This is a genomic window from Streptomyces sp. a15, from assembly GCF_059026085.1.
In genome coordinates, this window is record NZ_JBWLKM010000018.1 from 1 (window position 1) to 57,671 (window position 57,671).

At 70.5% G+C, this 57,671-nt stretch carries 45 protein-coding genes and 2 pseudogenes (1 of these 47 running past the window's edge); 22 read left to right on the forward strand and 25 right to left on the reverse strand.

Annotated features, from left to right (window positions below):
- Positions 1–100: 100 nt before the first annotated feature.
- The 3 genes from AC5P09_RS20050 to AC5P09_RS20060 form a co-directional block, all read right to left on the reverse strand.
- Entirely contained in the window at positions 101–250 is a 150-nt protein-coding gene (locus tag AC5P09_RS20050; protein WP_493875197.1) for a hypothetical protein, read from the reverse strand.
- Positions 247–1,131, reverse strand: coding sequence for an alpha/beta fold hydrolase (locus tag AC5P09_RS20055; protein WP_493875198.1), 885 nt, complete (start codon positions 1,129–1,131; stop codon positions 247–249). The genes AC5P09_RS20050 and AC5P09_RS20055 overlap by 4 nt, the downstream gene beginning before the upstream one ends.
- 424 nt (positions 1,132–1,555) lie before the next feature.
- Positions 1,556–2,263 carry an SDR family oxidoreductase gene (locus tag AC5P09_RS20060; RefSeq protein ID WP_493875199.1) on the reverse strand — a complete coding sequence of 236 codons (708 nt, stop codon included), beginning with the start codon at positions 2,261–2,263 and terminating at the stop codon, positions 1,556–1,558.
- Between the two features lie 231 nt (positions 2,264–2,494).
- On the opposite strand from AC5P09_RS20060, the gene AC5P09_RS20065 reads away from it, so the two are divergent.
- Positions 2,495–2,716, forward strand: a complete 222-nt coding sequence (locus tag AC5P09_RS20065) for a hypothetical protein (protein ID WP_493875200.1) — start codon at positions 2,495–2,497, stop codon at positions 2,714–2,716.
- Positions 2,717–2,866: 150 nt separating this feature from the next.
- Here the strand turns inward: AC5P09_RS20065 and AC5P09_RS20070 are convergent, their stop codons facing one another.
- On the reverse strand, positions 2,867–3,487 hold the full coding sequence (locus AC5P09_RS20070) for a hypothetical protein (RefSeq protein ID WP_493875201.1): 621 nt from the start codon (positions 3,485–3,487) through the stop codon (positions 2,867–2,869).
- 711 nt (positions 3,488–4,198) lie between these two features.
- On the opposite strand from AC5P09_RS20070, the gene AC5P09_RS20075 reads away from it, so the two are divergent.
- The 5 genes and pseudogenes from AC5P09_RS20075 to AC5P09_RS20095 all read left to right on the forward strand — a co-directional run bounded on the left by AC5P09_RS20075 (position 4,199) and on the right by AC5P09_RS20095 (position 9,521).
- On the forward strand, positions 4,199–4,495 hold the full coding sequence (locus tag AC5P09_RS20075) for an enoyl-CoA hydratase/isomerase family protein (protein ID WP_493875202.1): 297 nt from the start codon (positions 4,199–4,201) through the stop codon (positions 4,493–4,495).
- A 154-nt stretch (positions 4,496–4,649) separates the two neighbouring features.
- Positions 4,650–5,024, forward strand: a pseudogene (locus AC5P09_RS20080) (RICIN domain-containing protein); the annotation flags it as partial.
- Positions 5,025–5,168: 144 nt separating this feature from the next.
- Positions 5,169–5,933: a pectate lyase gene (locus tag AC5P09_RS20085; RefSeq protein ID WP_493875328.1), complete on the forward strand. Its 765-nt coding sequence runs from the start codon at positions 5,169–5,171 to the stop codon at positions 5,931–5,933.
- A 264-nt stretch (positions 5,934–6,197) separates the two neighbouring features.
- Positions 6,198–8,276 (forward strand): bifunctional polysaccharide deacetylase/glycosyltransferase family 2 protein, encoded by a 2,079-nt coding sequence (locus tag AC5P09_RS20090; protein WP_493875203.1) that lies wholly within the window; start codon positions 6,198–6,200, stop codon positions 8,274–8,276.
- A gap of 30 nt (positions 8,277–8,306) precedes the next feature.
- A complete protein-coding gene (locus AC5P09_RS20095; RefSeq protein WP_493875204.1) occupies positions 8,307–9,521 on the forward strand; it encodes an LCP family protein in 1,215 nt (404 codons plus the stop codon).
- Between the two features lie 21 nt (positions 9,522–9,542).
- Here the strand turns inward: AC5P09_RS20095 and AC5P09_RS20100 are convergent, their stop codons facing one another.
- Positions 9,543–10,724: a N(5)-(carboxyethyl)ornithine synthase gene (locus AC5P09_RS20100; protein ID WP_493875205.1), complete on the reverse strand. Its 1,182-nt coding sequence runs from the start codon at positions 10,722–10,724 to the stop codon at positions 9,543–9,545.
- A 524-nt stretch (positions 10,725–11,248) separates the two neighbouring features.
- Between AC5P09_RS20100 and AC5P09_RS20105 the strand changes: the two genes are divergently transcribed.
- From AC5P09_RS20105 to AC5P09_RS20115, 3 genes are all read left to right on the forward strand, one after another.
- The gene (locus tag AC5P09_RS20105) at positions 11,249–12,340 is read left to right on the forward strand and encodes a fatty acid desaturase family protein (RefSeq protein ID WP_493875206.1); all 1,092 of its coding nucleotides are present in this window, start codon (positions 11,249–11,251) and stop codon (positions 12,338–12,340) included.
- A 67-nt stretch (positions 12,341–12,407) separates the two neighbouring features.
- Complete coding sequence (locus AC5P09_RS20110; RefSeq protein WP_493875207.1) at positions 12,408–12,905, forward strand: DUF2975 domain-containing protein; 498 nt, start codon at positions 12,408–12,410, stop codon at positions 12,903–12,905.
- Complete coding sequence (locus AC5P09_RS20115) at positions 12,905–13,126, forward strand: helix-turn-helix domain-containing protein (RefSeq protein WP_493875208.1); 222 nt, start codon at positions 12,905–12,907, stop codon at positions 13,124–13,126. The genes AC5P09_RS20110 and AC5P09_RS20115 overlap by 1 nt, the downstream gene beginning before the upstream one ends.
- Before the next feature lie 27 nt (positions 13,127–13,153).
- Here the strand turns inward: AC5P09_RS20115 and AC5P09_RS20120 are convergent, their stop codons facing one another.
- Together AC5P09_RS20120 and AC5P09_RS20125 are read right to left on the reverse strand one after the other, a co-directional pair.
- Positions 13,154–13,819 (reverse strand): SDR family NAD(P)-dependent oxidoreductase, encoded by a 666-nt coding sequence (locus AC5P09_RS20120; protein WP_493875209.1) that lies wholly within the window; start codon positions 13,817–13,819, stop codon positions 13,154–13,156.
- A pseudogene (locus tag AC5P09_RS20125) lies at positions 13,816–13,998 on the reverse strand (alcohol dehydrogenase); the annotation flags it as partial. The pseudogene AC5P09_RS20125 and the gene AC5P09_RS20120, both read right to left, overlap by 4 nt.
- 197 nt (positions 13,999–14,195) lie before the next feature.
- Here AC5P09_RS20125 and AC5P09_RS20130 point away from each other — a divergent pair.
- The 6 genes from AC5P09_RS20130 (at position 14,196) to AC5P09_RS20155 (ending at position 22,965) form a co-directional block, all read left to right on the forward strand.
- Positions 14,196–15,338 (forward strand): LacI family DNA-binding transcriptional regulator, encoded by a 1,143-nt coding sequence (locus AC5P09_RS20130; protein WP_493875210.1) that lies wholly within the window; start codon positions 14,196–14,198, stop codon positions 15,336–15,338.
- A gap of 372 nt (positions 15,339–15,710) precedes the next feature.
- The gene (locus AC5P09_RS20135) at positions 15,711–17,102 is read left to right on the forward strand and encodes an ABC transporter substrate-binding protein (RefSeq protein ID WP_493875211.1); all 1,392 of its coding nucleotides are present in this window, start codon (positions 15,711–15,713) and stop codon (positions 17,100–17,102) included.
- Between the two features lies 1 nt (position 17,103).
- Entirely contained in the window at positions 17,104–18,000 is an 897-nt protein-coding gene (locus tag AC5P09_RS20140) for a carbohydrate ABC transporter permease (RefSeq protein WP_493875212.1), read from the forward strand.
- Positions 17,997–18,929 carry a carbohydrate ABC transporter permease gene (locus AC5P09_RS20145; protein ID WP_493875213.1) on the forward strand — a complete coding sequence of 311 codons (933 nt, stop codon included), beginning with the start codon at positions 17,997–17,999 and terminating at the stop codon, positions 18,927–18,929. Before AC5P09_RS20140 ends, AC5P09_RS20145 begins: the two co-directional genes overlap by 4 nt.
- A gap of 48 nt (positions 18,930–18,977) precedes the next feature.
- Positions 18,978–21,113: a beta-galactosidase gene (locus AC5P09_RS20150; RefSeq protein ID WP_493875214.1), complete on the forward strand. Its 2,136-nt coding sequence runs from the start codon at positions 18,978–18,980 to the stop codon at positions 21,111–21,113.
- A gap of 46 nt (positions 21,114–21,159) precedes the next feature.
- Complete coding sequence (locus tag AC5P09_RS20155) at positions 21,160–22,965, forward strand: RICIN domain-containing protein (RefSeq protein ID WP_493875215.1); 1,806 nt, start codon at positions 21,160–21,162, stop codon at positions 22,963–22,965.
- A 177-nt stretch (positions 22,966–23,142) separates the two neighbouring features.
- Here AC5P09_RS20155 and AC5P09_RS20160 read toward each other — a convergent pair whose 3' ends face one another.
- Positions 23,143–24,156, reverse strand: coding sequence for a PucR family transcriptional regulator (locus AC5P09_RS20160; protein WP_493875329.1), 1,014 nt, complete (start codon positions 24,154–24,156; stop codon positions 23,143–23,145).
- Positions 24,157–24,484: 328 nt separating this feature from the next.
- Here AC5P09_RS20160 and AC5P09_RS20165 point away from each other — a divergent pair, with 328 nt between their 5' ends.
- A complete protein-coding gene (locus AC5P09_RS20165) occupies positions 24,485–25,066 on the forward strand; it encodes an Rv1733c family protein (RefSeq protein WP_493875216.1) in 582 nt (193 codons plus the stop codon).
- A 59-nt stretch (positions 25,067–25,125) separates the two neighbouring features.
- On the opposite strand, the gene AC5P09_RS20170 is transcribed toward AC5P09_RS20165, so the two are convergent.
- The 3 genes from AC5P09_RS20170 to AC5P09_RS20180 all read right to left on the reverse strand — a co-directional run bounded on the left by AC5P09_RS20170 (position 25,126) and on the right by AC5P09_RS20180 (position 27,878).
- Entirely contained in the window at positions 25,126–26,574 is a 1,449-nt protein-coding gene (locus AC5P09_RS20170) for a flotillin family protein (protein WP_493875217.1), read from the reverse strand.
- 139 nt (positions 26,575–26,713) lie between these two features.
- Positions 26,714–27,199 (reverse strand): NfeD C-terminal domain-containing protein, encoded by a 486-nt coding sequence (locus tag AC5P09_RS20175; protein ID WP_493875218.1) that lies wholly within the window; start codon positions 27,197–27,199, stop codon positions 26,714–26,716.
- A 124-nt stretch (positions 27,200–27,323) separates the two neighbouring features.
- On the reverse strand, positions 27,324–27,878 hold the full coding sequence (locus AC5P09_RS20180; protein ID WP_493875219.1) for a TerD family protein: 555 nt from the start codon (positions 27,876–27,878) through the stop codon (positions 27,324–27,326).
- Positions 27,879–28,075: 197 nt separating this feature from the next.
- Here AC5P09_RS20180 and AC5P09_RS20185 point away from each other — a divergent pair, with 197 nt between their 5' ends.
- A complete protein-coding gene (locus tag AC5P09_RS20185) occupies positions 28,076–28,732 on the forward strand; it encodes an isochorismatase family protein (protein WP_493875220.1) in 657 nt (218 codons plus the stop codon).
- A 68-nt stretch (positions 28,733–28,800) separates the two neighbouring features.
- On the opposite strand, the gene AC5P09_RS20190 is transcribed toward AC5P09_RS20185, so the two are convergent.
- From AC5P09_RS20190 to AC5P09_RS20200, 3 genes are read right to left on the reverse strand one after another with little or no spacing between them, the layout of a single operon-like run.
- Positions 28,801–29,025 (reverse strand): hypothetical protein, encoded by a 225-nt coding sequence (locus tag AC5P09_RS20190; protein WP_493875221.1) that lies wholly within the window; start codon positions 29,023–29,025, stop codon positions 28,801–28,803.
- Entirely contained in the window at positions 29,022–30,599 is a 1,578-nt protein-coding gene (locus tag AC5P09_RS20195) for an amidohydrolase (protein WP_493875222.1), read from the reverse strand. Before AC5P09_RS20195 ends, AC5P09_RS20190 begins: the two co-directional genes overlap by 4 nt.
- A 6-nt stretch (positions 30,600–30,605) precedes the next feature.
- On the reverse strand, positions 30,606–30,818 hold the full coding sequence (locus AC5P09_RS20200) for an MbtH family protein (protein ID WP_307678831.1): 213 nt from the start codon (positions 30,816–30,818) through the stop codon (positions 30,606–30,608).
- A gap of 87 nt (positions 30,819–30,905) precedes the next feature.
- Between AC5P09_RS20200 and AC5P09_RS20205 the strand changes: the two genes are divergently transcribed.
- Positions 30,906–32,006 carry an alpha/beta hydrolase-fold protein gene (locus tag AC5P09_RS20205; protein WP_493875223.1) on the forward strand — a complete coding sequence of 367 codons (1,101 nt, stop codon included), beginning with the start codon at positions 30,906–30,908 and terminating at the stop codon, positions 32,004–32,006.
- A 29-nt stretch (positions 32,007–32,035) separates the two neighbouring features.
- Here the strand turns inward: AC5P09_RS20205 and AC5P09_RS20210 are convergent, their stop codons facing one another.
- The 8 genes from AC5P09_RS20210 to AC5P09_RS20245 form a co-directional block, all read right to left on the reverse strand.
- Entirely contained in the window at positions 32,036–33,739 is a 1,704-nt protein-coding gene (locus AC5P09_RS20210; protein WP_493875224.1) for an ABC transporter ATP-binding protein, read from the reverse strand.
- On the reverse strand, positions 33,726–44,669 hold the full coding sequence (locus AC5P09_RS20215) for a non-ribosomal peptide synthetase (RefSeq protein ID WP_493875225.1): 10,944 nt from the start codon (positions 44,667–44,669) through the stop codon (positions 33,726–33,728). The genes AC5P09_RS20210 and AC5P09_RS20215 overlap by 14 nt, the downstream gene beginning before the upstream one ends.
- Before the next feature lie 57 nt (positions 44,670–44,726).
- Positions 44,727–46,514 carry an ABC transporter ATP-binding protein gene (locus tag AC5P09_RS20220; RefSeq protein WP_493875226.1) on the reverse strand — a complete coding sequence of 596 codons (1,788 nt, stop codon included), beginning with the start codon at positions 46,512–46,514 and terminating at the stop codon, positions 44,727–44,729.
- A 3-nt stretch (positions 46,515–46,517) separates the two neighbouring features.
- Entirely contained in the window at positions 46,518–47,576 is a 1,059-nt protein-coding gene (locus tag AC5P09_RS20225; protein ID WP_493875227.1) for an iron-siderophore ABC transporter substrate-binding protein, read from the reverse strand.
- 112 nt (positions 47,577–47,688) lie between these two features.
- Positions 47,689–48,528 carry an ABC transporter ATP-binding protein gene (locus AC5P09_RS20230; protein WP_493875228.1) on the reverse strand — a complete coding sequence of 280 codons (840 nt, stop codon included), beginning with the start codon at positions 48,526–48,528 and terminating at the stop codon, positions 47,689–47,691.
- Between the two features lie 39 nt (positions 48,529–48,567).
- Positions 48,568–49,659 (reverse strand): FecCD family ABC transporter permease, encoded by a 1,092-nt coding sequence (locus AC5P09_RS20235; RefSeq protein ID WP_493875229.1) that lies wholly within the window; start codon positions 49,657–49,659, stop codon positions 48,568–48,570.
- Complete coding sequence (locus tag AC5P09_RS20240; protein ID WP_493875230.1) at positions 49,656–50,714, reverse strand: FecCD family ABC transporter permease; 1,059 nt, start codon at positions 50,712–50,714, stop codon at positions 49,656–49,658. Before AC5P09_RS20240 ends, AC5P09_RS20235 begins: the two co-directional genes overlap by 4 nt.
- Before the next feature lie 176 nt (positions 50,715–50,890).
- A complete protein-coding gene (locus AC5P09_RS20245; protein WP_493875231.1) occupies positions 50,891–52,246 on the reverse strand; it encodes a lysine N(6)-hydroxylase/L-ornithine N(5)-oxygenase family protein in 1,356 nt (451 codons plus the stop codon).
- A 247-nt stretch (positions 52,247–52,493) separates the two neighbouring features.
- Between AC5P09_RS20245 and AC5P09_RS20250 the strand changes: the two genes are divergently transcribed.
- Together AC5P09_RS20250 and AC5P09_RS20255 are read left to right on the forward strand one after the other, a co-directional pair.
- Positions 52,494–53,441, forward strand: a complete 948-nt coding sequence (locus tag AC5P09_RS20250) for a methionyl-tRNA formyltransferase (protein ID WP_493875232.1) — start codon at positions 52,494–52,496, stop codon at positions 53,439–53,441.
- A 133-nt stretch (positions 53,442–53,574) separates the two neighbouring features.
- Entirely contained in the window at positions 53,575–54,339 is a 765-nt protein-coding gene (locus AC5P09_RS20255) for an ABC transporter permease (RefSeq protein WP_493875233.1), read from the forward strand.
- Positions 54,340–54,367: 28 nt separating this feature from the next.
- On the opposite strand, the gene AC5P09_RS20260 is transcribed toward AC5P09_RS20255, so the two are convergent.
- Positions 54,368–54,700, reverse strand: a complete 333-nt coding sequence (locus AC5P09_RS20260; protein WP_493875234.1) for a helix-turn-helix transcriptional regulator — start codon at positions 54,698–54,700, stop codon at positions 54,368–54,370.
- A gap of 130 nt (positions 54,701–54,830) precedes the next feature.
- On the opposite strand from AC5P09_RS20260, the gene AC5P09_RS20265 reads away from it, so the two are divergent.
- Positions 54,831–55,544, forward strand: coding sequence for an anti-sigma factor antagonist (locus AC5P09_RS20265; RefSeq protein ID WP_493875235.1), 714 nt, complete (start codon positions 54,831–54,833; stop codon positions 55,542–55,544).
- Positions 55,545–55,570: 26 nt separating this feature from the next.
- On the opposite strand, the gene AC5P09_RS20270 is transcribed toward AC5P09_RS20265, so the two are convergent.
- Together AC5P09_RS20270 and AC5P09_RS20275 are read right to left on the reverse strand one after the other, a co-directional pair.
- A complete protein-coding gene (locus AC5P09_RS20270) occupies positions 55,571–56,830 on the reverse strand; it encodes an MFS transporter (protein WP_493875236.1) in 1,260 nt (419 codons plus the stop codon).
- A gap of 174 nt (positions 56,831–57,004) precedes the next feature.
- A complete protein-coding gene (locus AC5P09_RS20275; protein WP_493875237.1) occupies positions 57,005–57,148 on the reverse strand; it encodes a hypothetical protein in 144 nt (47 codons plus the stop codon).
- A 205-nt stretch (positions 57,149–57,353) separates the two neighbouring features.
- Between AC5P09_RS20275 and AC5P09_RS20280 the strand changes: the two genes are divergently transcribed.
- Positions 57,354–57,671 carry the 5' portion of a glycosyltransferase family 9 protein gene (locus tag AC5P09_RS20280; RefSeq protein ID WP_493875238.1) on the forward strand. It continues 696 nt past the right edge of the window, so 318 of the gene's 1,014 nt are visible here — the first part of the coding sequence; the start codon lies at positions 57,354–57,356; its stop codon lies off the right edge, out of view.

Sequence of the window (57,671 nt, forward strand, 5' to 3'; positions counted from 1 at the left end):
GACTACGGCATCGTCGGCGACCTCTTCGACGTCGTCCCCCAGCTCACCGAGGAGATCAACACCCGCAAGGGCTGATCCCGTCGGGACCGGGCTGTCCGGGTCAGTACGACCTGGGCAGCCCCAGCACGTGGGCGGCGCCGAGGAGCTGCGGGCGTCGACCGGACGACGTGGCGCCGCTGACCCTGCACTTCGCCAGCGCCGCGTCCAGCTTCACCACGGGGGCGATCGTCCGGGAGGGCGGGGGGATCACCCGGAAGGTGTGACCCGGCTGAGGAAGTCGCGGGAGAGCCCGACGATCTCCTCCAGGTTGGTCTCCAGTGCCCAGTGGCCGCCGTCGAGGAGATGCAGTTCGGCGTCGGGCAGGTCCCGGAGGTAAGCGCGTGCGGAGCCTTCGGGCATGTAGCCGTCCTGCGGGCCCCAGGCGATGAGCGTCGGCGGCCGGTGCTCGCGCAGGTAGGCCTGGTAGCGGGGGAACCAGTCGAGGTTCTCCCGCAGTCCCTCCATGAGCCGGACCATGATCGCGCGTCGTTCCGGCCGGCCGAGCTGTGTCCAGGCCAGCTGCCACAGGTCGGGGCTGATGCGTTCGGCGAGCCGCTCGGGTACGTCATTGAGGAACTCCTCGCGGAAGCCGTCCTCGCTGACGGCCTCCGCGAGCTTCGCCCGTGCCTGTGGCGTCGGGTCGGCCCAGTAGGTGCGCAGGTAGTCGTACTTGGGGCCGAGTTCGTCCTCGTAGATGTCGCCGTTCTGGATGATGAGCCCGGTGACCCGCTGCGGTGCGCGGATTGCGAGACGCAGCCCGATCTGTGAGCCGTAGTCGTGCAGGTAGAGGGTGTACGACGGCAGGCCGAGCGCGTCGGCGAAGCGGAGCAGGAAGTCGGCGTACCCGTCGAAGGAGTACGGGAATCGGGACGGGTCGGGGGTGTCACTGTGGCCGAAGCCGGGGAAGTCCGGCGCGACCAGGCGCAGGCGGTCGCCGAGCGCAGGCATGAAATGCCGGTACTGGAAGGAAGAGCAGGGATAGCCGTGGGGAAGCAGGACCGCGGGGGCGTGTTCGGGGCCTGCCTCGCGGTAGAAGACGCGGACGCCGTCCAGTGTCATCCACCGGTGCCTGACCTGGCAGGGGGCGGTCATCGCATGCCTCCTTCGGGTTCGGGGCGCTGCTTGCACGTCCCGTACGGCTACCCGATCCGGGGCGGCCGAGACCCGGAACCTACCCCCTCGCCGACTTCCCGCCGCTGGTCGCGGCGGCACCGAAGGGGCTGTTCCTCACCGGGACGCCCGCCATCGAGCTGACGGAGGGCGACACCGCGACCGGCACCCAGCCGCTCTGCTTCGTGGACCACGCCACACACGACGTCCGCATCGGCTACTACAGCGACACCTACGTAGCAGGTGCTCGGCGGCATCGGCTTCACCGCCGAGTATCCCTTGCACCGGCCTGTCCGGCGCGCCCTCGTGCTGGACGTCTGCTGGGCAGTTCACGGGAGTTGACGCGCGAGGCCGGGGCACGCCTGCGGACCGAGGGCTCGGCGCCCCCGCTCGTGCACCTGTGACCTCACCAGGGAAGGGGTCCCTCGGCGTCGAAGTAGCCGCCGGTCGGGCCGTCGGGGCCCACCTGCGCCATGCGGACGATGATCTCGGCGCCCTCCTCGACGGTCTGCGTGCCGGTCTTCCCGTTGAGGTCCGTCGCGGTGAAGCCCGGCTCCACGGCGTTGATCCGCATGGCCGGGAACGCCTTCGCGTACTGCACGGTGATCATGTTGACCGTGGCCTTGGACGCCGGGTAGGCGACGCCCGGGTAGAAGGACGCCGGATGGCTCGGGTCGGAGAGGGCTGTCAGCGAGGCCAGGCCGCTGCTGACGTTGACCACGACCGGCGCGGCCGAGCGCCGCAACAGGGGCAGGAAGGCGTGGGTGACGCGGACCACGCCGAAGACGTTCGTCTCGAACGCCGTCCGCATGTCGTCGGCGGTGACGTCCGCGGCGCCGGGCACGCTGTTGTCCTCGCGCCTCGCCTCGATGCCGGCGTTGTTGACCAGTACGTCGAGTCCGCCGTCGGCCTCGACGGTCTTCACGGCGGCCTGGACGGAGGCGTCGTCGGTGACGTCGAGCTGGACGAAGCGGGCGCCGAGCTGTTCGGCGGCGCGGCGTCCGCGTTCGGCGTCCCGGGCGCCGATGTAGACGGTGTGACCTGCGGCGATGAGCCGGCGGGCGGTCTCGAAGCCCAGCCCCTTGTTCGCTCCGGTGATCAGGGTTGTTGTCATGCGTCCAGGTTCCGGCGCGACGCCGCGGACAGCCAGGAGACCCTTCTTCCTGGGACTCCCAGTACCAGGCATGTACGCGGCCGACAGTGTTCACTGGGGGCATGACGGCGACGGAACTCGGACAGGCGTTGCGGCGCTGGCGCGACCGGGTCTCCCCAGGCGCCTTCGGGCGCCCAGCGCCCGCTGTTCACCGACTTCGCCCTGCGCCTGCTCGTCTCGCACCCGGCCGAGATGAGGGTCGCGAACGCCCCGCTCCTCGCCCTGTTCACCGACTTGATGACGGAGCTCGAGGACGCCAATCTGCTGCGCTCCGGCTTCGAAGCCCGGCGCGCGGCCGCGTTGACCATGCGGACCGTCATGTTCAACGCGCAGTCCAGCGGCCAGGACGGCACCCACCCGCTGACCTCCGATGAGATCTGGGACTTCTGCGCCAAGGGGTTCACGCTCAGCTAGGGCTTCGAGGGGCGCAGCCAACGCCTGGGCTACCACGGCCTGTTTCGGTGGGCAGTTGCCGGCCCAGTCCGTCCGGGCGGCGCACCTCGCCTGCCCGGACAGGACCGTCAAGTCGCTGCAGGCACTGTGACTTCTGGCCGTGCCCGCCGCTCAGCCCGCCTGCGGTGCCGCCGCCGGGAGGACCACCGCGGTGAGGTCCAGCGCTGGCAAGGTGGGCATGGCAGGCACGGCCGGCACCGCCGTCACCTCAGGCACTTCGCTGAGGATCTCCGTGACCAGTTCGTTCACCGGGGCCAGCAGCTCGGTCATCGAACCCAGTACAGCGCTCAGATCGAGCGAGGTGAGCGCCTTCACCAGTTCGTCGACGGCCGCATCGATCGAGCCCAGCAGGTCCGAGACCGGGTCGGCGGCCGCGGCCGCGGCCTGCGGGGCAGCGGAGGCCAACCGCTGCTGAACGGCGGTGTGCGCGGTCCGTACGGTGTCCTCGTACGCGGCCGCCGCTGCCGGGTCGAGACGAGCGTCGTCCGTCGCGGCGATGGAGTCCACCGCCTTGACGAGCGGGGCGATCACGTCGGCGTGGTCCGCCCTCTCCAGCGCGTCGAGCCGTTCCACGACCGCGTCCGCCGCGGGTGCTGACCATGCCACGGCGGTCCGGTCCGCGGCCTCTCCATGGATGTCGCTCGCGGCAGCGGCGGTGCCGGCCGGTACGAGCAGCAGAGCCGAGCACAGCAGGGGCGGCAGGAGGAGACCGCGGGATACCAGGGGTCGCATGAACGTTCCTTTCCACAACGCTGTTCCTGCGCCCGCCGTGGAAAGCCGCCCGACCCGCCGCAACCGCTCCGGAAGCCGGCGCCCCGTCCTGAACCTCGGCGGGGCAGCGCTGACCAGCGTCTTTCCTCGGCAGCGCGGCCGGTTTCGGCAGTACCGGCACGTTCGCCCGTCAGGGTGCGCCGTAGAGCGCTCGCGGGGTAGGGATGGTGCCGTGGACATCGACGAGGGGCTGATGCTCCGTCCGGACGGGCGGCCGGGGAATCCCGTGCGATACCTGGTTCTCGACGACTGGCACCGCGCCGAACCGAGCAGTGTCGCGGCCGCCGCAGCCCGGGTGGCCGACTCCTTGTCGCCGACCGTGGGCATGGCGACACGGCGGCCGCCGGACCGGCTGCGTCCGCTGTTGGACGCCCTGACCCTGACGTTGGCCGCACCGGACGTCGAAGCCGACGCCGCCGCCGACGCCCGGCAGCTGGTGTCCGTGGAGGATCCGCGGAAAGCGTTCGAGGAGCTGGCCGACATCGTCGAGCGTCACCCCCGCGCGAGCATCGTCCTGGGGCAGTTGCTGCGTCAGACGCCGTCGCTCGGCACGCTGCAGGGCCTGGCGGCCGAGGCCGCGGCGTACTCGATGCTGCTCGGCGGGACCGAGTTCGCGGCCTGGCTCGCCGGGCGGGGGGGGCGGCCCGTCCGGCGGAAACGGATCTCCCCCTGGTGCGCGTGCGGCGGGACGGCGGCAGGCTGTCGGTGCTGCTGGACCGTCCGGAGCGGCGCAACGCGGTCAGCTTCCGGATGCGGGAGGAACTGTTCGAGGCGCTGGAGATCGCCGCTCTCGACGACACGATCGACGAGGTCGAACTGGCCGGTGCCGGACCGGTGTTCTGCAGCGGAGGCGACCTGGCCGAGTTCGGTACGGCGACGGATCTCGTGGCGGCGTACCTGACGTCGCCGGAACGCGGGTCTTCCAGAATCACGGCAACCTTTCCGGAAACGGTGGCGACTGGGAGGTGACGCGCTCCACGAACTGCCGAACGAAGGTCACCACGTGAGTCCAAGAGCAGCCCTGCACCGCCGGTCACGGCGCAGGAGAACGAACCGCCGCACGGTAGTGATCAGCGTGGTGGCCACCGCTTTGGTCGGCGGCGCGATCACCGGCGGCATCCTGATGAGGTCATCGGACTCCGGGCCGGAGGCGGGCACCTACCGGCTGGTGAACGCCGCCGACGACCAGTGCCTGGCCGTACCGTCCGCCACCACGGCGAGCGACGTCCAGCTGAACGAGGCGCCCTGTGACAGCGCCGCCGACCGGACCTGGCAACTGGCCTCTTCCGACGGCGGGTTCACCGTCAAGGCCGCGCACAGCGGACTGTGCGCCGGGGTCGAGAACGCGTCGAAGTCGGCGGGCCGGGCGGTACAGCAGCAGACCTGCGACGACACCGCCTCGCAGGTGTGGGAGCCGAAGCAGGCGGGGAGCGCGTACCACCTGGTCAACGCCGAGAGCGGCAAGTGCCTGGCCATCAAGGCCCGTCGGGCGCGGCAGGACTCCTGCGACGAGGCGAGCAGCAAGAGCTGGACGCTGAAGGCGGTCAAGGGCTGGTCCTCGCCGACCGCTTCGGCGTCGCCCTCGTCCTCACGCTCGGCATCGTCCCCGTCCCCGTCTCCTTCCCCGTCCGCGTCGCCGTCGGTGTCGGCCTCGGCTTCACCGAGCAAGTCCACATCCCCTTCCGCCGCCACGTCCCCGTCCCCCGTCTCCGCCCTCGGCTCCTGGCCCACCAGCACCGGGGGCAGGCCGGTGACCGCCACCATCCAGGTCTCCGGCAGCTACGACGGCGGCCTGCGGCGCTACTACGGCTCGGGCGCGCTGGGCGGCGACGGCCAGGACGAGGACCAGGACCCGGTCTTCGAGCTCGCCGACGGAGCCGTCCTGAAGAACGTCGTCCTCGGCGCGCCGGCCGCCGACGGCGTGCACTGTCTGGGCAGTTGCACCCTGCAGAACGTGTGGTGGCAGGACGTCGGCGAGGACGCGGCCACCTTCAAGGGCACGTCCGCCTCGGCCAGGTACGTCGTGGTCGGCGGCGGCGCTCGGAAGGCGGACGACAAGGTCTTCCAGCACAACGGTGCCGGAACTCTGACGATCAGGAACTTCCAGGTCGCCGAGTTCGGCAAGCTGTACCGCTCGTGCGGCAACTGCGATACGCAGTACGAGCGCCACGTCGTCATCGACAACGTCAGGGTGACCGGGCCGGGGAAGGTACTGGCCGGCGTCAACGCCAACTACGGGGACACCGCCACCCTCTCCGGTGTGACGATCGTCGGTGACAGCGGCAGGGACATCACCGTCTGCGAGCGCTTCCAGGGCAACACCAGCGGCGCGGAGCCGGACAAGATCGGCAGCGGTCCGGACGGCACGTACTGCCGCTACAGCGCATCGGGCATCGCCTACAAGTGACCCGGGGCCGCGTTCCTGTGAGGCTCGGTGTTATGGCCATGCAACCGAAGAGCTGTGGCTAGACTCGCGCCCCATGCGTACCTCCAGTCCCGTCAGGCAGTGGAAGAAGACGGCCCCTCGCACCGCGCGCCCCGACGCGCACGACTGGAGAAGAAGGGCCCGGAACGCGGCCCGTCGGGGCGACCGCGCGCGCCTCAACTCGCCTGGCGAGCATGCCACTTGTGACCTGCTCGGCGCGTCGGCCGAAAGGGGGGACGAGGTCCCGTGAAGGCTCGGCACAAGCAGTCCCGCGACCCGCGCGGACACTGGCTGTTACTGATCCTCGTCCTCCCCGCGATGTTCGCGGCCCTGCTCTTCGAGGGCTGGACCAACCACGAGGTCGACGCGGCGACGACCCGGTCCGCCTGCACCTCGCCCGCACCCGACGCGGTGGCGGGCGGCGGCCCGGTGGTGGGCATCAACCGCAACGGCATACAGACCGGCTCGATGCCCGCCCGCACCGTCGCGCTCACCTTCGATGGCGGCCCCGACCCCGTGTGGACCCCGCGCCTGCTCGACCTGCTGCGCCGGCACCAGGCGCGCGCCACCTTCTTCCTCTTCGGCTCCCAGGCGGCCCGCCATCCGGACCTGGTACGGCGCATCCGCGACGAGGGGCACGAGATCGGCTCGAACACCTACACCGGTGGCGCCCTGGGCGAGGCGTCCCCCGTCCGTTTCTCGGCCGAACTCGACCTGGCCCAGAGCGCGTTGGCGGGGACCGCGGGTCTGCGCACCAATCTGCTGCGGATGCCGCGCACCACCTCGCCGGACACCCTGTGCGGCCGCGAGTGGCAGGCGGCACAGCGCGCCACCGCCGAGGGCTATGTGCTCGTCGCCGCCGACAAGGCGTCCCGGAAGCCGGCGCAGGGCCTGGTCCGGCAGCTCAGCCAGACGGCGACCGCCTACCGGGAGGCGAAGAAGCTGCTCGAGAACCGCGGCGTCGACCGCTTCACCACCGTCTCTGCGGGTCTCCGGCTCACCCCGTACGCTCCGGTGTCCGCCCTCGAAAGGTGGGGTGGCACCGCCCTGGTCCGGGCCACCGCCGTCGGGCGGGCGTTCTCGAACGCCATGACCTGGACGCTGGGCATCGCGGGCGCTCTCGGGGTACTGCGCCTGCTGCTGCTCGCCGTCTTCGCTCGTGCCCACGTCCGGCGTCTGGAGCGCTCCCGGCCCGGCGCGCCCTGGCTGCGGGAGGTGACGGAACCGGTGACGGTGCTCGTGCCCGCCTACAACGAGGAGGCCGGGATCGAGTCCACCGTCCTCTCCCTGCTGGCCTCCGACTACCCCGAGCTGCAGATCATCGTGGTCGACGACGGCTCGACGGACCGTACCGCGGAGCTCGCCGAGGGGATCGGCGATTCGCGCGTGCTGGTGATCCGCAAGCCCAACGGGGGCAAGGCGGCCGCCCTCAACACCGGCCTGGCCCACGCGAGTCACGACATCGTGGTCATGGTGGACGCCGACACCGTCTTCGAACCGGACGCCATCCGCCATCTCGTCCAGCCGCTGGCACACCCGGCCGTCGGCGCGGTCAGCGGCAACACCAAGGTCGGCAACCGGCGGGGCCTGCTGGCCAAGTGGCAGCATCTCGAGTACTGCTTCGGCTTCAATCTCGACCGCCGCATGTTCGAGGTGCTGGAGTGCATGACCACCGTCCCCGGTGCCATCGGCGCCTTCCGCCGGAACGCGCTGGTGGGCGTCGGCGGGGTCAGCGACGACACCCTCGCCGAGGACACCGACCTCACGATGGCGCTGTGGCGGGCGGGATGGCGGGTGCTCTACGAGGAATCCGCCGTGGCCTGGACCGAAGTGCCCACCTCGCTGCGCCAGTTGTGGCGCCAGCGCTACCGCTGGTGCTACGGCACCATCCAAGCCATGTGGAAGCACCGCCGTGCCGTGGTGGAGGTGGGCGTGGCCGGGCGCTTCGGCCGGCGCGGACTCACGTATCTCGCGCTCTTCCAAGTGGTCCTTCCGCTGCTCGCGCCGATCATCGACGTGTTCGCCCTGTACGGCGTGCTGTTCCTCGATCCACTGAGCGCGGCCGCGGTGTGGTTCGCCTTCCTGGGCGTCCAACTGGTCTGTGCCGGTTACGCGTTGAAGCTCGACGGGGAGCGGAAGCGGGCCCTGTGGTCGATGCCCTTCCAGCTCTTCGTCTACCGGCAGCTGATGTATCTCGTCGTCATCCAGTCCGTGGTCGCCGCCCTGCTGGGCAGCCGGCTGACCTGGCAGCGCATGAAGCGTTCCGGTACGGCCGCTGAACAGATCGGTGGCCCCGCCCCGTATAAGAGCCTGCCGACGAGATGATCCCGATGTGGTGAGGGACTGAGCAGGCTGATGAGTGACGGGACCGACCGCCCGGTGGGCCGCTACGACCGAAGCGGTGGGGTGGCCGAGCCGCCGCGCGTCGCCACGGGCCGGGCGGCGCGCGGGAACGGGGCCCTGCCCACGACCCGTACGGCACCGCTGCCGGGCATGCCCTCCCCCGCCACTCCGGGCCGCACGGGCCACGGACGCAGGCCCCCCGGCGACGCGGGCGGCCGCCGCCGCCCCAGGCCGCGCCCCACCCGGCGCCGCAAGATCGTGCGGCTGACGGTCCTCGTGGTCGGCGCGCTGCTCGCTTCGTCCGTCGGTACGTACGTGTGGGCCGACACCAAGCTCGACCAGGAGGTCGACCTCGGCGCGCTCCCGGACCGCCCGGCGGACGGGAGGGGAACCAACTACCTGATCGTGGGCTCGGACAGCCGCGCCGGGCTGTCCGAGCAGGCGCGGAAGGATCTGCGCACCGGCTCGGCCGAGGGCCGCCGCACCGACTCGATGATCCTGCTGCACACCGGCGCGAACGGCAGCACGATGCTGAGCCTGCCGCGCGACTCGTGGGTGACCGTCCCGCCGTACGTCCGCCCCGAGACCGGCAGGAGTTATCGCGCCGAGCCGGACAAGCTGAACGCCGCGTTCTCCCTCGGCGGCCCCGACCTCCTGGTACGGGCCGTGGAGCGCAACACCGGGCTGCGCATCGACCACTACGCGGAGATCGGCTTCGCGGGCTTCGTCGGTGTGGTGGACGCGGTCGGCGGTGTGGACCTGTGTCTGGACCGGGCCGTGAGGGACGAGAAGTCGGGCGCGGATCTGCCGAAGGGCTGCCAGACCCTCGACGGCGCCGAGGCGCTGGCGTTCGTCCGGCAGCGCAAACAGGAAGCCCAGGGCGACCTGGGCCGCACCCGCAACCAGCAGAAGTTCCTGACCGCGCTCGCCAAGAAGGCCGTCACGCCGAAGACGCTCCTGAACCCGGCCAAGTCCTTCCCCACGCTCGGCGCGGGCCTCGACACGCTCGTGGTGGACAAGGACACGGACCTACCGGATCTCATGTCGCTGTTCCGGGCGATGCAGGGCGTCACGGCGGGCGGCGGCAGGCAGCTCAACGTGCCCGTCTCCGACCCCGCTCTCGCCACCTCCAAGGGCAGCGCCGTGAAGTGGGACGACCGCCGGGCCCGGAAACTCTTCGCGGAACTGCGCGACGACCGGCCGGTGACTCTCCGGCAGGGGAGCTGACATCGACCGGTCGCGGGTGCGTCAGGCCGGCTGTGCGGCGGAGTGCCCTGCCAGGGCGAGGGCCTCGGGGACGTGGGGGTAGGCGGCGGCCCGGTGCTGGAAGGACAGGATCTTCGGGTTCCGTACGACGCCGTCGCGGATCTCGATGGCCTTGCTCACCGTGGCGTCGGCCTCCCACGCCGCGGGGCCGCTCATGACCTTGCGCAGGTAGGGAAGGAGCGCCTCGCTGATTTCCCAGGTGGCCGAGTTCCACAGGTGGGACGGGCTGTGATCCACCGCGTAGTAGTGACAGCCCGGCCCGACCGTGGACATCGGCTCGCCGAAGGTGCTCGGCTCGGCCCATTCGAAGCCCATGCCCTCGTCGCAGGAGACGTCTACGAAGAAGGTCCCCGGCCGGAACAGGGCGAGTTCCTTTTCGGTGACGAACATCAGCGGCGCGTCGGTGTCCTGCAGGACACAGTTGACGATGATGTCGAACCCGGCCAGATACTCCGCCATCGGCACGGAACCGGCCGCGGTGACTGCCCGCAGGCGCGACGGATCGTCCTCCTGCTCCTCGAAGTGGCCCATCACGACCGACGGCATCGGCGAGGCCACCGCCGCCGCGGCGCGCTGGGTGAGCACCGTGACGTCGGAGACGCCCATGGCGCCCAGGCCCGTGACCGCTCCGCGGGCCGTGGCGCCGAAGCTGATGACCGCCGCGCGCAGGCGCCGCCCGTAGCTGCCGGTCAGTCCGCCGAGCTGCAGGGCGTGCAGCACCGAGCAGTAGCCGGCGAGCTCGTTGTTCTTGTGGAACACATGGACGCTGAAGGCGCCCGTGGAGGTCCAGTGGTTCATGGCCTCCCAGGCGATGAGGGTGAGCCGTCGGTCGATGCCGATCTGGGTCATCCTCTCGTCCTGCACGCAGTGCGGCCATCCCCACAGCACCTGGCCCTCGCGCAGTGCGGCGGCGTCCTCGTGCATGGGCTTGGGCAGCAGCAGTACGTCGCACTCGGCGAGGAGTTGCTCACGCGAACGCAGACCCGCCACCAGCGGCCGCAGCGCGTCGTCGGCGACGCCGAACCGGTCGCCGTAGCCCTGCTCGAGGAAGATTTTCTCGCGTACGTCCGGGTCGATCCGGTCGAGGTGGGCGGGGTGCAACGGCAGCCGGAACTCGTTTTCCTTGCGGGAAGAGGCGAGTACTCCGAGGCTCAAAAGGCTCATGCGGTTCCTCATCATCCCGAGGGCGACGCCGTGACGGATGACGGCATACGAAGTGCGCTCGGTGCCTCAACCGTACTCCCGTCCGGCCCCCGAAGCCGACCGTCAGGGCGTCGCCGGACCCCGCCCCGCCGCACCGGGAACCTTGCCGGCGCCCCGGACGTTGAGAGCAGTGGTTGTAGTTGAAGTTTGCGAACGTGGAAGCGCCCGCGGAGTTCTGACAGCGGGCGTTTCGTCGTTTCGGGGGTTTTCTTCGACGGCTGGCGACCAGCAGCCCGCAATCGCGCGAGCGCGCGTTCTGCGACCTCTCGCCATCTCGAAGGAGACATCGCATGACTCGAGGCACCCAGGGAACCCAGGGGCCCAGGGGCCTGCGCGCGGACCAGGTCCGCGCGCTCTGAGGACACATTCCGAGGCAGGCCCGCGCCGCGGGCCTGCCTCGCGCTGCCTCCCTACGGGCCACCCGCATCCGGCGCCCTGTCCCCGCGCCGTCGACACCGGCCCGCATTCTCCCCGAAAGGAAAACTGTGACCACTGAAATCATCAACCGGGGCATCGAACCGGCGGATCCCACCGGGACCCCGGAACCCGCGCCCGGCAGCCGGGGCAGCGACTACGCCGTGCTGTCCCGCGAGGTGCGGCAGAGCGGGCTGCTGAAACGGCGCCCGGGCTACTACTCCGTGAAGGTCGGGGGGAATCTGCTCCTGCTGGCCGCCGGGTGGACCGCGTTCGCCCTGATCGGGGAGTCCTGGTGGCAGCTGCTGACCGCCGCCTTCCTCGCGGTGATGTTCACCCAGACCGGGTTCATCGGGCATGACGCCGGGCACCAGCAGATCGCCGCCTCCAAGCGGGTCAACAACCTGCTCGGCCGCGTGCACGCCGACCTGCTGATCGGCCTCAGCTACGGCTGGTGGATCGCCAAGCACAACCGGCACCACTCCCACCCCAACCACGTCGACCGCGACCCGGACATCGCCGACGGCGCGATCGCCTTCACCGAGGACCACGCCCGCGTCCGCAGGGGAGCGTATGCCTGGCTGGCCCGTCACCAGGCCTGGCTGTTCTTCCCGATGCTGCTCCTGGAAGGGCTCGCCCTGCACGTCGCCGGTGTGAAGGCGCTGTTCGACGGCACCAGCGCCCGCGCCTCCCGGATGACCAAGGTGGCCCAGGCGAGCCTGCTGACGGCGCATCTCGTCGGCTATCTCACCGCCGTGTTCTGGGTCCTGCCTCCCGTCCAGGCCGTGTGCTTCCTGCTGGTGCACCAGGGACTGTTCGGGCTGTACATGGGGTGCTCCTTCGCCCCCAACCACAAGGGCATGCCCATCTTCGCCAAGGACGACAAGATCGACTTCCTGCGTCGGCAGGTACTGACCTCACGCAACATCCGTGGCAGCCGGTTCACCGACTTCGCGCTCGGCGGGCTGAACTACCAGGTCGAGCACCACCTGTTCCCGTCCATGCCGCGGCCCAGCCTGCGCCATGCCCAGGACATCGTGCGCACGTTCTGCGCCCGGCACGGCATCGCCTACCACGAGACCGGGCTCCTCGAGTCCTACGCCCAGGTGCTGCGGCACCTCCACGCGGTCGGCGGCCCGCTCCGCCCGGAGTTGGAGTACTGACCGGCCCCCTTGCCACGCCTATCGAATATCGATAGATTCCCATCGCACCTCGATCGAAGGAGAGACGATGGGAAAGCTGCCCGTGCTGGCGCTGCGAGCCGTGCTCGTGGCGCTGCTCGCCGGTTCGTTGTTCGTCCAGACAGTGATGGTGCCGCTGCTGGCCGAGGACCTGGACGGGCTCAACGCGGACTACGCGTACCTGCGGACCCCGTTCCTCGTGATCACGGTCCTGGGGATCGTGACGGTCCAGGTCGTCCTGGTCTGCGTGTGGCGGCTGGTGACGATGGTGCGACGCGGGACGGTGTTCTCCCACGCCGCCTTCCGGTACGTGCACATCGTGATCGGCGCGATGGTGGCGGCCGCGCTCCTGGTCTTCGCGCTCGGAGTGGTCCTGGCGCCGGGCGAGGCCGTGGCCCCGGGCGTTGTGCTCCTGCTGGGCGGCGTCGCCCTGGCGATCCTGGGGGTCGCCCTCATCGTGCTCGTCCTGCGGATGCTGCTCGCCCAGGCCGTCGCGCGCGACGTCGAGGCGACGCAGATGCAGGCCGAGCTGTCCGAGGTGATCTGATGCCGATCACCGTCGACATCGACGTGATGCTGGCCAAGCGCAAGATGTCCGTGGGCGAGCTCGCGGACCGCGTCGGAATCACCCCCGCCAACCTCGCCGTACTCAAGAACGGCCGCGCCAAGGCGGTGCGCTTCACGACACTCGCCGCGCTCTGCGAGGTACTCGAGTGCCAGCCGGGAGACCTGCTGCGCTGGGAGACCGAGGGCGCCCCGGACGGGTGACGGCCACCGCCCGGTCTCCCGGCTCGGTCAGGAGTCGAGGTCGTCGGCGAAGTGCCGGAACCCCTGCCTGTCGCGGTGGATGCCCCACAAGGTGTCCGCCAGTACGGCCGGGTCCTTGCGGTGGTGGCCGGGGACGATCGCGCCGGGGATGATCAGCTGTGCGACGTGGATGCCCTCGGGGGCGAGCGTGTCGTGCAGCAACCGGCCGTAGGCACTCTCGGCGGCGAAAGCGATCGAGGTGCCCGCACGGTCGGGGTGCGGGACGACGGCGGTGCCGCCGTTGACGAACAGGACGGTGCCGCGGCCGAGCGCCCGCAGGTCCGGCAGCACCTGCCGTACGGCGGCGACCGGGCCGTGGACGGAGAACGCGAGGGGACCGACGAGGTCCGCCGGGGTGGTCTCCAGCACGGGCCGCATGAAGTCCCGGTGCGGGACCGGGCTGTACTGGAGGATCTCGATCGGGCCCAGGGTGGCGTGCGCCGCGTCCAGGGCGGCCTGAAGGGCATTCGGGTCACGTACGTCGGCGGCGACGCCGCGCGCCGTGACGCCGTCGCGCAGGAGGTCGGCGGCCAGGGTGTCCAACCGCCCCTGGTCACGGGCGATCAGCGCGATGTCGTGGCCCTCGCGGCCGAACCGACGGGCGACCGCGGCGCCGAGGCCCGGTCCCGCTCCGATGATGGCCATGGTGGTCATGAGGCGTCCTTGAGGGTGAAGGTGTCGATGGCGAAGCGGTGGCGCACGTCGGAGACGAGGACGCGCTCGTACGCCTCGTTGATCCTCTCGGCGGGGATGACCTCCGCTTCGGCGCCCACACCGTACTCGGCGCAGAAGTCGAGCATCTCCCGGGTGGTGCGGACACCGCCGATTTGCGAGTCGAGCGGCGAGCAGGTCGTCACGCCGGCGCAACCAGCGGGGCCGCCTCGTCGAGGCCCCGCACGCCGGCGGACTCGGTTACGGATGTGTTCCGAACTCTTGACGGCCGTCGTCTGACTGCGTAGACATGACAGCGCAGTCAGACATACGGCGTCTGACATCATTGGGCTCGATCGTGCGGCCGTCTGGAGGCGTGATGACGCGAGGGACAGGGCGGGACCAAAGCCCCGCGGCGCCGCGCAGCGTGGACGTGGCCCGGCTGGCCGGGGTCTCGCAGAAGACGGTGTCGCGGGTCTTCAACGACGAGCCGTACGTCTCCGCCGAGGTGCGCCGCCGGGTCCTCGAAGCCGCCGAACAGCTCGGCTACCGCCGCAACAACGCCGCCCGCGCGCTGGCTTCCGGACGGACCCGCTCGATCGGCGTGGTCACGCTGGGCACGGCCCTGTACGGCCCCGCCTCGCTGCTCATGGGCGTCGAACGGGTGGTCAGGGACACGGGCTACGCGCTCCGCGTGGTCAACACCATGGAAGGCGACCCGGCGGGCCTCGCCGGCGCCGTCGACTCGCTCCTCGACCAGGGCGTGGACGGCATCGTCATCTCCGAGCCGATCGAGGAGGAAGGCACCGAAGGAGACCTCTCGGTCCCCGTCAACGTCCCGGTTCTGGTTCTCGGCGCGCCCCCGCCCTTCACGGCCTCCACCGTGCTGTACGGGGCAGGCGGCGCCGACCTGATGGCACGGGCGGCCGTCGAGCATCTGCTGGACCTGGGACACCCGACCGTTCATCATCTCGCCGGTCCCCAGCGGTGGTACGCCGCCAAGGACCGTCTCGAGGGATGGCGGGCGGCACTGGCCGCCCACGGCAGGGACCAACCGCCGGTGATCGAGGGCGACTGGTCGGCCGCCTCCGGCTACGCGGCGGGCCGGGAACTGGCCGCCGACCCCGAGGTGACGGCGGTGTTCGCCGCCAACGACGACATGGCCATCGGCCTGATCCGCGCCCTGGCGGAAGCCGGCCGGAGGGTTCCGGAGGACGTCAGCGTGGTCGGCTTCGACGACATCCCGGTCGCCGCCTATGTGACTCCTCCGCTGACCACGGTGCGGCAGCAGTTCGACACCGCGGCGCAGGAGGGGCTCAAGCGACTCGTGCATGCCATCGAGAACCCGCAGGCAGAGGCGCTGCCGGCGAGCGACCCACCGGTCCACCTCGTCGTCCGTGCCTCGACCCAGCCCCCGCCGCCCCGGCGGCCCCCGGGACGTCGACGACATACCGCCTCCCGACCCCGTGGCGGGCCGCACGATCCCCCGCCCGCGAACGGAGGTTCGTCCACCCACCACTGAGCAGGGCCGACCAGTCCGGGCCAGGGAGCTCGGACCAGGCCTGTGATCCCGGGGCGAGCCGCCGAACCGGCCATCGCTCAGCCCTGTTCCTCCCGACCGCGTCCCCGCCGCTGCGGACGACCCCGCACCAGGGACTACGCGCGCGTTCCCCTTCGCCAGGCGGCCGTCGGGCCGCATGCCGCAGCTCTCTGCGGCCCTCCGCTTCACGCACCTGTGTGCCGCACCTCGGTCGCAGCCCGCGCAGCCGGGCTCCCCAACCCGTCGGCCTCGACGCCCAGTCGTCAGGTCCGCGCGTTGTCTCCCCTTCGTCATCCCTCTTCGGCACGCCCTCGTCCGGCGTGCCGACCCCTTCGCCATCGGCGGGAGTTCACCATGCCCATATCCGGATCCTTCGCCGGCTCCTCCTCCATGAACCGTCGGCTCTTCCTCACCGCGACGGGAGCGCTGTCGCTGAGTGCCGCGCTGTCCGCCTGCGGTGGCGGCGGTTCCGACGACTCCTCCGCCGCCGCCGACCCGGTCGGCCAGGCCGACATCGACAAGGCGATGAAGACGCCGACCGAGCTGACGTTCTGGACCTGGGTCCCGAACATCGCCAAGGAGGTCGCGCTCTTCGAGAAGAAGTACCCGGCCATCAAGGTCAAGGTCGTCAACGCCGGCCAGGGCACCCCGCAGTACACCAAGCTGCGTACGGCCCTGAAGGCCGGCAGCGGCGCTCCGGACATGGTGCAGATCGAGTACCAGGCCATCCCGACCTTCACGATCACCAACAGCCTGCTGGACCTGCGTCCTTACGGTGCCTCCGCGCTCAAGGAGCAGTTCGTCGACTGGACATGGGGCCAGGTCAGCGGCAGCGACGGCGAGGTCTGGGCGATCCCCCAGGACACCGGACCGATGGGCATGCTGTACCGCAAGGACATCTTCGACAAGCACGGCATCGAAGTCCCGGGAACCTGGGACGAGTTCGCCGCGGCGGCGCGCAAGCTTCACAAGGCCGACCCTGACGTGTTTCTCACCAACCTCGCGGCCAACCAGCCCGCCGCCTGGCACGGCCTGCAGTGGCAGGCGGGCGCCAAGCCGTACGTCACCTCCGGCAAGAGCGACATCACCATCAGCGTCGACGACGCGGTCTCCAGGAAGCTCGGCGAGTACTGGGGCGGGCTCGCGAAGGAAGGGGTCATCGGCGTCGAGCCGGACTTCACCGACGCCTGGTACGCCGCGCTCAACAAGGGCAAGTACGCCACCTGGATCACCGCCGCCTGGGGCCCCGTCTTCCTCTCCGGCTCCGCCAAGGACACCGCGGGCAAGTGGCGGGCGGCCCCGCTGCCCCAGTGGGACACGGCCAAGCCCAGCTCGGGCAACTGGGGCGGCTCGACCACCGCGGTCATCCGCTCGACCAAGAACCCGATCGCGGCGGCGATGTTCGCTCAGTTCCTCAACACCGACCCGGCCAGCGCGCGGATGTTCGCCACCGAGCAGTTCTTCTTCCCGGCGACCAAGTCCCTGCTCACGGACGCCGAGTTCGTCGGCGAGGCGTCCTCGTTCTACGGCGGCCAGAAGGTCAACCAGCTGTTCGCCGACATCAGTTCCACCGTCAACGCCTCCTTCCAGTGGCCGCCGTTCCTCGACCAGGCGGCGACGGACTGGACCGAGACGGTCGGCAAGTCCCTCGCCGACAAGACCGACCCCGTCCGCGCGCTCGGCACCTGGCAGTCGCGTCTGACCACGTACGCCAAGGACCAGGGCTTCACCGTCAAGGGGGGCTGAGATGGCCGTCACCACCGCGACCTCCGCCAAGGGGAAGCGCCGTGCGGCAGGACCGCTGTTCGTCGCACCGTTCATGGTGCTCTTCCTCCTGCTCTTCCTGGCCCCGCTCGGCTACGCCGCCTACCTCAGCCTGTTCCAGGAACGCCTCATCGGCGGGACGGCGTTCGTCGGGCTGGACAACTACGTCAAGGCCGTCCAGGACCCGCTGCTCATCAACGGCGTCGGACGCGTCGCGCTGTTCTTCGTGATCCAGGTCCCGGTGATGCTGCTGCTGGCGCTGCTGTTCGCCCTCGCGCTCGACAGCGGGCTGCTGCGGCTCGCCCGGGTGATCCGGCTGGGCATCTTCGTGCCGTACGCCGTGCCGAGCGTGGTCGCCGCGCTCATGTGGGGCTATCTGTACGGTCCGGACTTCGGCCCGTTCGCCCAGCTGAGCCGGAACCTCGACCTGCCGGTCCCCGACTTCCTCAGCGAGGGCTGGATGCTCGGCAGTCTGGCGAACATCGTGACCTGGGAGTTCGTCGGCTACAACATGATCATTCTGTACGCCGCCCTGCGCACCATCCCCCAGGAGCTGTACGAGGCGGCCGCGATGGACGGGGCCGGCGCCTGGCGGACCGCCTGGTCCGTCAAGCTGCCCGCGCTGCGGCCCGCGCTCATGCTCACCCTGCTGTTCTCCATCATCGGCAGCTTCCAGCTGTTCAACGAACCGAACCTGCTGATGAAGATCGCCCCGGACGTCATCAGCAGCTCCTACACCGCCAACCTCTACGCCTACTCACTCGCCTTCACCGGCCAGCAGGTCAACTACGCGGCCACGGTGTCCTTCCTTCTCGGCCTCGTCATCGTGATCGCCTCCTACGCCGTCCTGCTCACCGCGAACCGCAGGAGGACCCCGTGACGACGACCGCCCCCGCGGCCCCGATCACCACGGACCGCTCACCCGCCAAAACGCCCCGCGTCAGGAGCAGGCCGTCCTCCCGGCGTCGCAGTACCCCCCTGACGATCGCCATGCTGGCCGTCCTGGCCTACTTCCTCCTGCCGCTGTTCTGGCTGCTGATCGCCTCGACCAAGAGCACCCAGGACCTCTTCAACAGCTTCGGCCTGTGGTTCTCGGACGCACCGCAACTGCTGGCCAACGTCAAGGCGACCTTCACCCAGGACGACGGGGTCTTCGTGCAGTGGCTGCTCAACACGCTGCTGTACGCCGTCGTGAGCGCCCTCGGTGCCGCCCTGCTCGCGGCCGCGGCCGGATACGGCTTCGCCAAGTTCCGCTTCCGCGGCGACCGGGCCGCCTTCAACCTGGTCCTCGGTGCCGTCATGGTCCCGACCACCGCCCTGGCGATCCCGACCTATCTGCTCTTCGCCGAGGCGGGCCTGGTCAACACCCCCTGGGCGATCATCCTGCCCTCCCTGGTCAATCCGTTCGGCCTCTACCTCATGCGCGTCTACGCCCAGGACGCCGTCCCCGACAGCATCCTGGAGGCCGCCCGCATCGACGGCGCCGGGGAAGCCCGGATCTTCTTCACCATCGCCCTGCGCCTGCTCGCGCCGGGCCTGGTGACGGTCCTGCTGTTCACGCTCGTGGCGACCTGGAACAACTACTTCCTGCCGCTGATCATGCTCAACGACCCGGACCTGTACCCCATCACGGTCGGGCTCTCCTCCTGGGCCGCCCAGGCCCAGAACGGCGGGGCCGGCGCCAGCAGCGACATGCTCGCGCTGGTCGTGACCGGCTCCCTGATCTCGATCCTTCCCCTCGTCGCGGCCTTCCTGCTGCTCCAGCGGTACTGGCAGAGCGGCCTGGCAGCGGGCGGCGTCAAGCAGTAGGGCACGCAGCCCCGTTGTCACTCCCCTTTTCCCCCGGAGGTTTCCTTCATGGCGGCTCTGCCTGCCCGCGTCCTCTTCGGCGCCGCGTACTACCACGAGTACCAGCCGCCCTACGGCACCGACCGCCCCGCCGAGCGCCTCAAGACCGACCTGGACCTGATGGCCGACGCGCATGTCACCGTCATCCGGGTCGGCGAGTCGGTGTGGTCGACCTGGGAACCGGAGAACGGACGGTTCGACCTCGACTGGCTCCGGCCCGTCCTCGACGGCGCCCACGAGCGCGGTATCTCCGTCGTCCTCGGCACCCCGACGTACGCCGTCCCGCCGTGGCTGGCCCGCCAGTACCCGGAGATCACGGGCGAGCGGCGCACCGGCGAGCGCATCGGCTGGGGCGCCCGCCAGGAAGTCGACTTCACCCACCCCGCGTTCCGGTTCCACGCCGAGCGGGTCATCCGCAAGATCGTCGCCCGTTACGTCGACCACCCGGCGGTCATCGGCTTCCAGGTCGACAACGAACCGGGCCTGGAACTGTTCCACAATCACGGCGTCTTCCAGCGCTTCACCGACCACCTGCGCGACAAGTACGGCGACGTCGAGACCCTCAACCGCGAGTGGGGCCTGGTCTACTGGTCCCACCGCCTCTCCACCTGGGCCGACCTGTGGACACCGGACGGCAACGCCCAGCCGCAGTACGACGTCGCCTGGCGGGAGTTCCAGGCCCGCCAGGTCACCGAGTTCATCGGCTGGCAGGCCGACATCGTCCGCGAGTACGCGGGCCCCGAGCAGTTCGTCACCACCTGCATCTCCTACAAGCGCCCCGGGGTGGAGGACGACGAGCTGACCGACCGCCTCGACATCGCCTCCGGCAACCCGTACTACGACATGCAGGACGGCCTCCTGCTCCCCGACCCCACGCCCGACGACCACCGGCAGACCTGGAAGACGACCGGGGTGTGGTCGCTGTACCAGACCGCCGACTGGATGTTCTCCTCGCGCCAGGAGCCGTTCCTGGTCACCGAGACCAACGCCGGCTCGATCGGCTTCCCCTGGGAGAACCGGCCCGCCTACGACGGCCAGTGGCGGCAGGCGGCCTGGGCGCTGGTCGCGCGCGGGGCCCGCATGATCGAGTACTGGCACTGGCACACGCTGCACTTCGGCGCGGAGACCTACTGGGGCGGCATCCTGCCCCACACCGGCCGGCCGGGCCGCACGTACGCCGAACTCGCCCGTCTCGGCGCCGAGTTCGAGGCGGCCGGTCCGCTCGTCGCCGGGCTCGAACCGGACGCGGACATCACGATGGTGTACTCGACGCCGAGCAAGTGGCTCATGCAGAAGTACCCGCCGCTCGCGACACCCGACGGCGAGCCGGACCCGGAGGCCTACCACCGCATCTTCGACCCCCTCTACCGCGGCGCCTTCGACGCCGGCCGCCAGGTGCGCATCGTGCACGCCCGCCAGCTGCACGACCCGCGCGGGGAGCGGGAGGGACTGACACCCGAGGAGGCCGTCGGCCGCCACCCCGTCCTCGTCGTCCCGGCGTTGTACATCGCCGCCGACTCGACACTCGACTGGCTCGCGGCCTACGCGGAAGCGGGCGGCCACCTGGTCCTCGGCCCCCGCACCGGCTACGCCGACCACGAGGCCCGCGCCCGCCAGGAACCGGCTCCCGGACGGCTGGTGGAGGCCGCGGGCGTCCACTACGACGAGTTCAGCAACCTCGTACGGGAGGTCCCCGTGCGGTCGGAGTCCGGCGGGCCGCTCGACCTGCCCGAGGGGGCGACGGCGACCCGCTGGGCGGACGGCCTCACCGTCACCGACGCCGACGTCCTCGTCACGTACGACCACCCGCACTTCGGCCGCTGGCCCGCGGTCACCACCCGCCGTCACGGCGAGGGCCGCGTCACCTGCGTCGGCACCGTCCCCGGCCGCGACCTCGCCCGGGCACTGGCCGCCTGGATGGCACCGGCCTCCCGCAGCACGTGGCGGGACCTCCCGGCCTCCGTCACCGCGACGACCGGCACCTCGCCCGACGGCCGCCGCGTCCACGTCGTCCACAACTGGAGCTGGGAGCCCACGAGCGTCCCGGTCCCGGTGGACCTCTCCGACGCCTTGAACGACGCGTCCCTCCCCGCTGGCACGGCGCTGGACCTCGGCGCTTGGGACGTACGCGTGTTCGTCTCCTGATCCGACCCCGACAGGTATCACCGTGGCCAATCCCCGAGGAGGGGCAATGCACGCGAGAAGAGCAGCGAAAGCACTGGGAACGTTCGTCGCCGCATCAGCGATGCTGGCGATACCCGCCTCCAGTGCGCAGGCGTACAACCCGACGGGCGGGATCCTCTACCAGCTCGGAAGCGAACCGTGTCTGAAGGGGCGCGGCAACTGCGCGGTCTACCCGAAGTCGGCGCAGCTGCCGAGCGGACGTCTGGTCGCGTCGTTCGAGAAGTCCACGGTCGTGACGGCGACCGGCAGCGCCGACAGACAGACGCTCCCCGTGTACAAGAGCGACGACCACGGAACCTCGTGGCAGCCGCTGTCCGAGGTCAAGGCGCCGGCGTACCTCTCGAGCGACCCCAAGTTCGCGAAGTACACGAGCAACTGGACGAACCCGTACTTGTACACGCTTCCGCAGGACGTGGGGAATCTGAAGCAGGGCACGCTGCTCCTCGCGAGCGTCGTGTCGGGCGACGACTACTACTACAAGGAGCACAAGGCGGCCGACCCGAACTGGACGCCGTCCAACGACGGGGACCGCAAGGACCTGGCGATCGCCCTGTACTCCAGCACCGACCAAGGTGCGACGTGGAACGTCCTCAACATCGTCGCGACGGGCGGCTGGCAGGGCGGCAGTGCGGGCGCGGTCGGCCAGAACATCGCGAACGCCAACACGAACAAGCAGGTGGATCCCCTGTGGGAGCCGTACCTGATGGTCTACAAGGGCAAGCTCGTCTGCTACTACTCCGATGAGAACGACTACATCGGCTTCAACTCCGCCACCGGTGTGCCCACCCTGGACCCGGCGAACGACACCGCGCCTGACTCGCACGGCCAGATCCTCGCCCACAGGACCTGGGACGGCCGCAGCACCCAGTGGAGCTCCCCCGTCCTCGACATCGCCGGACTGACCCAGAACATGGGAGGCGGCAAGACGGAGATCGGCGGCGGCCGGCCGGGCATGACGAACGTCGTGCGCACGACGGACGGCAAGTGGATGCTCCCCTTCGAGTACTGGGCCGGCGGAGCCAACACCAGGTACGTGCTCGCCGACAGCCCGTTGGAGTTCTACCGGGGCTCCGCCACCGGAACGGACGTCGGCTCTCTGCCGGTCGCCACCGGCTCCCGTCCCCTCTCGGGGGGCGGCAGTCCGGTCATCGTCCGGCTTCCCGGCGGGCGCCTGGTCTACAACGCGGCCGGCAGCGGCAACGTCTGGGTCAACGAGAGCGGGCGCAGCGACGGCACGTGGAAGGAGTACCAGACGACCTCACCGGCCGGATACAGCCGCAACCTGCAGTACGTCGAAGGCACCGGCCGCATCGCGATCCTCAACAACCAGGGCACCTCGACGCTCGCCTACGCCGAGGTCGACCTCGGCCACTCGGACGGCGCCTACCACCAGTTGGTCAACCGAAAGACCGACCAGGTCATCGGCACCGGGAACAACACCACCGACGCGAACATCGGCAACGCGGACGTGCCCGATGTCGTCCTGGAAGAGCCCGGCGCGGCGGCGAACCCGGCCACCCAGTACTGGCACGTGGTGACCGAGCCGAACGGCGGCACGACCCTGCTGAACAAGTCGGGCGGCCGCGCCGCGGCCATCTGGACGGGGAACGCGACGGCCGGCCAGCGGATCGGCCAGTGGGTCGACAACAGCGCCACCGGCAGCTGGAACCTGATCAGGACGAGCGACGGCTTCTACAAACTGCAGGCGGTCAAGAACACCAGCCTGTACTTGACCGGTGCGTCCGACGGGGCGGCACTCACCCTGCAGACCGCGGCCACGGACGGCTCGCAGGACTGGGAGCTCGTCCAGTAGGCCACTCGCCGTGGCGGCGGCACCCCGTACGAGGGCTCTTGGGGGCGCGGCTCCTCGTACGGGGTGGTCTCCTTTGCGTCGACCATCGCCCTCGGCTACGTGTGGCTGCGCTGCTTCGCGCTCGGTGACGATCACGGCCCGCTGCGTGTGTCTCACCGGCTGTCCGGTCGTCGGTCCTCACACGTCGTTGTCCGGCCAGCCCAGCAGTCTGGCGCCGATCACCGCGGTCTGAAGCGTGTAGCGGTGAACCGGGTCGGCCGGATCGGCGCCGGTCAGTTTGTGGATGCGCTCCAGCCGGTAGGTGAAGGCGCGCACGCTCAGGTTCAGGCGGCGTGCCGCCTCCGCGGCGACGCAGCCCGAGTCGAAGTAGGCGGTCAGCGTCTCGACTAGCGGGCGGGCTCCGCCGCGCGCGGTCCGGAGCGGGCCGAGGGTGTTGACGACGAGGTCGGCCATGGCCTGCCGGTCGCGGGTCAGAACGGGGTAGACAAGGAGGTCCGCGGCGCGCAGCACCGGCTCGTCGAGGTGCAGCCGGTCGGCCAGGTCCAGGGCGTTGAGGGCCTCTTCGTAGGAGTGGACGACTCCCCCGGCGCCCGGGTGGGGGCGCCCAATGGCGACCTGACCACCGTCGGTGGCCGCGTGCGCCTGTTCGGCGAAGAACACCAGCACGTCGTCCTGGTCGCCGGGTGCGATACAGACCAGCCGCCCGTCCTTCGTGGTGAGCAGGATGCTTCGCTCGCCGAACCGGCCGATCACGGCACTCTCCACCTGCCGGGTGGCCGGGTGGATGTCCTCGACCGGCTGGCTGCCCTGAGCGACGGCCACCGCATGGGCGCGTGACAGGAGCAGCCCGAAGCGTACGGCTCGTTCGGCCAGGCGGCCCAGGTCACTGCGGCCGTAGAGCAAGTCGTCGATGAACTCGCGGCGTACGGCTTCCTCCTGCCGCACGGCGAGCTTCTGCGCGCGTTCGTGCCCTTCGGCGAAGGCGTCGATCGCCTGCTCCACGGCGGCGAGCAGGCGATCGCCTTCGGCCGACGACAAGGTGGGCCGGCTCTCGCGCGTCACGGACAGATGCCGACGGACCAGGGCCCGCAGCCCGAGGCCGGCCTCGGCGGCACGTTCTCCCCTGGTCCTCAGGGCCTCCAGTTCGTCCCGGGTGAGGCGGCGGCCGGTCGCACACACCTCGGCCAGCATCTGGGCATACCCCTCCAGATACTCGTCGGGGATCTCCCGCCCTGCCACCCGTCCTCCTGTGTCCTCGACTGTGTCCTCGGCGTACTGCCGGCGCGTCCTCACGCACGAGGGACAAGAGTGGCAGACGGCAGCAGCCGTGGGTACGCGGACCACTGATCGCGAATCCGGCCGCCCGGACGCGGCCGGGCGAAAGGAACTGCCATGATCTTCGCCTGGTGGGCCGCTCCTTACGCCTTCGGCCAGGACATTGACGCGAAACTTACGCGGCGCGTTCCCCCGGGAGCACACTGGTGGTGTGCTGTCGGTGCTCACAAGGGGGTGTCGGCCGATGGCTGCGTCACGGTGTGCGCGCGTGCGGTTGTGGCGGTGGCGGCGCAGCCCGCTTCGGCGGCGCAGCGACGTCATCGAGGGCTGGGTGGTACTCGCGGGGTGGCTGTTCGCCCTGGTGGGTGGGCTGCTCGTCGGCCAGGTGACGGCGGACGCGGTGGAGCGGTCCGCAGAACGGCAGCGGGCCGAGAGCCGCGAGGTCTCGGCCGTCCTCGTCGAGGACGCGGACGACCAGGCGCCCGCGCGGGTGGGGAGCGACTACCGGGTGCGGGCCATGGTGCGCTGGACCGCGCCGGACGGCTCGACACACACGGACGAGGCGCGGGTGCCTGCCAAGACCCGGGCCGGAACGACGGTTGCCGTGTGGACGGACCGGAACGGCAAGATCACGGACAAGCCCCTGGACCACGGGGAGATCCGGCTGCATGCGGTCTCGGGAGGCGTCCTGGCGGCGCTGAGCGCGGGCGGGGCGGTCCTGGGCACGGTCTGGGTGGTGCGCCTGGGGCTCGAGCGAGGGCGTATGGCGCAGTGGGCCGCGGAGTGGGAGCGGATCGACACACGGCGGGGCTGGAAGACGGGCTGATTGTACGAGCCCGGACGGCTCAAGGGCCGCCCGGGCTCGCTGTGCCTGCACTGCCGACGTCAGCCGGTGACGTCGATCTTCCCGTTGGCTTCGGCGGGCGTCGTGGTCGGGGACATGGTCGCGGGCTGCGAGCCGCTGCCCCGCCCCTGGGTGATGTTCTTCAGCAGTTCGGCGAGGTCGACTCCGGTGGTGGAGCCGAGGAGTTCGACCCCCTGGGCGACGTTGTCGGCGACGGTCCGCGACAGCCGGCTCGCGCCGTCCGTCGAGATCACCGTCATCTTGTCGATGGCGCTGAGCGGCTCGGCCGCCTTGGCGACGACCTGTGGCAGCACCTCGACGAGCATCTGCAGCACGGCCGCGTCGCCGTACCGCGCGAAGGCGTCGGCCTTCTTCTGCATCGCCTCGGCCTCGGCGGCACCCTTGGCGCCGATCGCCGCCGCCTCGGCCTCGCCCTCGATGCGTACCGCGTCGGCGAGTGCGGCGCGGTGTGCCTTCTCGCCCTCACCGGTCAGCCGGGACCTCTGGGCGTCCGCCTCGGCCTGCTTGACCAGGGCGATCCGGCGGGCCTCGGCCTCCTGTTCGGCCTGGTAGCGGGCGGCGTCGGCGGGCTTGCGGACCTGGGTGTCCAACTCACGGTCGGTCAGCGCGGCCTGCCGCTCGGCGACCTTCTCCTGCTCGCTCAGGACCTCCTGGCTGCGCGCGGCCTCGGCGAGCGGACCCGCGGCGGCGGCGCGCGCGGCGGCCTCGTCGGTCTCGGCCTTGATCTCGGCCTGCTTCAGTGCGAACGTCCGCTGTGCGACGGCGATTTCCTCCTCGGCCTTCAGCCGTGCCTGCTCGGCGGCGCGCCGGGCCACCGCCTCGGCGATGTCGGCCTCCTGCTTGGCGCGAGCGGCCTCCGGCCTGCCGAGGTCCTCCAGGTAGGAGCCCTCGGTGGAGATGTCCTGGATCTGGAAGGCGTCCAGCACCAGGCCCTGTCCGGACAGGCTGGCCTCGGCCTCCTCGGCGACCTGGCCCGCGAACGCGGCCCGGTCGCGGATGATGTCCTCCACCGACATCCGGCCGACGATGGCACGCAGCGCACCCGAGAGCACTTCCTGCGTGAAGCCGACGATGCCGTCCTGCTGCATCAGGAACCGCTGGGCAGCGGCGCGGATGGAGTCCTCACTGCCGCCGACCTTGACGATGGCGACGCCTTCGAGGTGGGCCTTGACCCCGCGCAACGTGACGGCGCCGCGCACGGCGACCGGGATGTGCCGCGAGGAGAGGTCGAGGGTGAACTTCTGCTGCACGAACGGCACGACGAAGACACCGCCGCCGACCACGACCTTCTGTCCGCTGTTGTCGGTGAAGACCCGGCCGGTCTCCGGATCGGTCGCCTTCTTGCCGCGCCGCCCGGTGACGATGAACGCCTCACTGGGGCCGGCGACCTTGTAGCGGGTGATGACGACGAGCGCCAACAGGACGAGGAGTACGACGACTCCTACCACTGCGATGACGACTGAACTCATGGTGGTTCCCCCTCAGCCCTCCCAGGGGACGGCAGATCGATACGGGTCCTGCGAAAACAGGAAAGAGCAGGAAAGAGATGGAGTGCCTCTGAACGGCACCCAGGTGAACGGCACTCCGGACGAGCCGGCTCTCGGCCCGTCAGCGTTCGACGCGGCGTACGGCAACCGCCGACTGTGACAGCGCGGCTTCCACCCAGATCTCGGCGCCGCGCGCCACGGGGACCGCGCTCTTGGCCGCGAGCTTCACCGGCTGCCCGGCCAGGTGCACCAGCACCTCGCCGTAGCCGTCGGCCGGGATGGCGGTCACCACGGAGCCCGCCACACCGATCATGTCGTCGCCGCGCGGAGCGGCACCGGACGCATCGTTCATCAGCGCGCGGCTCAGGCGATACGCGAGCCAGCCCGTGACGACCCCGGCAGGCACGCCGATCGCGGTGGCGCCGACCGCGCCCAGCCCCGTGGTGCCCATGACGATCGCACCCGAGAAACCGAGCATGGAGACGAATCCGGCGACGACCGGGAGCGACAGCAGCCCGTCGAAGAGGCCTTCCAGGACTCCGTCGAAGACGAGGGACAGGGCGAGGAGCACGATCCCTGCGATGCCGAGACCCAGAAACCAGGTCATCCGCGCTCACCGCCTTCCATCGCTGCCACCCGCTGATGAAGGCATGCTCACATGCGGGAGTCCCCCATTACATTGCCTGCTTCCGGCAATCTTTACGCGACTTTGATGCCGTGCTCTCCACCGGTCAGGGGTGCCGAACGCTCCCCATTTCGGCGCTGAAAGCTACGGGGTCGCAGTCGAAGCCCCGGATCCTCTCGTGGAACTCCCATCCGCCGGAGGAATCCCTGGCGAATTCCGCAACCGTCGCAGCGGTGGATCCGGCGACCCGCGTGAAGTCGTGGTTCAGCAGCTCCCTGTACGCCTGGACGACGACGACACCCGTGCTCGTCAGGTCGCCGAAGGTCTTGTGACCGCCGATCTGATGGATGGCCACCCCTACGACCACGCGCGCGAACGAGGGTGCCAACCGGTCGAGTTCCAGCACCATCACCTCGACGAATCCGAAACCCTGGCCGGTCTCGCTGTGCCGGCTCATGTTGATGGTGCCGTCCGGCGAGCGGCTTTCGGTGTGCACCACGTATGCCGGCCGCCCGTAAGGGTCGTCGACGGAGTAGGTCGCGGCCATGATGTCGAGATGGTGAGGTGGCTGGTCCCAGGAACTGGGATCCCAGCGGAGCCTTACTTCGACCTTCTCGAGCCCTTTGCCGACGCTGCTCACCGAACGCTGCCTCTCCCGCATGGTGCCACCACTGGACGATCCTGCCTGGTCAAGTATGGCTCCTTGACGCCCCGTTGATGCCGACCGAGAGCACCTGATCGAGTAAAGCGGGGCGATGAGACGTCGACAAAGTCCCCACCCGTAACTTAGGTTAGGCTAAGCTAATACGCCTTGGAGGCTCTGTTTCGCGGGCGCGTCACGCAGGAGGGGAATCGCCCATGGGCTTGCCGGCCATCGACTCGTATCCCATGCCGGACAGCTCCGTTCTCCCTCGGCCGCACGTCTCCTGGAGGATCGATCCGGCGCGTTGCGCGCTCCTGGTCCACGGCATGCAGAACCATTTCGTCGGCGCGTTTCCGGCCGGGCGTTCTCCCGTGGTGGAACTCGTCGACAACATCGTCGCGCTCCGGGAGCTCGCCGGAGCTCTGGGCATGCCGGTCGTCTTCAGCGCGGAGTCGACCGGACAACGGCCGGGCCGACGTGGTCTCATGGCCGACGTCTGGGGTTCTGGTATCGGCCAGGAGCCGGATGCCGCCGCGATCATAGAGCCTCTCGTACCGCGCCCCGGCGAGCATCTCTTGAGCAATGTGCGCCACAACGCCTTCCTGCGCAGCCATCTCGGCCGACTGCTGCGCTCGGAGGGCCGCGACCAGCTGATCGTGTGCGGGGTGTACGCGCACCGCGGCGTCCTTCTGACGGCGGCGGACGCCTTCATGAACGACATCCAGCCCTTCATCGTCGCCGACGCCGTGGCCGACCTCTCCGCCGAGGAACACTCCATGGCGCTTCGGTGGGCGGCGCGCAGTGGCGTGGTCTGCTCGACGGCCGCCCTGCTGCGCGATCTGCTCCTGCACCGCGGGCGCCGGAACACGTGACCGGGCCGGACACCACGCACTCCCGAGCGCCCGGCAGTCGCTCGGCCTCGAGGATCGCCGGGTCGCGCCTACGCGCACGGGCCGCCCGGATACTCGTCGGTCTCCGGTACGCCCGCCTCCCGCATCCTGCGCAGAACCTCGGGCTGGACCGTCTCGTCGCCCCCGTCGACAGGGCAGTTGATGTCCCTGTCGAAGACCAGGGTCTCCCCGGCCGTGTTCCAGATCACCCAGCGGTGCCCGTCGCCCTCCCAGAGATGGGCGTAGCTCTCGACTGGTGCCGTCTTCCCGCTCATGATGCCGCCTTCCCGGTGTCACGGCCGTCGACGTATGTCGCCACGACCTCGATGTCTCCGATGCGCGACGTGTCGACGCGCCGGGGGTCGTCGCCGAGCACGACCAGGTCGGCGAGCTTGCCCGGGGTGAGGCTTCCCACGCGGTCCTCCCAGTGGCAGGCGAAGGCGCCGGCGACCGTGTAGGCGTGCAGGGCCTCGTCGACGGTGATGCCCTCGTCCGGTCCGATCACCCGGCCGGACTCGGAGGCGCGCTCGACCATGAACTGGACGGCCCGCAGCGGGGATCCGTCGGTGACGGGGCGGTCGGAGCTGCCGACGAGGGTGATGCCGTGGTCCAGGAACGCCCTGCCGCGGTAGAGCCACGGGGCCCGCTCCTCCCCCATGATCGCCGCGTAGTCGTCGCCGAAGTAGCGCAGGAAGTTGGGCTGGACGACGGCGCTGACGCCGAGTCGGGCAAAGCGCGGGAGCTGGTCGGGGCGGATCAGTCCGGCGTGCTCGATGCGATGCCGGGCGCCGGGGCGCGGGCGGAGCCGTTGGGCCCGTTCCAGGGCGTCCAGGGCGACGTCGGCCGCGCGGTCGCCGATCGCGTGGACGGCGAGCTGCCAGCCGGCGAGGTGGCCGGCCACGATCGTGTCCGCGAGCACGTCCGGGTCGTCCTGCAACTGGCCCGCGCTGTCCAGCCCTTCGTACGGGCTGCTGAGCGCGGCGGTCCGGGCCATCATGCCGCCGTCGGTGAAGACCTTCAGCGCGCCCACGCAGAGCCGGTCGTCGCCGAACCCCGTACGCAGGCCGAGGTCGAGTGCCCGGGGAATGCCGTCGTCCGTGTGTGCGGCGACCGGGTGCAGCCGGTCGGCGGACACCATCAGCTGTACCCGCAGCGGCAACAGACCCTTCTCACCGGCGAGTTGGTAGGCGCCCAGCTCGACCGGACTGTGGCCCAGGAGGGTGCCGCCGATGCCTGCCTCGGCGCAGGCGGTGACGCCCTCGGCCAGGCAGGCCCGGGCGGCGCGACCGATCGCCTCGGCCAACTCCTCCTGGGAGTGGGGCAGACGCAGTGCGCGGGCGGCTCCCATGGCGCCCTCGGCGAGGAAGCCGTTGTCGTGCGGGATGTCGGCGGGAAGCAGGTCGAGCACGGCGGAGTTCACGACGCAGCCGTGCCCGGAGTCGTGCAGCACGAACAGCTTGTGCCCGTGGCTGACCTTGTCCAGTTCGGCGGCGGTCAAGTGGCGGCCCAGGGCCCTCTGGTCGTAACCGGCGATGCTCACCCAGGCGCCGGGCGAGCCCTTTCGGGTGACGGCCTCCTCCACGACGGCGAGCACGTCGTCGATCCGCGTGCGGCCCGCGATGCTCGGGGTGTGCTGCTTGAACCCGGTCCAGGCCAAGTGCACATGGGCGTCGATGAAGCCGGGCAGCACGGTGGCGCCCTGCAGGTCGATCACCTCGCGTGCGGGCAGGGAGGTCACGGCCTCGTCCAGACCGACGATCCGGCCCTGCCAGATGCCCAGGTCGTGGGCGACGGGATGGTCGGGGTCCATGGTGAGGAAGCGGGCGTTCGTCAGTCTGGTGGAGAGCATCGGGCGTCAGGCGTCCATGGACTCGGCAAGGGAACGGGGGCGCAGATCGGTCCAGTTGGCCTCGACGAACTCCAGGCAGGCGTCCCGCGTGTTCTCCGCGAAGGCGATCGTCCACCCCCCGGGCACCTCCGCGAAGGACGGCCAGAGCGAGTGCTGGCCCTCGTCGTTCACGAGGACGAGGAAACGGCCGTCGGCGTCGTCGAAGGGGTTGGTGCTCATGCGCGGTGCCTCCTGAGGAATAAGGTTAGGCTCGCCTAATCAACATGAGCTTAGCCTTCTCACTTTCCGCTCCACAAGGAGACGTTCATGAGGTTGGTGGGGGAAGACACCTTCGCCGCGTTCGGACTGCCCGGCGCACCCGGCACCGACGAGTTCTGGGCGTCCGCGAGGACACCCGCGTCGATACCCGACGGCGACGGTTGGGTGACCCTGTTCCTGCGGCGCGGGTCCGACGCGGCGAGCATCACCTTCGAGAGCTGGTCGGATCCGGTACCCCTGCGCCGGTGGGGCGACACGGACTGCTGGTACGCCGAGGTGCGCATGCCCGCGCGGCTGCGGGTGACCTACCAGTTCCTGGCGGGCGACGCGGCGTACGCCGACCTGCTCAACCCGGTCGGTGCGGGCGGTGACCGGTCCATCGCCGCGACCCCGGACGCCCCGGCCCAGCCGCACTGGCCCGTCATCGGCGCCGGCACCGATGTCGTACTGCCCCTCCCGCGCACCCGGATCCGCTGGACCAGTGAACGGCTCGGCGGGCGGCGTACCGTACGAGTCCACCCGGTGGGCGGCGGCGGACCGGTGGTCCTGCTGCTCGACGGGGACGACTGGCTGTACCTGCACCCGGCCATGACCGCGTTCGACTCCGCTGTCGCCAGTGGCGACATGCCCCCGGTCACCCTCGTCTTCCTGCCGGCCAAGGACAGGAAGGCCGAGTTCGGGTGCAGACCCGAACTGTGGGAGGCGGTCCGGGACGAACTGCTGCCGCTGGTGACGGAGTCCGGCGTACCCGCCGACCGGGACCGGCTGGTGGTCGCCGGGCAGAGCCTCGGCGGGCTGAGCGCGCTGTATGCGGCACTGGAGTTCCCGGACCTGGTGTCCCGCGTCGCCTGCCAGTCCGGGTCGTTCTGGTGGACACCCGACGCCCTGGACCTGGCGGATCCCTTGGGCGGCCCGGTCGGCGGCGCCGTCGCCGCGCGCCTGCGGACCCTTGGGCCCGACCTGTCCGGTCTACGGGTCGCGTTCGACGTGGGGGAACACGAGACCCGGATGCTGCCCCACTGCGAGCTGGCCGAGACCCTGACCGAACAGGCCGGTGCGACCGTACGGGTTGCGCGGTCGGCGTCGGACCACGACCGCGCGGGCTGGCGGCACGCCCTGCTCAGGGATGTCGCCTGGGCACTCGCATAAGGAGGGCACTCGCACAAGGACCTGTCAGGTCACCGGGCCACCGCCAGGCAGTAGTCCTCGTCGGTGGCCAGGAGGTTCCGATGGGTGTCCTCGGCCGTGATGACGCCGTCGTCCAGGACGAGGACACGGTCGGCGGCGTCCAGGAGGGCCGGGCTGCTGGCGATCACGATGGTGGTGCGGCCCCGGCGCAGCTCGGCGAGGTTGCGCGCGATGAGCTGTTCGGTGACCGCGTCGACGGCTGTCGTCGGGTCGTGCAGGACAAGGACGTCGGTGTCGGCGGCGAGGGCGCGGGCCAGTGACAGGCGTTGGCGCTGCCCGCCGGACAGGTTCGCGCCGCGGTCGCGGACGGCGTAGTCGAGGCCTTCGCGGTGGAGGGCGACGACGTCGGTCAGCATGGAGGCCTCGACGGCCTCGGGGACCGTCCGGCTGGTGCCCGACGGGTCGATGTTCGTGCGGAGGGTGCCGGCGAAGATCTCCCCGTCGTACGGGTTCACCAGCATGTGCTCGCGGATCGCCTCGACCGACAGGTCCGCGAGCTCCTGCCCGCTGACCCGCACCACTCCCTCGTACGCCTCGGGCGGGACGTTCACGGCCAGGATGGACGCCAGGTCGGCCGCCGCACGCGGCTGATAGACGGCGATGGCCACGAACTCGCCGGCGGACACGTGGAACTTCAGTTCGCGCAGGGACCCGTACCGGATGCCGTCGATCTCGAGGTCTCCGCCCGCGGCCGGACGCTCCGGGCCCGGGGTCGTCACCGGCGGCGCGGCCAGCACCAGCGCCATCCGCTCGGCCGACGCGCGCGCCATCATCACGTACTTGGGCATGTCCGAGAACAGCTTGAGCGGCTCCATGATGAACTGCGCCAGCCCCACGGCCATGACGAGCTCCCCGATGGTGATCCGGCCCTCGAACGCCAGCCAGCCCGCCGTCAGGGTCACGGCGGCGGCGAGGACCGCGTTGAGGGCCAGCGCGGTGCCCGCGTACACGCCGTTCACCCTGGCGACGGTGATTGCCTGGTGCTTCGCCTCCGTGCTGACCTTCCGGTAGGACCGGAACGCCGCGTGGTTGCCGCCGAAGCCGTGCAGCGGGCGCAGGCCGATGATCAGGTCGGCGACCTTCGCGCCGGCCCGCGCCACCCGGGCCTGCTGTTCCTGGGTACTGGCGCCGATCCGCTTGGACATCACGCTCAGGATCGACAGGATCGCGACGGTTCCCACGATCACCAGCAGGCCGAGCCGGATGTCGGCCAGGCCCAGCGCGACGGCCGCGACCAGCACCGCGACCAGAGAGCTGATCAGCAACGGCACCACCTCGATGATGTCGGCGGTCTGGTCGGCGTCCTCGGTGGCGATGGTCAGCACCTCGCCGGACTTGAGGTCGACGTCCCGGGCCACCGGCTGGAGTCCACAGGCCGCGACCCGCACCCGCCAGCGGTGCGCCTCGGTCGTGTTGGCCTTCTGCAGGACGCGCATCCCGAACCGCCACGACAGCGACACAGTCGTGATGATCACGGCCAGCGCGCCGATCGACAGGCCGAGCGAGCCGAGGTTCCGGTCCCCCTTCATCGTGTGCTCGACGATCAGGCCGAGCGCGATGGGGAAGGCGGTCTCCCCCGCCTGGTACAGGCCCATGAGGACGGTGCCCCAGACCATGGCCCCGACGTTGCGGCGCAGTGCGGTCCGGATGATGTCGGCCCCCGGGCGGGGCCGCTGCGTGTCAGGAGTTGTCATCGAGGTGGTCATCGAGGTGGCGGGCAATCGCTTCCGGGGTTCGCAGGGTGAACAGGTCACGGATGGTGATCACTGGACCGTACTCCCGGCGGAGCAGCCCGATCAGCCGCACCGCCAGCATGGAGTGCCCTCCGAGGGACACGAAGTCACTCATCGCGCTCACCTCGTCGTCATCCAGGTCCAGTGCCTCGGCGAAGAACTCGCACACCGTGGTCTCGGTCTCGGTCTCGGGGCCGCGCTCCTCCGCCGTGGTCAGCGCGCCCAACGGCTTGGCCTCCGGCAACGCCTTGGTGTCAGCCTTCCCGTTCACCGTCAGCGGGATGCTGTCGACCTGGGCGTAGTGCGTCGGACGCAGGAAGTCCGGCAGCCCGGCGCCCACTTCGGCGGCGACCGCCGCCAGGTCGGCGGAGCCGTCGAGCACGAGGTAGGCGGCCAGCCGGTACGCCCCGTCGACCTGTGGGTCGGGCTGGGCGACCGCGGCGACGAACCGCACCGCCGGGTGCGCCGCGAACACGGCCTCGACCTCGCCGAGTTCGACCCGGTGCCCGCGGATCTTGACCTGCTGGTCAGTGCGGCCCAGGTACATCAGGTTCCCGTCGGGCCGCCGGATCACCAGGTCCCCGGTGCGGTACATGCGCTCGCCGGGTGCGCCGAACGGGCAGGCGACGAAGCGGTGCGCGGTCTGGGCGGGCTGCCCGAGGTAGCCGCGCGCGATGCCGATGCCCGACACGTACAGCTCCCCGGGAACCCCGTCCGGCAGAGGCCTCAGCCACGGATCCAGTACATACACATCCGTGTTGTCGATCGCCACCCCCACCACCGGGTCCTGGCATTCGAAGGTGCCGACGCCGAGGGTGTTGATGGTGTACTCGGTGGGTCCGTACAGGTTGTAGCCGACCGTCCCCTCGGTCTCGGCGAGCCGCTGCCAGAGCGTCGGGGTGACGGCCTCGCCGCCCAGCAGCACCAGCGCAGGGCGCCGTGCCGGGTTGTCCAACAGCCCCTCGGCGACCAGCTGTTGCGCGTAGGTCGGGGTCACGTTGATGACGTCGATCCCGTGCTCCAGGCAGTACTCGACCAACCGGGGCGCGTCACGCCGCAGTTCCTCGTCGCAGATGTGCACCTCGTGGCCGTCGGCGAGCCACAGCAGCTCCTCCCACGACATGTCGAACGCGAACGACACGGTGTGCGCGATCCGGAAGACCCGGTGCTCGTGCTCCGCCAACACCGGCTCGAAGATCCGGCGTTGATGGTTGATCAGCATGTTGGTGAGCCCGGCGTACTCGGTCACCACGCCCTTGGGCTTGCCGGTCGAGCCGGAGGTGTAGATCGTGTACGCGGGGTGCCGCAGGCGGTCCGGGTCGTCCGGCGCGAACGTCACGAACGGCTCGGCAACGGGCAGGGGGCGGTCCAACTCGATCAGGTCGGTCAGGCTGCCGGCCAGCCGGGGCGAGACGGCGCTCACGGTGAGGACGACCTCCGGGTGGGCGTCCGCGACGATCGCGGCGATCCGCTCGTCCGGGTGGTCCAGCTCCAGCGGCACGTACGCGGCGCCGACGCGCAGCACGGCGAACAGCGCCACGATCGAGTCGAGGGAGCGGGGGATCGCGAGGCCCACGGTCGTCTCGGGGCCGATGCCACGCCCGGCGAGCACACCCGCCACCGCACGACTGCGGTCCCGGAGTTGGGCGAAGGTCATGGTCGAGCCCTGGGCGACGAGCGCCACCCGCTGCGGGTCGCGGTCCGCCGCCTGGTCGAACCGGTCGACGACGGTGTCCGTGCCGACGTCCGTCCGCGCCTCCTGGGAGGGCTGCGCCCCCGCCCCCCGCAACGCACCGACCGGCCCGCTCGACCTGGCGAGGTCTTCGAGTACGCGCAGATAGTCGTCGAGGAGACGACGGGCACCCGCGGTGTCGTCGTCGCGGTACTCCAGCTTCACCGTGAGCCGGTCGCCGGGCGTGACAACCCAGGTGAACGGATAGTGGGTGGAGTCATCGGCCTTCACCGAGGTGATGCCGTGCCTGGCGTTCATCTCGGCGAAGGCGTCCATGTCCAGGAAGTTCTGGAGCACGAACAGGTTGTCGAACAGGGTGTCGTGACCGGTGGCCCGCTGGATCTCGCCGAGCCCCAGGTGCTCGTGCTCCATCGCCTCGACCCTGGCCGCCTGTACGGCCGTCAGGTACGCGCGGACCGTGTCGTCCGGCCGTGCCCGCGTCCACATGGGCACGGTGTTGAGCAGCACGCCGACGATGTCGCCCAGTCCCTCGCCCTCCCGGCCGGAGACGGTCACGCCGAACACGGCGTCGCTGCGGCCCGTGTGTGCGCCGAGCAGGAGGCCGAACGCGCCGGTCAGTACGGAGTTCAGGGTGACACCGTGCGCCTTGGCCGCTTCCCGCAGCAGGTCCGACTGTTCGGCTGAGAGGGCGTGCACGAGCGCGCGCGGCAGGTCGTCCGGAAGGGACGGCGCCGGTCCGGCGAGCAGCGTCGGGCCTGGGAGGCCGGCCAAGTGGTCCGCCCAGAAGCGTTCCGATACGGCTGCGTTCTTGGCGTTCTTGGCGTCGAGCGCCCTGGCGTAGTCCTCGAAACTCGGCGTGGCCGGGGCCGGGGCGGGCAACTCGCCCGCGAGAACGGCCTGGTAGGCGTCGAACAGGTCCCGCAGCACGATCTCGCGGGACCAGCCGTCCCACAGCAGCAGGTGGTAGCTCAGCAGCAGACCGTCGCGGTCGTCGGGCAGCCGCACCACGGTCAGCCGGATCAGCGGCGGCTCACCCGGGTCGAACCCGGTGTCGCGGTCCCGGGCGCGCAGGGCTTCGACCTCCGCCTCCGTCGCCAACTCGACCGTGCGGACGGCGACGTGCCGCCCCGCGCTGAGGACCTGAACCGGGTTTCCGTCGTCGTCGGTGGTGAAGCCGGCCCCCACGACCGGGTGCCGCGCGATCACGTACGCCATCGCCTCGGCCAGCGCGTCGGTGTCCAGGCGCCGGTCGAAGGTGAACCAGCTCTGCGCGACATAGTGTCCGGCCGTGCCCGCCATCTGGGCCTGGAAGAACAGGCCCCGCTGGAGCGGGGTGACCGGTGCCGTGCGCTCGGCCGTCGCGGAGGCGTCCGCGATGTGCTCCAGTGCGCTGCGCCAGTGCTCGGTGATCTCGTCTGGGATGCCCTCGGCGAGGGTGAAGGCCGCGTGCAGGCTTCCGGTGGCCGCGTCGGTCCACGCGTTGACCTCGACGGCGTAAGGGCTGCCCTGATCGCCGCCCGCGATGTGCAGCGCCTGGGACTCGCTGCCCCGGCCGAGGTAGTTGAACAGCACCTGCGGGCGGGCGTTCAGCAGCGGGGCCGTCTGCGGATTGAGATACCTGAGCCGGCCGTAGGCGACGTGCCCGCACTCGTCCGGCTGGCGTTCGGCGACCTCGCGCGCCGCCGCGACGGGGTCGGTGTGCGCGGTGAGCCGCACGGGCGCGATGGAGGTGAACCAGCCGACCGTACGGGTGTAGTCGTGGTCTTCGAGGACCGGGACCCGGCCGTGCCGCTCCAGCTCGATGGCGAGATCGCTGGGCGAGGGCTGGATGTGGGTCAGCGCGGTGCGCAGCGCGCCGCACAGCAGCTCGGTGAGACCGACGCCGAATGCGGCGGGCGCGGTACGCGTCACGCGGTCGCTCGCTTCGGGGGCGAGTACGACGGTGGTCTCGCGCAGCCCCTCGACCGAGGGGAGCAGCGCGGGCGCCTGGAGCGTGGTGACCCAGTGCCCGAGATCGTCGATGGCCTCCGCGGACCGGAGCGTCAGCGCTTCGGCGTACTCGGCGTACGACGTCGTCGGCGGCGCCAGGGTCTCCCCGCGCAGTGCGGCGGCCAGGTCGTCCAGCAGGACCAGCCAGGACACCGAGTCGACGGCGAGGTGGTGCACGGTGACCACCAGGGTCCGGCTCGCTTCCAGCCACGAGAACGCGATGACGTCCCCGGACTCGGGGTCGAGGCGCCCGGCGGCCTCGTTCGCCGCCGTTGCCGCATCGGTCGTCTCCGGTCGTACGACGGTGACCTCGCGGGCGGGTTCGGTGCGCAGTGCCCACACCCCGTGCTCGACGCGCAGCCGCAACCGGAGGGCCGGGTGCGCGGCCACGACGGTGTTCGCGGCGCGTTCCACGTCGGCGAAGCCGGTGCCCTCGGGGACCACCAGCGTCCTGGCCTGGGCGAACCGGGCGAGCGATCCGCCCAGTTCACGCTGGCGCAGGATGATCGGCGTCGGAGGCAGCGGGCCGTCCTCGCGGCGGGCGACGGCGGACGTGGAGGCCTGCGGTGTGCTCGTTCCGAGGTGCTCGGCGAGCGCGCGCGGTGTCCTGAGCAGGAACACGTCCCGTGGCGCGATGGGCAGGCCGAGCGCCCTGGCCCGGTTGATCACCATGATGGCGACGATGCTGTCGCCTCCGGCGCGGAAGAAGTCGGTGTCGGCGTCCACGGCGGTGCCGGGCAGTGTGTCGGCGAAGATGTCGATCAGTGTGGCGAGCACGGAGTCGGTCGCGGCCACCGGGGCGTCGTCCTGTGCGGCCCGCTCGATCAGGGCCTTCCGGTCCAGCTTGCCGTTGACCGTCAGCGGCAGGGCGTCGACCCGCAGCACCCGGCCCGGCACCATGTGTACGGGCAACTTCGTGGACAGCGACTCGACGAAGTCACCAGGCACCCCGCCCACGACGTGCGCGACGAGGTGGTCGCCGCTGTCCGCGACGGTGACGGCCACGTCGACCACACCGTCGAGTTCCCTGATCGCGGCCTCCACCTCGCCCAACTCGATCCGGAATCCCTTGAGTTGGACCTGGTCGTCGGCACGCCCCACGAACTCCAGCTCGCCGTCGAGCGTGCGGCGGGCGAGGTCGCCCGTGTGGTACATGCGGGAGCCGTCGCCCGCGAACGGGTTCGCCACGAACCGTCCCGCGGTGAGCCCCGGCCTGCCCAGGTAGCCGAGCGACACCTGGTCGCCGGCGACGTAGATGGCACCCACCCGGCCCGGTGGCACCGGCCGGAGCCGGTCGTCGAGCAGGTAGGTGGCCAGGCCGGGTATGGGACCGCCGATCGGACTGACGTCGTCGCCGAGGTCGAAGTCCTGGTCGGTCAGCACCCGGTGGGTGACGTGGACGGTGGTCTCGGTGATGCCGTACATGTTGACCAGCTCGGGCGAACCGGTGCCGTGCCGCTCGACCCAGCCGCGCAGCCGCCCGAGATCCAGCGCCTCGCCTCCGAAGATGATGCGGCGCAGTGACGTGACGGGCTCGTCGGCATGCCGGTCGGCCTCGATGAACTGGTAGAACGCCGACGGTGTCTGGTTGAGTACGGTCACTCCGCGCTCGCGGACCAGCCGGTGGAAGTCGACCGGGGAGCGGGTCAGCCCGTACTCCGGCACCAGCAGCTCACCGCCGTGCGCCAGGGCGCCCCACAGCTCCCAGACCGCGAAGTCGAAGGAGAAGGAGTGGAACTGGACCCACACGTCGTGCGGGCCGAAGTCCATGTCGGGCCGGGTGTTCGCGAGCAGGGTCACCACGCTGGAGTGCGGGACGACGACGCCCTTGGGCCGGCCGGTCGATCCGGAGGTGTAGATCACGTACGCGGGGTCGTGCCAACTGACCTCGGGCTCCGGGGCATCGGTGGCGGCCGGCGGCAGCTCGTCTCCCTGCACGAGCACCCGCGCCGACACGCCCGCCCGGGCCAGCAGTTCCGTGAAGCGGTCCCGCTGCTCACGGTCCACGAGGACGACCTGCGGGGCGGCGTCGGCGAGGATGTACTCCAGCCGTTCGTCCGGGTACGCCAGGTCCAGCGGTACATACGCGCCGCCCGCGGAGACGATCGCGACCAGGGCGACGACCTGCTCGATGGAGCGCGGGACGGCGACGGCGACCCGCTTGCCCGGCCCGATACCGGCCGCGCGCAGGGCCGACGCCAACTCGTTCTTCGCGTGGGCCAGTTCGCCGTACGTCAGTGACCGGGTACCGCCGTCGAGGGCGCACTGCGTGACGGCGGTGGCGGCCGGGTCGCGGTGCGCGGCGGCGTCGAACAGTCCGCCCAAGGTCGTCGGTGTGATCCGCGCGGGACGCCGCTCGCCCTCCGGCGCCAGGTCGTCGACCAGGGCATCCGGCCGGGTGAGCAGGCCGGTGAGGGTCCGGGTGAACGTACGCAGGATCGCCTCGGCACTCGCCTCCCGCAGCAGCTCGCCGTCGTAGATCAGGTTGAAGCGCGGACGCCCGTCGAGCGCGCGCTCCACGACCAGCGTCAACGGGTAGTGCGGAGCACCCTCGTTCACGATGTCGGTGATGACCAGCTCATGGTCGGGTCCCCGCAGACCCTCCACATCGGTCGCCACGTCGAACACCACCAGGGTGTCGAACAGGGAGCCGGCGCCGGCCTGGCGGCCGATCCTCGCCAACGAGACGTGCTGGTGCGGCAGCACCGCGCTCTGGTGTTCCCGCACGGAGGCGAGCAGGTCACGGGACGTGGTGGTGCCGGCCCACCGAGCGCGCACGGGGATCGTGTTGATGAACAGACCCACCATGTTCTCGATGCCGGGGACGTCAGCGTCGCGCCCGGACACGGTGGAGCCGAACATCACGTCCCCGCCGTTCCCGCCGTGCAGGATGCCGCCCAGCGTCACCGCCCAGGCGCTGTGCACGGCCACGCTCAGCGGCACGCCGGCCGTCCGGGCGGCCGCGTCGATGTCGTCCTCCGGCTCCACGGCGGTGTCGTCGAACCGGTCGGACGGAGTGTGCCCCTCGGCGACCAGCGAGGGGCCGGGCAGCTCGGCGAGTTGCTCGCGCCATACGCGGTCGCTCTCGTCGTCGTCGCGTTCGGCGAGCCAGCGCACGTAGTCGGGGAAGCCGCCGAGCGGGTACAGGGTGCCCGGCGCGTGGTACTCGGCCAGCAGCGCGCGGAGCATCGGCGGCACCGACCAGCCGTCGGCGATGATGTGGTGCACGGTCTGCACCAGGACGTTGCGGACGCTGCGGCCGGAGCCCGCGCGGATGAGCGTGTACCGCATCAGCGGGCCGGTGGCCAGGTCGAACCCGGCGCGGCGGTCCCGCTCGGCGTGCTCGCGTATCTCGTCGTCGGTGATGCCGGGGCGGTCCAGCGTGGTGAAGGGCGCTTCCACGCCGCTCTCCAGGACGGAGACCACACGGCCGTCGGCGAGGGCCACGAACCGCGCGGCCAGGTTCGGGTACAGCGTGAGCAACCGGGTGGCCGCCGCCGCGAGCCGGCCGGCGTCCACCTCGCCGTCGAGCGTGAGCAGTTGCTGCTCGACGTAGGCGCCCGCCGAGTCGTCGTCGAAGACCGAGTGGAAGTACAGGCCCTCCTGCAACGGCGTCAACGGCAGGATGTCCCGCAGCGCCGGGCCGTCCAGTGCGTCGACGTCGGCCTGCGTGAGCGGCACCAGGCCGAAGTCGCTGGGAGAGTGGCCGCCCTGGTCGAGCGCGGCCAGGCCGGCCAAGGCCACTCGGAAGTACTCGCCGAGCGTCGCGATGTCCTCGTCGGTGAACATCCCGTCGGGCCAGGAGATGGCCGTGACCAGCTCGAACTCGCCGGTCGATGCGGCGGGTTCGGCGATCGCGTTGAACTCCAGGGCGCGCGGCAGGCGCATCCCCGGGTCGCGCTTCTCGCCCAACTGACCTGTGGTGCCCGCCAGTTGCCAGTCGCCGGAGGCGCCCGCGTCGAAGCGGCCCAGGTAGTTGAACAGCACCTGCGGTGCGGGGGCGTCGAACTCGGTGTGGGTCAGGTAGCGCAGAGCGCCGTAGGAAACGCCGTTGTCCGGCACTTGGGCGAGGCCTTCCTTGACCGCCTTGAGCGCGGCGGCCAGGTACTCGGGCCCGGTGAGGTCCGTCGCCGCGCCGGGGTCGACGGTCACCGGGAACAGCGTGGTGAACCAGCCCACGGTCCGCGACAGTTCCGGCTCGAAGCCGGCACTGCCCGCCACGAACTGTCCTTCGCGGCCGTGGCCTTCGAGTTCGATGTGCGCGAACGTCTGCTCCTGCCCGAGGTCGCGGCGCCACCGGGCGAGGGTGACGGCGAGCGCGGTGAGCAGGACGTCGTTGACGCCGGCGTGGAACTTCGCGGGGATCTCGCCCAGCAGGGCGGACGTGACCTCGGGGCCGACCGCGACGGTCCGCACCCGCTCCCCCGCGACGGTGTCGGCTTCGGACAGCGCGCGCCTGCCCACCGGTTGGTCCGCTCCCGGCAGAGGGCGCCAGTAGTAGGCACTGTCGGCGTCGAACGCGGCCCGCTCCAGCAGCTGCGTCCAGCGCCGGAACGACGTGCCCACCGGGGGCAGTTCGATCAGCGCTCCCGAAGTGAACTGCCGCCACGCCGTGGCCAGGTCCTCCATCAGGACCCGCCAGGACACGCCGTCGATCACCACGTGATGGGCGACCAGGACCAGCTGTCGTGCCTCGCGGCGCCAGACGGCACGCAGCATCACGCCGCCCGCCGGGTCCAGTGCGTCGGTGGCGAGCGCGACGCACTCGTCGAGCGGCCGGTCGCTCTCACTCCATGCCCCTGCGGCCTGGTCCGCCTCCGGGATGTCGAAGCTCCAGCGGTCGCCGCGCACCAGCTTGGCGCGCAGCATGTCGTGCCGTCCGACCACGGCGGCGAGGATCTCGTCGAGGGCCTCGGCGGTCAGGTCCGCCGGGGTGTTCAGCACCACCGACTGCACGAACCCGTCGATGGCGTCCGTGGTCTCGCCGAGCCACTGCACGACGGGCGATCCGATGACGGAGCCGGTCGCGACATCGCCGTGGTCCACCGTGGAGACGTCCTCACGGCTCGCCACCGCCGCCAGCGCCCCCGCCGTGCTGTGGGCGAAGATCTGCCGTGCCGTGACATGGAGACCCGCGTCGCGCAGCGCGCTCAGCAGCGAGATCGCCAGAATGCTGTCTCCGCCGAGCTGGAAGAAGTCCTGGTCGACACCGACCTCGTCCAGCCGCAGCACCGCGGCGACCGCCGCGCACACCGCTCGCTCGTTGTCGGTGGTGGGCGGTATCAGGGAGCCCGTCCCGATCGTGGGCTCCGGCAGCGCGTTCCGGTCGAGCTTGCCGTTCGCGGTGAGCGGGAACTCCTTCAGCACCACGATGTGGGCGGGCACCATGTACTCGACCATGTGCAGGGTGGCCCAGGCCTTGACCTCGTCCGCCCGCAGGTCCTCGTTCCCGGCGGCCGGGATCACGTATCCCACCAAGTAGGTGCCGCCGGCCGCGTTCTTCTTCGCGACGACGCAGGTGTGCCGTACCCCGGGGTGCTCGGCGAGACCGACCTCGACGTCCTCGATCTCCAGCCGCATACCGCGGATCTTGATCTGGTTGTCGGCCCGGCCGAGGAAGTCCAGCGACCCGTCCGGGGCGAACCGTGCGAGGTCGCCGGTCCGGTACAGCCGGGACCCGTCGTCGGCGAAGGGGTTCGCCACGAACCGGGAGGCCGTCAGGCCGGGCGCGTTGACGTACCCGCGCCCGAGGAGGAATCCGCCCACGTACAGCTCGCCGCCGACGCCGACCGGGACCGGGCGCAACTCGTCGTCCAGCACGTACAACTGGGTGTTGGGGTTGGCCTTGCCGATCGACGTCGACAGGCGTTCCGCCGCGCCCCGGTAGATGACGTGCGAGACACCGATCGTCGTCTCGGCCGGGCCGTAGCCGTGGTACATGGGGATGTCGAGCCGCGTACGGAACCGCTCGTAGAGCTCCGGTGTCAGTACCTCGCCGCCGCACCACACGTGCCGCAGGCTGTCCAACTGCCCGGAGTCGCCCGCGATCTCAAGGAGCACGTCCAGCATGGACGACACCAAGTAGGTGAAGGTGACGCGGTTTTCGGCGATCACGCTCAGCAGGTGGTGCGGGTCGCGTTCGCCGCCGGGCCGCAGGACCACCAGTCTGCCGCCGGACACCAGCGGCAGGAAGATCTCGTTGATGGAGATGTCGAAGGACAGCGGTGCCTTGAAGAGCGAGGCGTCGTCGTGGCCGAAGTCCAGGATCTCGTCGACCTGCCAGAGCAGGCGCTCGCTGATCGCTTCGTGGCGGATCATCGCGCCCTTGGGCCGCCCGGTCGAACCGGACGTGAAGATGACGTAGGCCAGGGCCGCGCCGGGGACGGTGATTCCGGTCCCCTCGGTGGGGTGGGAACCGAACCGCCAGTCGCCGAGGTCGACGGCCACGGCTTCCGGTTCACTCGGGTCGTGCTCGCCCGAGTCGTTGAGCTGTACGACGACCCGGGCGTCGTCGATGACGACGGCTCGGCGCGCGGCGGGCCACTGAGGGTCGAGCGGCACGAACGCGCATCCGGCCTGGAGCACGCCGAGCAGCCCGATCACCATGTCGGCGGAGCGGCCCAGGGAGATGCCGACGACCTGTTCGGCGGTGAGCCCGTGTTCGATCAGGTGGTGGGCCAACTGGCTGGACAGCTCGGCTGCCTGACGGTAGGTCAGTGAGCGGTGCTCGTCGATGATGGCGATGGCGTCCGGCCTGGTGCGCGCCTGTTCGCGGAACATCTCCACGATGGTGGGGCGGACCCGGTCGGCCTCGGTGTCGTTCCACTCGGCCAGCGCGTCGAGCCTCGCCGCCACTCCGGACGGGCTGATGGTGCCGATGGGCCGGTCGGGAAAGTCGGCCAGGTCGTCAAGGGCGAGCTGCGCGTCACCCGCCGCAACCCCTTCCGGGACGGCGATGCTCCGGCCGTCCGCGTCGACCTCCCAACCGCCGGGTCCGGTCCCGCCGTTGTCGACCCACCCGAGGACATCGGCGAACAGGGTGCCCGGGGTGAGGTCGATGCCGTCGGGACTCCGGCCCGTCGCCCAGTACGACAGCCCGATGGCACACGCTTCGGCGATGGTCCGGTCGGAATGATCGCCGGTCCGCCGGCGCACGTCGGCCAGGCGTGCGGGAGAAAGCAGTACGTGACGAGCGCTCGGTTCCATCATCGAAGACTCAACGCCCTTTCCAGGTGCGAAAGTTAGCCTAGCCTAACTTAGGATTGCCTAACTACCTTCTCGCCAAGCCCGCCACAGTCGCGCGTACCGGCCGCCCAGAGCGACCAACTCCTCGTGCGTCCCCTGCTCCACGACGCGTCCCGCGTCCAGCACGGCGATCCGGTCCGCCGCCATCGCCTGGGTCAGCCGGTGCGCCACGAACAACGTGGTCCGGCCCGCGCACGCGGCCAGCACGGCCCGCTCCAGCTCGGCGGCGCCCTCGCTGCCCGCCTCCGCGGTCGACTCGTCGAGCACCACGACCGGCGCCCGGCTCAGCACCAGCCGGGCCAGGGCGATCTTGGCGACCTTGGTGACGTCCAGGCGCTCGCCGCCCTCGCCGACCAGGGTGTCCAGCCCGTCGGGCAGCGCGTCGACCCAGCCGTCTGCGCCGACCGTGCGCAACGCGTCCATCAGCTCGGCGTCGGTCGCCTCCGGCGCGGCCAGCCGCAGGTCGTCGGCGAGTGAACCGGAGAACACGTGCGTCTCCTGCGTCAGGATGCTCACCAGGGCCCGCGCCCCGGCCTCGTCCAGACCGGCGAGATCGGTCGACCCGACGCGCACCGATCCGGCCTGCGGGGTTCCGATGCCCGCGATCAGCGCGGCCAGGGTCGTCTTGCCCGCGCCCGTCGCCCCCACCAGCGCGAGCGAACCCCCGGCCGGGATGGTGAGGCTGACATCCCTGAGGACCGGCTCCTCGGCGTCGGGATAGCTGAACGTCAGTCCCTCCACCGTCACGGGGTACGCCCCGGCGTCCGCCGGCGCGACGGAGGTGTCGCCCACCAGCCGTTCCTCCGCGGACTCCCCCAGCACCCCGACCAGCCGGGTCAGGCTCGCGCCCGACTTCTGCGCCTCGTCGAAGGTGAACATGATGGCGCCCAGCGGTGTGAACAGCCGGTGGAACAGCAGCGGGGCCGCCGACACCTCGCCCAGGCTGGCGGCGTCGGCCTCCAACAGGGCGTAGCCCACCACAAGAATCAGGACAAGGCCGATGAACTCGGCGCGGTTCTCCCGGCCGACGAACCGGCCGAAGAACCGGAACACCTCGATGCCGAGATCGCGCACCCGCCACGACTCGCTGGTGACCTTCTCGCGGAAGGCACCTTCGAGGCGGTACGCCCGGACCGTGTCGATCCCGTTCAGACCGCTCATCAGCGCCTGCGCACGGTCGGCCTGGGCCACCCGCTGTTTCCGGTAGAGCGGGGCGGACCGGGGCAGATACCAGCGCAGGGCCAGTGCGTACGCGGGCAGCGCGCCGGCGCCCGCCAGGCCGAGCCGCCAGTCGAGGCCGAACATGCCGGCCGTGGCGATGACGACCAGCACGCCCGCGGAGAACACCGTGGGGACGGCCGTCCGGATGCCCTTGGAGATCACGGCAACGTCGTCACCGACCCTGGACAGCACGTCCCCGCGGCCGACCTGCTCTATCCGTGCGCTCGGCATCCCCAGCACCGCCCGGACGGCGCCTTCGCGCAGCCGCGCGAGCAGATCCGCGCCCAGCCGTCCGATGAGATAGGTCGACACCGCGGTGGCCGCCGCGCCGAGCAGCGCGGCGGCCACCATCAACACCCCGACCGTGACCAGGATCGAGCGCGATTCGCCCTCGACCACCCCGTCGACCACCCGGCCGAGCAGGAGCACCGGGAGTACCTGGAGCGCCGCCCCGGCCACCGTGGTGAGCACGGTGGCGACCGTCAGCCAGGGCACTTCGCGGCAGTGCACCGCGACCCATCGGGTGGCTTCGCGTCCGGTCGCCGTGCGCAGGGTCGCCGGGGCGACGCGCGTGTCGGTGGTGCTCACTACCTACTCGGCCGACTTGACGAGCTCGTCGATCGCGTACGGCATCGACAGCAGGGTGCCCTGGGAGATGGCCGCGCCGACCGCCGGACCCTCGCTGTCCAGCAGGTACGACACATTGCCCTTCTTCACGGCGTCCAGGTTGGCGAAGAGCTTGAACTTCTTCAGCGCCTCCGTGTCCGCCTTGTCGTTGATGACGAAGATGTGGTCGACGTCGATCAGGTCGATGCGCTCAGGGGAGAGCTGGGTGTAGAAGCTGCCGTCCGCGATCTTGTCGATCTCGGTCTGGTACTTGAAGCCGATGCCCGTCACCAGCCGTCCGCGCACGTCGGTGGAGGTGAACGGGGCCACGGAGTCCTCGTACCAGGACAACGCGACGGCGGTCTGGTTCGCGAACGCGGGGTGCGCCTTCTTGGCGGCGTCGAGCTGGCCCTGGATGTCCTCGACCATCTTCTCGCCCTCCTCGGCCTTGCCGAGCGCCTTGGCGATGTGCAGCGCGTTGTCCTGCCAGGGCGCGCTGAACGGCTCCTTCTCGGCCTTGGTACGGCCCACCGTCGGGGCGATCTTGGAGAGCTTGTCGTAGGCGGCCTGGTCGATCTCGGAGTAGACCGCGATGATCAGGTCCGGCCGCAGGGCGGCGATCTTCTCGTAGTTGGGGCCGGAGTCACCGTTCTTCATGATGACCTCGGGCTGGGTGCTGCCCCACTTGTCCTTCACCCAGGGCCACTGGGTGTTGATGTCGGGGGTCTTGCCCGGCGGGTTCGGGTACTGGTCGACCATGCCGACCGGCTTGATACCGAAGGCCAGGATGGTCTGGTCGTCCGTGTAGCCGACGGAGACGACCCGCTGGGGAGCCTTGGCGACCTCCGTGGATCCGAACGCGTGCTCCACGGTGACCGGGAACGCGCCGGCGGCGGCAGCCGGGGTGTTGTCGCTCGCCTTGTCCTCCGAGTCCGACGAGTCGGAACCGCATCCCGCGAGGAGGCCGACGCCGAGTGCCGCGGCGGACAGAACCGCCGCCAGTCGCCGTCGGGATCTCTTGAACGTCGATCGATGGAGGAGCATCCCAAGTCCCTTGCTTTCGCGCTGTCCAGTGCGCCCCCGTCTAAAGGGCAGGCAAACCTTACCTTGGGCAGGTGAGGTTAGCCTAGCCTAACTTTGGTAACTTTATGGGGAACTAGTCGAGTTGGACGTGTGTGCGACCGATCGGGACGATGAGCGGCCGGTTGCCCACCGGGTCGTCGATCACTTTGGCGCGCAGTCCGAACGCCTCGTGCAGCAGTTCGGCGGTGATCACGTCCCGCGGGTGCCCCTGCGCCAGGATCGACCCCTCCCGCATCACGATGAGGTTGTCGCTGTAGCGCGTGGCCAGGTTGAGGTCGTGCAGCACCATGACCACCGTGCACCCCGACTCGTGCAGGTCGTCCACCAGATCGAGCACGTCGACCGCGTGCGCCAGGTCCAGGTAGGTGGTCGGCTCGTCGAGGAGCAGCAGGTCGGTTCCCTGAGCCAGGGTCATGGATATCCAGACGCGCTGGCGCTGTCCGCCGGACAGGGAGTCGACCGGACGGTCGGCGAGGTCGGACACCCCGGTCATCGCCAACGCGCGCTCCACGACGGCGACATCGTCGGACGACCACTGCCGCAGCCAGCTCTGGTGCGGATGGCGGCCCCTGGCGACCAGGTCCGACACCGTCAGCCCCTCCGGCGCGACCGGCGCCTGCGGCAGCAGGCCGAGCTTCTTGGCCACGTCCCTGGTCTTGAGCTTGACGATGTCGTCGCCGTCCAGCACGACCGTCCCCTTGGTCGGCTTGAGCAGCCGCGACAGGGTCCGCAACAGGGTCGACTTCCCGCAGCCGTTGGGGCCGATGATCGTGGTGATCACCCCTGGCGGGATCTCCACGTCCAGATCGTCGATGACGGTCCGGGCGCCGTACCCGACCGTCACGCCTCTGGCTGCCAGCCGTGCGGCGTCGACGACCCCGGACTCGATCTCGGTGATGTACTGAGCGCCCACGAGGCCCCCCTGTTTAGGTATGCCTAACTTTTGTACCATCTATCGGCGGTTCGCCCGCACCAGCAGATAGACGAGGAAGGGGCCGCCGATCGCGGCGGTGACCACGCCGACCGGAAGACTGATCGGCAGCGCGGTGCGCGCCACCAGGTCCGCGCCGATCAGCAGCAGCGCTCCCACCAGGCCGGAGGCCACCATCGGCGGCGTCGGGTACCTGGCCAGACGCATCGCCACCTGCGGTGCCACCAGCGCGACGAACGGAACCGGGCCCGCCGCGCTCACGGCCACGCCGGCCAGCAGGACCGCGCACAGCAGCAGGATCGCCCGCACCATCGAGTACCGGACGCCCAGGCCGGCTGCGACCTCGTCGCCGAAGTGCATCGGCTTGAACTGGAACGCGACACAGGCCACGACGACCATGAGGGCGAGCGTGCCCCAGAGGGCGATCCAGACCTCGTTCCAGGACCGGTTGTCCAGCGAGCCGACCAGCCACGCCTGGGCCCGGGCCACGTCCCTGATGTCGGCCGTGACCAGCAGCCAGGTCGTGATCGCCTCCATCACGGCGCTCACCGAGATGCCGATGAGGATGAGCCGGAAGCCGTCGATCCCGCGCCGCCAGGCCAGGAAGTACACCAGCAGACCCGTGCCGAGACCGCCGGCGAGCGCCGCCGCGGACAGGCCCACGGAGTTGATGATCGCCGCGGAGGCTCCGCCCGACACCGTCACCAGGAACACCGAGACCGCGCTGGCGCCTCCGGTGATTCCCAGGATGTCCGGGCTGGCCAGCGGATTGCGCGCGATGGACTGCGTGATCGCCCCGGACACCCCCAGCGCGATGCCGACGACGAGCCCGGCCAGGGCACGCGGCATCCGCAGGTCCATGATCACGAACTCGTCGACCTGCTCACCCCGGCCGAGGATCGTGGCGATCACCCGGGACAGGCCGATGGGGAAGTCCCCGACGCCGATGGACAGGCAGAAGACCAGGAAGGTGGCCGTCGCCAGCAGCAGCGTGACGAACGCCATCCAGGGCCGCCATACGAACGACACCCGGCCGAACCGCACGCCCGGCGCCACCGATGGCTTCGCGTCTGTCGGCTTCACTTCTGTCGGCTTCACGCCTGTCCCGTTCATGCGCTCCTGAACTTTCCGCGCCACACCAGACCCGCGAAGAACGGGGCGCCGAGCAGAGCGACGACGACACCCGCGTCCAACTCGCCCGGCCGCACCACCAGTCGCCCCACGATGTCGCAGACCAGCAGGACGACGGCGCCGAGCAGACCCGCGTACGGCACCAGCCAGCGATAGTCCGGCCCGGTCAGATACCGGGCCACGTGGGCCACCATGAGCCCGAGGAACGCGATGGGGCCGCAGGCCGCCGTCGCCGCGCCCGCCAGCAGGGTGATGGCGAGGATGCCGATGATCCGGCTCCGCGCGATGTTCAGTCCCAGCCCCCGCGCCACGTCGTCACCCAGGTTGAGCAGGTTGATGGCGGGCAGCGTGGCCAGGGCCAGCACCAGCCCGACCGCGATGAACGTGGTCACCGGCCAGATGACGTCGAATCCGACACCGGCCACGGAGCCCGCGTTCCAGAACCGCAGCGCGTTCAGCGACGCCTGGTTCGACAGCGCGACCGCCGTGGTCATCGCCATGAGGAAGACCGTGATCCCCTGCCCGGCCAGTGCGAGCGTCAACGGGTTGCCGGCTCCCCGGCCGATGCTCGCGAGACCGAACACGACGACACCGGCGACCGCCGCCCCCAGGAAGGCGAACCAGACGTACTGGAACGGGTTGGAGAACCCGAACACGGCGATCACCGACACGACGGCGAACGAAGCGCCGGTGTTCACCCCCAGCAGGCCCGTGTCGGCGATCGGGTTACGGGTGTACCCCTGGATCAACGCCCCGGCGACCCCCAGGGCGACCCCCGCCACGATTCCGAGCACCGTCCGCGGCACCCGTACGGTCTGCACGATGAGCCTGATCTCGGTGAGCCGCTGGTCGGAGTCCGGCGCCGCGAACAGCCCGTGCCACACCTCGGCAGGACTCAACGCGCGCGCACCGACGGCCAACGACACCGCGCCCGTGACCACGAGGATCACCACAAGCGTGCCCAAACCCACAACCCGCCGCCGGCGGGCCTCTGTTGTGCCCCTGGGCGCGGGGCGCTCAACTGCAGTCGTGCCCATGTCGACGTACGTTATCCCTTTGATCAGCTCGGTACGCATGGCCGGTCGGGCACGGCACGCTCAGGAAGCGGTGTGCCGGGGGTTCCTTTCCCGGGGTCGCACACAGGTGCCGCGCCTGCCGGGTGCGGTTCCACCAGGCGGGGCGCGGCGGTGTGGGGGCTGGACGGGTGGGCGGACTAGCGGGCGGTGCTGGCGATGCCGTCGGCGACCGGGCGGGCCTCGTCCGAGGCGGACTTGACGCCCCGGTCGAGGAGCGAGTCCAGGATCTCGCCGACCCTGATCGCGGTGTTGGACAACAGAGACGACGTGATGCCGTGCGTGTGTTCCGTGCCGCCCTGCAGGTAGATGCCGCAGCGCAGGCCCGGGTCCGTGGCGATGCGGTAGTCCCGCTCGACGCGGACGCGGCCCTCGTCGTCACGGAGGCAGCGGTCCGCGACCTCACCCAGGAGACCGATGGGGTCGGCGGGGCTGTACCCGGTGGCGAAGACCACGACGTCCGCGTCCAGAGAGCTTTCCTCGCCGGTGACAAGGGACTTCACGGTGGCGCTGACCTTGTCCGGTGTCTCCTTGACGCCGGTGAGCCGGGAGACGTTGACGAAGCGCAGCCGCTCGGTGCCGAGGACCTTCTCCTGGTACATCTGCCGGTACAGGTCGTCGATGAGGTCGATGTCCACCACGGAGTAGTTGGTGTTGCCGTGGTAGTCCATCAGCCGGCGTTTGACGTCGTCCGGTGCCGCGTAGTACTCGTCGACCGCCGCGGGGTCGAAGATCCGGTTGGCGAAGCTGCTGTCGTCGGCGGGGCTGTAGCCGTAGCGCGAGAAGACCGCGCAGACCTCGGCCTGGGGGAAGCGGCGGTGCAGGTAGGCGACGTTCTCGGCGGCGCTCTGTCCGGCGCCCACGACGATGAACCGGGAGGGGGTGGTGTCCTCCAACTCGTCGACCTTCGCCAGCAGTTCGGAGTTGTGCCAGACGCGGTCGCCGCGCTCCACGCCGTCCGGCATGAGAGGACGCAGCCCGGTACCGATGACGAGGTTGCGGGCCCGGTGCACCGCGAGCCCCTCCCCCGACCGGACCGTCACTTCCAGGTGCTCCACGGCTCCGTCCCGGACGACGGGCGCGACGCCGACGACCTCATGGCCGTAGGAGACCATGCCGTCGACCTTGGCCGCGGCCCACTCGAAGTAGTCGTGGAACTCCACCCGCAGGGGGAAGAGGTTCTTGTGGTTGATGAAGTCGATCAGCCGGTCCTTGCTCTTCAGGTAGCAGAGGAAGCTGAACTCGCTGGTCGGGTTCCGGAGCGTCACCAGGTCCTTGAGAAAGGACACCTGCATCGTCGCGTCGTCGATCAGCATGCCGCGGTGCCATCCGAAGCACGGCTGCTGCTCGAAGAAGTGAGCGGTGATCGCCTCCTGCCCGCCGACGCGTGCGTTGTGCTCACTGAGTGCGATCGCCATGGCCACATTGGACGGTCCGAAGCCGATACCAATGAGGTCGTGGACCGGTGATGCGTCATCAGGAAGAACCTGTGACATGTCACTCCCATCGTGCGGGGCAGTTGCCTGTCAGGCGTGGGGAAAGTACGACAGGTGGGCACACCGACGGAGCGGCCCGCCGGGAACTTAGGTGAGCCTAAGCTAATCCTGTGAAGCTGTCGATAGGGCGAAGCGGACAACCCGTCGGCGACGTCTGCCAACTAGGGCCCCATTTGCACCCGTTGTAAACTAAGGTAAGCCTTGCTTTACTAGCCTCTGGTCATTCCCTGTCTTGAGGAGGAACCCCATGCGGGTCGCCATGTTCGGTTACCAGACCTGGGGGCACCGCACCCTGCAAGCCCTTCTCGACTCCGACCACGACGTGGTTCTGGTCGTGACGCACCCCAAGAGCGAGCACGCGTACGAGAAGATCTGGAGCGACTCCGTCGCCGACCTCGCCGAAGAGCACGGCGTCCCGGTGCTGATCCGCAACCGCCCTGACGACGACGAGCTGTTCGAGCGCCTCAAGGAGGCCGCCCCGGACATCATCGTGGCGAACAACTGGCGGACCTGGATCCCCCCGCGCATCTTCGACCTGCCGCCCCGCGGCACGCTGAACGTCCACGACTCACTGCTGCCGAAGTACGCCGGCTTCTCCCCGCTGATCTGGGCCCTGATCAACGGCGAGCCCGAAGTGGGCGTCACCGCGCACCTGATGAACGACGAACTCGACGCCGGTGACATCGTCCGGCAGGAGGCGGTTCCGGTCGGACCGACGGACACCACCACCGACCTCTTCCACAAGACCGTCGACCTCATCGCCCCGGTCACCATCGGCGCGCTCGACCTCATCGCCGCCGGGCAGACGGAGTTCACCAAGCAGGACCGGTCCCAGGCCAGCTTCTTCCACAAGCGGTCCACCGAGGACATCCGCCTCAACTGGGACTGGCCCGCCGAGGACCTCGAACGCCTCGTCCGCGCCCAGTCCGAGCCGTACCCCAGCGCCTTCACCTTCCACAAGGGCAAGCGCCTCGAGGTCCTCGCCGCCGTGGTGTCCCAGGGCCGTTACGGCGGCACACCCGGCCGCATCTTCTATCGCGAGGGCGACGGCGTGGTCATCGTCGCCGGAGCCGACGCCCGTACCGGCCGCAACCACGGCCTGGCCATCACCCGCGTACGGACGGAAGACGGACGGGAGTTGGGTGCGACCGAGTACTTCACCTCCATGGGCGGATACCTGACCAGTCGTCCCTGACCACCGGGGAACGGTGCTGAGCGGACCGTTCGGTGTTCACAGACGTCGGCCCCACCGCGGTCCCGGGGGCCGGCAGACCGCCGCCGCGCGGATCCCAGTCCGCGCGGCGGCGCACCCCCTCTAAGGTGAAGCCGTGATCACGTCGGCCTCCACCCTGCTCCCGGTGAACCCAGCTCTGGGCATCGCGCTCGCGGTACTGCTCGTCGCGGCCGCCGCGGTGGCGGCTCTGGCCCGGCTGGGACACACCCGCGCGATCGTCACCGCCGGGCTTCGGGCGACGGTGCAGCTGGCCGCGGTGGCCGTCGTCATCAGGTGGGCGCTCGACTCGCGTCTCCTGCTCTTCGCCTTCATCGCGGTGATGTTCGGTGTGGCGACGTGGACGGCCGGCCGCCGCATCACCGACAACGGCACCTGGTGGTGGGCCGCCGTTCCGATCGGCGGCGCCGCGTTCCCGGTCGTCGTCCTGCTCGTGGCCATCGGGGTGCTCCCGGTCACAGGCATCGCCCTCATCCCCGTCACCGGCATCCTCATCGGCGGCGCGCTGACCGCGACGGTGCTCGCCGGCCGACGTGCGCTGGAGGAGCTGGAGACGCGCCACGGAGAGGTCGAGGCCGCGCTGTCCATCGGGCTCCTGGACCGGGAGGCCCGGCTGGAGATCGCCCGGACCTCGGCCGCCGGAGCGCTGATCCCGGCCCTCGACCAGACCAGAACGGTCGGACTGGTCACCCTCCCCGGCGCGTTCATCGGCATGCTGCTCGGCGGCGCGTCACCCTTGCTGGCCGGAGCGGTCCAGCTGTTCGTGCTGATCGCCCTGCTGGCGGTGGAGGCCGTCGCGGTCGCCGTCGTACTGGAGTTGATCGCCCGCAACAAGATCAGCAGGCCGTCACGCGGCACCTGACCCACATGACGGCCTGTTCCCCGAGTCGTCACTTCCCGCTGCGGAGCTCACCGCCGCGATCGGCGTCGTGCTGGGCAAGGAGATAGAGAAGCCCCGACACCGTCAGCCCCGAGTCGGCGGGATGACGCAGTAACGTCCCCTCTTCGATGCGATACGTGGTGGACCGCCCCTGACGCGTGCGGCTGAGATAGCCGTCCGCCTCCAAGTCGGAAACGATCTTCTGGACGGCTCGCTCGGTGAGCCGGCATCGCGCGGCGATATCGCGGATGCGAGTGGTGGGATCGTCAGCGATCGCGGCCAGCACGCGGGCGTGATTGGTCAGGAAGGTCCACCCCATGTGCCGTTCAGGTACATCACCCATGCCTACAGGGTAGGAGCCGCGATTCGCGCGTTCAAAAGCCTGAATGCGATTTCCTGAATCTCTTGACGTACGAGATTCGCCGGGCTCACGCTGGATCGGAGGACGCACGTCGCCTCGGGGAGTGGCCACGATGTCTGAACGTACGCTTCCTACGCAGCTCACAGGCGAAGACGAGACCGCCTCCGCGGACACCTGCCCGGTGTCCGGTCACCGGCAGTCCGCGCTGGGTATCGAAACGCGGCCCGAGGGCGACCGAACGGCCGTGGTGGTGACCGGCGAGATCGACATCGCCGGCGTGCAGGAACTCGGCGATGCCCTCTCCGGGGCCCTCCGCCGATCGGTCCGCGGAATTGATCTCGACCTGAGCGGCGTCGATTTCTGTGATTGCTCCGGCCTCAATGTCCTGGTGCGTGTGCGTCGGCACGCCCGGGAGAGTGGCAAGGACCTGGCCGTTCGGGCCACCAGTGCCGCGGTGCGCAGACTCCTCGCGGGCACCGGGACACTGTCACTTTTCGCTGTGTCCGGTGCCAGGGCAGCACGCCCGGAGACCGAGCCGGAGCTGCGTGCCGAGATCATGCACCTGGAGCGGGCCATGCAGACCCGGCCCGTCATCGACCTGGCCCGCGGCGTGCTGATGGCCTCCTTCGGACTGAGCGCCGAGGACGCCTGGACGGTTCTGGTCGAGGCATCCCAGAACACCAACACCAAGCTGCGCGAGGTGGCCCACGACCTGGTCGACGCCGTCAACGGAGACGGACTGCCGGAACCGGTCCGGCAGCAGGTGGCCGCGACGGTGACCAGACTGCGTACGTCACCAGCGGCCCCCGGCGACAAGGAAGAGTGAGCAGCACAGACACGCCGGGCCAGCCGTCAGGCAGCGGCCCTGAGTGCTTCCTGCCCCACCACGTCGCCGGGCTTCGCCGGCAGGGCCACCGGCTCCGGGGTCCGGCGTGCACGCAGGACGAGGCCCGCGCCGATCGTGCCGGCGATGAGCAGGCCGCCGGTCACCAGGGCACCGCGTGCTCCGGCCGTTTCCATGAGCAGACCCAGCGCCGGAGGCCCGCCGAGGCCCCACACGGTGCCGATACTGCTCCACACCCCGAGCACCCGTCCCCGCAGGTGAGTGGGCGGATCGGTCTGCAGTACGGCGGTTCCGGCGGTGTCGGAGACGGACTCCACCACGGCCATGGGCAGGACGAGCACCAGCAGCACGGCCAGCGACGGCGACAAGCCCGCCGCCACCTGCAGCAGCCCACCCGCGGCGGCCAGTGTGCCCACGAGCCGGACCGAGGGCCTGCGCAGCCGGGCACCGAGGACCGCCCCGAGGATGCCGCCGACGGCGAGGACGGTGGAGACCGTGCCGAACGCGCCCGCGCCGCCCGCGAGCGGCCCGGTGACCAGCACGGCGAGGGTGAGTCCGTAGTTGCGTCCGAAGACCGCGCTGATGCCGGTGACACAGGCGAGCGCGACCAGGCGGGGCCGACGCGCGAAGAAGGCCAGCCCCTCTCGGACGGTCATGTCGTCACCCTTGTCGCGCGGCTCCGGAGCAGCGGGGTGCTCCTTCCCGGCGCGCCCGATCGCACCGTACGCCGGCCGCAGGAACGGAATGACCGAGGTGACGAAGAGGAACGACAGCCCGTTGACCGCGTACGCGGCGGATGTGCCCAGCAGGCCCACCGTCACGCCGGCCAGCGCGGCGCCGGCGAGCCGACCCGCGTTGTGCACCAGCGCGCCCACGCCGATGGCGGAGGGGACGTCCGCCTCGGGAACGAGGTCGTTGCCCAGCAGGGCGCAGGCAGGTCCGTCGACGGTGGCGATCGCGCCGGTCACGGCGGCCAGCACCAGCAAGGTCGTCATGTCGAGCCGGTCCAGCGCCACGAGCACGGCGGTCGTGAAGGCGACCGCGCCGAGGAGGGCCTGGCTGACACCGGCCGTCAGCTTGAGCGGCCAGCGGTCGACGGCCGCCCCGCCGAGCAGGCTCATGAACAGGGCGGGGGCGGCCTGGACCGACATGGACAGCCCGGTCGCGGCAGCGGAGCCGGTGATCTGCAGGACGAGCAGGTTCTGCACCGTGAGCTGCATCCAGGTGCCGGCGTTCGACACGAAGTTCGCGACGGACCACCAGCGCATGCTGCGGTATCTCAGGGACCGCCACGGCGAGCGTGACGCCTGCTCGGACGCAGGCGAGGCGGGGACATGGGCAGGGGCAGGAGCAGATGAGGAAGACACAGAGCGGTACCCGAGGGGCGAGGTGGGAGGTCAGACAGGTCGGCGAAACCGAGGGACGCCGGCTGCGCTGCGCGGTCACTCCACCGAGTCGGTTACGGCGCGGACCATCGTGACAGACGGGACCGGCGAGTCGACGACGGTGCACCCCGCGGCACCGCCGTCCGGACGCCAAGTCCCCTCCACCTGCGGGTGTTTGCCGTGGTGAGTGTGGTTGCTCACAGACCTCCTCCTGCCCGGTTCGGCCGAGCACACGGGGACGAGGGATCAAGGTGTGAAACCTGCCGGCGCGGGAACTCCGTGCCAGTGCCGACGGGAAAGCGGCGGCCGCGGGCGCGATGCCGCTGCTCAGCGCTTCCGAGCACGGTCCCCGACCCCTGCGCCGCACGGTCCGCCGAGTCCTTGCTCAATCACGGGGAGGCCCCTGGTGAAGGCACTGGTCGTACGGCTCGACAGCTTCGGCGACGTGCTGCTCGCCGGGCCCGCCGTCCGCGCGGTCGCCGCCCGCTGCTCCCGGGTGACGATGCTCTTCGGCCCACGCGGCGAGCCCGCCGCCCGGCTGCTGCCCGGTGTCGACGACGTGATCGTGTGGGCGGCGCCGTGGGAGGGCCCGGACGCGCCCACCGTGCCCGAGGCGGACGTCGACGGCCTGGTGCGGCGTCTGAGCGCGGGCGCGTTCGACGTCGCGCTCGTCCTCACGTCGTTCCGCCACAGCCCCGTGCCCATGGCCCTGTTGTTGCGGCTG

What these genes read in the sequence shown, in the direction of transcription:
- AC5P09_RS20055 (WP_493875198.1), bottom strand. Translation starts at nt 1,131, where the DNA reads ATGACCGCCCCCTGCCAGGTCAGGCACCGGTGGATGACACTGGACGGC.
- AC5P09_RS20060 (WP_493875199.1), bottom strand. Translation starts at nt 2,263, where the DNA reads ATGACAACAACCCTGATCACCGGAGCGAACAAGGGGCTGGGCTTCGAG.
- AC5P09_RS20065 (WP_493875200.1), top strand. Translation starts at nt 2,495, where the DNA reads ATGAGGGTCGCGAACGCCCCGCTCCTCGCCCTGTTCACCGACTTGATG.
- AC5P09_RS20070 (WP_493875201.1), bottom strand. Translation starts at nt 3,487, where the DNA reads ATGCGACCCCTGGTATCCCGCGGTCTCCTCCTGCCGCCCCTGCTGTGC.
- AC5P09_RS20095 (WP_493875204.1), top strand. Translation starts at nt 8,307, where the DNA reads ATGAGTGACGGGACCGACCGCCCGGTGGGCCGCTACGACCGAAGCGGT.
- AC5P09_RS20100 (WP_493875205.1), bottom strand. Translation starts at nt 10,724, where the DNA reads ATGAGCCTTTTGAGCCTCGGAGTACTCGCCTCTTCCCGCAAGGAAAAC.
- AC5P09_RS20110 (WP_493875207.1), top strand. Translation starts at nt 12,408, where the DNA reads ATGGGAAAGCTGCCCGTGCTGGCGCTGCGAGCCGTGCTCGTGGCGCTG.
- AC5P09_RS20115 (WP_493875208.1), top strand. Translation starts at nt 12,905, where the DNA reads ATGCCGATCACCGTCGACATCGACGTGATGCTGGCCAAGCGCAAGATG.
- AC5P09_RS20120 (WP_493875209.1), bottom strand. Translation starts at nt 13,819, where the DNA reads ATGACCACCATGGCCATCATCGGAGCGGGACCGGGCCTCGGCGCCGCG.
- AC5P09_RS20130 (WP_493875210.1), top strand. Translation starts at nt 14,196, where the DNA reads ATGACGCGAGGGACAGGGCGGGACCAAAGCCCCGCGGCGCCGCGCAGC.
- AC5P09_RS20135 (WP_493875211.1), top strand. Translation starts at nt 15,711, where the DNA reads ATGCCCATATCCGGATCCTTCGCCGGCTCCTCCTCCATGAACCGTCGG.
- AC5P09_RS20140 (WP_493875212.1), top strand. Translation starts at nt 17,104, where the DNA reads ATGGCCGTCACCACCGCGACCTCCGCCAAGGGGAAGCGCCGTGCGGCA.
- AC5P09_RS20150 (WP_493875214.1), top strand. Translation starts at nt 18,978, where the DNA reads ATGGCGGCTCTGCCTGCCCGCGTCCTCTTCGGCGCCGCGTACTACCAC.
- AC5P09_RS20155 (WP_493875215.1), top strand. Translation starts at nt 21,160, where the DNA reads ATGCACGCGAGAAGAGCAGCGAAAGCACTGGGAACGTTCGTCGCCGCA.
- AC5P09_RS20160 (WP_493875329.1), bottom strand. Translation starts at nt 24,156, where the DNA reads ATGCTGGCCGAGGTGTGTGCGACCGGCCGCCGCCTCACCCGGGACGAA.
- AC5P09_RS20165 (WP_493875216.1), top strand. Translation starts at nt 24,485, where the DNA reads ATGGCTGCGTCACGGTGTGCGCGCGTGCGGTTGTGGCGGTGGCGGCGC.
- AC5P09_RS20170 (WP_493875217.1), bottom strand. Translation starts at nt 26,574, where the DNA reads ATGAGTTCAGTCGTCATCGCAGTGGTAGGAGTCGTCGTACTCCTCGTC.
- AC5P09_RS20175 (WP_493875218.1), bottom strand. Translation starts at nt 27,199, where the DNA reads ATGACCTGGTTTCTGGGTCTCGGCATCGCAGGGATCGTGCTCCTCGCC.
- AC5P09_RS20180 (WP_493875219.1), bottom strand. Translation starts at nt 27,878, where the DNA reads ATGCGGGAGAGGCAGCGTTCGGTGAGCAGCGTCGGCAAAGGGCTCGAG.
- AC5P09_RS20185 (WP_493875220.1), top strand. Translation starts at nt 28,076, where the DNA reads ATGGGCTTGCCGGCCATCGACTCGTATCCCATGCCGGACAGCTCCGTT.
- AC5P09_RS20190 (WP_493875221.1), bottom strand. Translation starts at nt 29,025, where the DNA reads ATGAGCGGGAAGACGGCACCAGTCGAGAGCTACGCCCATCTCTGGGAG.
- AC5P09_RS20195 (WP_493875222.1), bottom strand. Translation starts at nt 30,599, where the DNA reads ATGCTCTCCACCAGACTGACGAACGCCCGCTTCCTCACCATGGACCCC.
- AC5P09_RS20200 (WP_307678831.1), bottom strand. Translation starts at nt 30,818, where the DNA reads ATGAGCACCAACCCCTTCGACGACGCCGACGGCCGTTTCCTCGTCCTC.
- AC5P09_RS20205 (WP_493875223.1), top strand. Translation starts at nt 30,906, where the DNA reads ATGAGGTTGGTGGGGGAAGACACCTTCGCCGCGTTCGGACTGCCCGGC.
- AC5P09_RS20210 (WP_493875224.1), bottom strand. Translation starts at nt 33,739, where the DNA reads ATGACAACTCCTGACACGCAGCGGCCCCGCCCGGGGGCCGACATCATC.
- AC5P09_RS20215 (WP_493875225.1), bottom strand. Translation starts at nt 44,669, where the DNA reads ATGATGGAACCGAGCGCTCGTCACGTACTGCTTTCTCCCGCACGCCTG.
- AC5P09_RS20225 (WP_493875227.1), bottom strand. Translation starts at nt 47,576, where the DNA reads ATGCTCCTCCATCGATCGACGTTCAAGAGATCCCGACGGCGACTGGCG.
- AC5P09_RS20235 (WP_493875229.1), bottom strand. Translation starts at nt 49,659, where the DNA reads ATGAACGGGACAGGCGTGAAGCCGACAGAAGTGAAGCCGACAGACGCG.
- AC5P09_RS20240 (WP_493875230.1), bottom strand. Translation starts at nt 50,714, where the DNA reads ATGGGCACGACTGCAGTTGAGCGCCCCGCGCCCAGGGGCACAACAGAG.
- AC5P09_RS20245 (WP_493875231.1), bottom strand. Translation starts at nt 52,246, where the DNA reads ATGTCACAGGTTCTTCCTGATGACGCATCACCGGTCCACGACCTCATT.
- AC5P09_RS20250 (WP_493875232.1), top strand. Translation starts at nt 52,494, where the DNA reads ATGCGGGTCGCCATGTTCGGTTACCAGACCTGGGGGCACCGCACCCTG.
- AC5P09_RS20260 (WP_493875234.1), bottom strand. Translation starts at nt 54,700, where the DNA reads ATGGGTGATGTACCTGAACGGCACATGGGGTGGACCTTCCTGACCAAT.
- AC5P09_RS20265 (WP_493875235.1), top strand. Translation starts at nt 54,831, where the DNA reads ATGTCTGAACGTACGCTTCCTACGCAGCTCACAGGCGAAGACGAGACC.
- AC5P09_RS20270 (WP_493875236.1), bottom strand. Translation starts at nt 56,830, where the DNA reads ATGCGCTGGTGGTCCGTCGCGAACTTCGTGTCGAACGCCGGCACCTGG.